This window comes from Flavobacterium sp. (assembly GCF_041392005.1).
GTDB lineage: Bacteria > Bacteroidota > Bacteroidia > Flavobacteriales > Flavobacteriaceae > Flavobacterium.
In genome coordinates this window covers 1-57,671 of sequence record NZ_JAWKMX010000010.1, presented here as the reverse complement: position 1 = coordinate 57,671, position 57,671 = coordinate 1, and the positions used below count along the sequence as shown (strand labels likewise).

Genomic DNA, 57,671 nt, shown 5'->3' with positions numbered 1-57,671 from the left:
ATACGGATTAAAATTAAGCCAAGCCGCCAATTCAGCCTGACTATAATCGTCGTAATTTCTACAAGTTACCAAGGCGACTTTATCTTCGGCTGGACGAACTGCTTTAATAGGAATAATTTTGGCCATTTTTTTGAGTGATTAGTAATGAGTGAATAGTAATTAGTAAAACCAAAAACTATTCACTAATCACTTTTTAGTATTTACTAAATTGTTTTGCTACTTTTTCTGCTTTTTTACTTTCAGAATAATCGTAGAAACCTTCACCCGATTTTACGCCTAATTTACCTGCCATAACCATGTTTACTAATAATGGGCATGGTGCATATTTCGGATTTTTAAAACCGTTGTACATAACGTTTAAGATCGATAAACAAACGTCAAGTCCAATAAAATCGGCTAATTGAAGTGGTCCCATTGGGTGTGCCATTCCTAATTTCATTACCGTATCAATTTCGGAAACACCACCAACGCCATTATATAAAGTTTCGATAGCCTCGTTAATCATTGGCATTAAAATTCTGTTGGCTACAAATCCAGGATAATCGTTAACTTCAGTTGGAGTTTTACCCAATTTTACTGATAAATCCATGATGATGTTAGTTACTTCATTAGAAGTATTGTAACCACGAATAATTTCTACCAATTTCATAATGGGCACTGGATTCATAAAGTGCATGCCAATAACACGTTCGGGATGTACTACTTGAGCAGCAATTTGAGTAATAGAAATTGAAGAAGTATTCGTTGCTAAAATTGTATTATGGTCACAAATTTCGCTTAGTTGTTTAAAGATTTTTAATTTTAAATCAATATTTTCAGTTGCTGCTTCAACCACTAAATCGCATCCTACAACTCCATCTTTTACATCGGTATAGGTAATGATATTGTGAATTGTATTCATTTTATCATTATTGGTAATGCTACCTTTAGCTACCATTCGGTCAAGATTAGTAGCAATGGTATTCATTCCTTTTTCAATGGCGGCTTCCGATATATCTATTAATTTTACTTTAAATCCTGATTGTGCAAAAGTGTGAGCAATTCCGTTGCCCATTGTTCCTGCACCAATTACTGCAATTGTGTTCATTATAATTTTGTGAATTTTATTTGATTTAATTATTTTTAAATTGGCTTATTGACTAATTGTCTAATTTGCACATTATTTTCTTTCCATTGATTCAATAATCATATAAGCAACACGAAGTGCTTCTGTACCATCTTCTAAAGTTACAATTGGTGTAGTATTATTATTGATAGCATCTGCAAACGTTTCTAATTCATCTAAAATAGCATTGTTTGCTTCAACCGATGGATTATCGAAATAAATTTGTTTTTTTACACCTTCAGCATTTTGCAAAATCATATCGAAATCACCTGGAACTTCAGGAGCATCTTTCATTTTTACTACTTCGCAAACTTTATCTAAATAATCAACAGAAATATAAGCATCTTTTTGGAAAAAGCGCGATTTACGCATATTTTTCATCGAAATACGACTCGATGTTACATTAGCAACACAACCATTTTCAAACTCAATTCGAGCATTACTGATATCTGGCGAATCAGAAATTACCGCAACACCACTAGCGTTTACCGATTTTACTTTCGATTTTACAACACTTAAAATGGCATCTATATCGTGAATCATTAAGTCTAAAACCACAGGAACATCGGTACCACGCGGATTGAACTCTGCCAAGCGATGGGTTTCGATAAACATTGGATTTTCGATTTTATTTTTTACTGCAGTAAAAGCAGGATTAAATCGTTCCACATGACCCACTTGTCCTTTCACATTAAATTTTTTAGCTAAAGCAATAATTTCTTCCGCTTCTTCAACTGTATTTGAAATAGGTTTTTCAATAAAAATATGTTTACCGGCTTTGATTGCTTCCACCGCACAATCATGATGCGAAAGGGTAGGGGTAACAATATCAACTACATCAACAACGGCAATTAATTCATCAATTGTATCAAATTTTTTGTAACCAAATTCTTGTGCTACTTTAATGGCATTTTCTTCAAACGGATCGTAAAATCCCACTAATTCATATTTTGATGATTGATTTAATAATCGTAAATGTATTTTACCTAAATGCCCTGCACCTAGAACTCCAACTTTAAGCATATTAAAATGTTTTCAACAAAAATAGAAATAAATTGATTAAATTCCATTGATATTTGCCTTTTAGTTTTATAAATTAGCAAAACCTAAACTACGAAAAATTGAAAGATACGGCGAAACATCAAGGGCTTCGAAATAAACTGGTTACACTTTTAGAAGGTAAAGGAATTACAGATAAAAATGTATTGGAAGCTATTCGAAAAATTCCCCGACATAGTTTTATGGAGTCTAGTTTTGAAGATTTTGCGTATCAAGATAAAGCCTTTCCTATTGCGGCAGGACAAACTATTTCGCAACCCTATACTGTAGCTTTTCAAAGTCAACTTTTGGAAGTTAAAAAAGGCGATAAAATATTAGAAATTGGTACAGGTAGTGGCTATCAATGTGCGGTTTTGTGTGTTATGGGCGCTCAAGTGTATTCTATTGAAAGGCAAAATGAATTATTTAAAAAAACGTCATTATTATTACCCAAATTGGGTATTCGTGCAAAAAAACTAATTTTTGGCGACGGTTACAAAGGCTATGAAGAAATGGCACCTTTTGATAGTATTATTGTAACAGCTGGCGCACCATTTATTCCGCCAGCATTGATGGCGCAATTAAAAATAGGCGGCAAGTTGGTGATTCCATTAGGAGAAAAAGAACAAATTATGACGTTACTAATACGTAAAAATGAAACCCAATTTGAAAAACATGAATTTGGAGAATTTCGATTTGTACCTTTGTTGGAAGATAAGAATTAGAAAAATTGATTTAATAATTATTTTAAACTAGTTAGTTTTTGTTTTAAAATTTCAATTTCATCTAATATTGAAGTAATTTCTTTTTGTTTGTTGTTGCTAACTTCAATTCCTTTTTCTTGTAGTATTTCGGTTATGGCTTGAATAGCAAAAGGATTAAAATCGAAATTTTTTTCTAATTTCACTTTGTACCAAGCCACGAGTAATTTTTTTATATCAATTTCTAATAATTGAGAAAGTAATTGAATTTGTTTTTTTGTAGGAATGCGATTTCCATTTTCAAATTTACTTATTAAAGCTTGATCAATTTTACTTATTTCGGCGAGTTTTCGCACTGTAAAACCTTTCTCTTCACGTGCTTTTTTAAGTAAGATCATCAGTTGTAAATTTTCTTAATTCTATCTAAATCACGTTTGTTATCGCGGTCTTTCATTGTTTCACGCTTGTCGTAATTCTTTTTACCTCTACAAAGTGCAATATCTAGTTTAGCCAATCCTTTTTCGTTTGTAAATAACCGCAACGGAATAATGGTTAATCCTTTGTTTTGACTGTCTTTTTCTAGTTTACGTAATTCTTTTTTATTGAGTAATAATTTTCTTTCACTTTTTGCACGATGGTTATAGTGATTGCCATATAAATATTCTTCAATTGTTGAATTAATAATGAATAATTCGCCATTATTAAATTCGCAAAAACTTTCGGCTATTGAAGCTTTACCTAATCGAATTGATTTAATTTCAGTACCAGTTAGTACAATTCCAGCCGAATAACGATCTATAATTTCGTAATCGAATTTGGCTCTTTTATTTAAAATATTAATTTCTTTTTGCATAACAAAGCAAAGGTAATTAATTGTAAGTGTTTGCTAAAATTTTGTATAAAAAAAATCGGTAACCATTTGGCTACCGAATAAAATGAATTTTTAGGGTTAGGATAAGTATTTTTTACAAACTTGTAACTTCGTTAAAAACATCCAATTCTATTTGATTTTTGATAATATCATCAAAAGTTTCACCTTTTCTAATCAAATGCGCTTGTCCGTTTAACCAAAGAACTTCGGCAGGGCGTACTCTAGAATTATAGTTTGATGCCATTGAAAAACAATAGGCACCTGCATTATAAAAACATAAAATATCGCCTTCGGTTATTTCTGTAATACGCCTGTTTGAGGCAAAGGTGTCGGTTTCACAGATATAACCAACTACCGAATAAAAGCGTTCTTTACCTTTTGGGTTGCTAATGTTTTCTATTCGATGTTGTGCGCCATATAACATAGGGCGAATTAAATGATTAAACCCACTGTCAACTCCAGCAAAAACAGTTGATGTAGTTTGTTTTACTACATTTACTTTAGTTAAAAAATAACCCGCTTCGCTAACTAAAAATTTTCCTGGTTCAAAAGCTAAAGTTAATGTACGACCGTATTCTTTTTCAAAAGCTAAAAAGCGTTTGGTTAATTTTTTTCCAAATTCTTCAACATTGGTTTCAATATCATCTTTTTTATACGGCACTTTAAAGCCACTTCCAAAATCAATAAAATCAAGATTTTTAAAATGTTTTGCTGTTTCAAAAAGAATTTCTGCTGCATATAAAAAAACTTCAACATCTAAAATATCGGAACCCGTGTGCATGTGAATACCGTTAATGCGCATATTGGTGTTTTCAACTATGCGTAATAAATGAGGAAGTTGATGAATAGAAATGCCAAATTTGCTATCTATATGGCCAACAGAAATATTCGCATTTCCACCAGCCATTACATGCGGATTAATGCGTACACAAACAGGAACATGCGGATGTTTTGTGCCAAATTGTTCTAATATTGATAAATTATCAATATTAATTTGGACGCCTAAAGCCGCAACTCCCTCTATTTCTTCAAGCGAAACACCATTTGGCGTGTACATAATTTCTTGTGGAGAAAAACCAGCATGTAAACCAAGTTTTACTTCTTCAATGGAAACAGTATCTAACCCCGAACCTAAGTTTTTTAACACTTTTAATATGTTCATGTTTGATAAGGCTTTTACAGCATAGTGTATTTTAAACTGTTCAACCTTTGCAAAAGCAGTTGTTAATCGTTGGTATTGACGTTCAATTTTTTCAGCATCATATACATAAATTGGGCTGCCAAATTCTTCTGCAATTTTTAAAAGTTCTTGTGTTTTCATCTGTATTTATCTTTTTAAATTACAAATAAATAAAGTATTTCTTTAATTTTAAATTAAATAACAATTTAAAACAAAATAAAACATAATGTTATATTAAAACATATTATTAGTTAATTTTGTTTTAAAATTAACTTTTGATTTAGGTTATAAAATTTTAAAAATGTTAGTTAGATAAAAATATGTTTGTTATTTTTGTAGCACTTTTTAAAAAATTAAGAAAAGAGCACAATTATGAATTTACACGAATATCAAGGTAAAGAAATATTAGCAAGTTACGGTGTGCGTGTGCAACGCGGATATGTAGCCAATAATGCCGAAGAAGCAGTAGATAAAGCAAAACAATTAACGGCTGAAACCGGTACAGGTTGGCATGTTATCAAAGCTCAAATTCACGCAGGTGGTCGTGGTAAAGGCGGAGGAGTTAAACTAGCTAAAAATTTAGAACAAGTTAAAGAAATTGCGGGTCAAATTATTGGTATGGATTTAATTACGCCGCAAACACCTCCACAAGGGAAACGTGTTCATAAAGTGTTAGTTGCGGAAGATGTATATTATCCAGGTGAAAGTGAAACAAAAGAGTTTTACATGTCTGTATTATTAAATAGAGGTAAAGGTCGTAACATGATTATGTATTCTACCGAAGGTGGTATGGATATTGAAGAAGTTGCCGAAAAAACACCCCATTTAATTTTTACTGAAGAAGTTGATCCAGCTGTTGGATTACAAGGCTTTCAAGCTCGTCAGATAGCATTTAATTTAGGTTGCGAAGGCCTTGCGTTTAAAGAAATGGTAAAATTTGTTGATTCATTATACAAAGCATATGTAGGAGCTGATGCTTCGTTATTCGAAATCAATCCAGTATTGAAAACTTCAGACAATAAAATTATGGCTGTTGATGCTAAAGTTGTTTTAGACGATAATGCTTTATTCCGACATAAAGATTTAGCTGAAATGCGTGATGTTCGTGAAGAAAACCCAATTGAAGTAGAAGCAAAAGAAGTAGGATTAAACTATGTAGATTTAGATGGAACTGTAGGTTGTATGGTAAACGGTGCTGGTTTGGCAATGGCAACTATGGATTTAATTAAGTATGCAGGTTTTGAACCAGCAAACTTTTTAGATGTAGGTGGTACTGCCGATGCAAAACGTGTTGAAACAGCTTTCCGTATTATTTTAAGAGATCCAAATGTAAAAGCAATTTTAATTAATATTTTTGGTGGAATTGTTCGTTGCGATCGTGTTGCACAAGGTGTTGTAGATGCTTATAAAAATATGGGCGATGCTATTAAAGTGCCAATTATTGTGCGTTTACAAGGTACAAATGCAGAAATTGCTAAAGAATTAATTGATAATTCTGGAATGCCAATTTTATCTGCTGTACAGTTTCAAGAAGCTGCCGATCAAGTTAAAGCGGCTTTGTCGTAAATAAAATTTAAAGTTATAAATAATTAAATCGCAATTTAAAAATTGCGATTTTTTTTAAAGTTTAAGAAACAAAAAAAGACTTTCATTTTTGAAAGTCTTTTTTTGTCGGGGTGGCAGGATTCGAACCTGCGACCTCTTGGTCCCAAACCAAGCGCGATGACCGGGCTACGCTACACCCCGAAAACAAGATTGCAAATATACTACTATAATTTTGTTTTCAAAATAAAAAACAAAATAAATCAAATTTATTTTATCATTAAGATTTCTAATTAAAATTTAATTTTTATTTACTTTTAAAAGTTTAAATTTGTTCCAAATAAATGTAATAAAAATGTCAAACTCTATTGAAAGCGTAAAATGCTTAATTATAGGTTCAGGGCCAGCGGGTTATACTGCAGCAATATATGCAGCGCGTGCCAATATGAATCCAGTTTTATACCAAGGGCAACAACCAGGTGGGCAGTTAACCACAACCAACGAAGTAGAAAATTTTCCAGGCTATCCACAAGGAATCACTGGACCCGAAATGATGCTACAATTGCAAGAACAAGCGCAACGTTTTGGAACCGATATTCGTGATGGTTGGGCAACTAAAGTCGATTTTTCAGGTGATATTCACAAAGTTTGGATTAACGAAACAACCGAAATTCATGCACAAACAGTAATTATTTCAACAGGTGCTTCTGCCAAATATTTAGGATTAGAATCGGAACAAAAATATTTAAAATTAGGTGGCGGCGTTTCAGCATGTGCAGTATGCGACGGATTTTTCTATCGCAATCAAGAAGTAGTAATCGTTGGAGCAGGAGATAGCGCTTGCGAAGAAGCGCATTACCTATCGCATATTTGTAAGAAAGTAACTATGTTAGTGCGTAGCGATCAGTTTCGTGCATCTAGAATCATGGAAGAACGTGTGCGCAAAACTGCAAATATTGACATTTTACTCAATACCGAAACCGATGAGGTTCTTGGCGATGGTCAAGTGGTAACTGGCGTTCGAGTTAAAAACAGAGGCACTGGCGAAACTACCGAAATACCAGCTACTGGATTTTTCGTAGCCATTGGTCACAAACCAAATACCGATATTTTTAAAGATTTTTTAGATTTAGACGAAACAGGTTATATCAAAAACATTCCAGGTACAGCCCAAACCAATATACCAGGTGTATTTGTAGGTGGCGATGCAGCCGATCACGTATACCGTCAAGCTATAACTGCAGCAGGTACAGGTTGTATGGCGGCTCTTGATGCCGAACGTTATTTAGCCGCTAAAGCGTAAGCTAAAACAGTTATAAACTAAAAAAGGTGTTTAAACAATTTTAAACACCTTTTTTATTTATTTTAAATCATGAATTCGAAATTCATAATTAGAATTGCTCTCTACCTGCAAAGTGAAATGCACCTTCAATAGCTGCATTCTCATCAGAATCTGAACCGTGAACAGCATTTTCACCAATTGAAGTCGCATATTTTTTACGGATAGTTCCCTCAGCAGCTTCAGCAGGATTAGTAGCACCAATTAATTTACGGAAATCTTCAACCGCATTATCTTTTTCTAAAATTGCCGCTACAATCGGACCGCGAGTCATGAATTCTACCAATTCGCCAAAAAACGGACGTTCTTTGTGAACCGCGTAAAATTGTTGCGCATCAGCAACTGTTAATTGCGTTAATTTCATTGCTACAATTCTGAAACCACCTTCAGTAATCATATTTAAAATTCCACCAATATGCCCATTTTCAACAGCATCTGGTTTAATCATAGTAAAAGTTCTATTACTTGCCATTTTTTTAAATTTTTTGCAAAGGTACTATTTTGAAGTCAAATAGCATAACGAATAATATTATTTTTAAAAACGAATCGAAACGAGTTCTTGTTTTCCATATACCTGCTATTCGTTGCAATCGCTGCGCGTATTTCCACTACTATCAGGGTTAAAAATAGAATGGTCGTAAATTTTGGTAAACTATTTCAATATTTCAATAGTAAAATGTTGTGCCAAAGGGTCAAAATCATGATAAAGTTGCGCTATAAAATCAGATATATTGGTTTCTAATGCCACTTCCGAAAAATTCAATTTACGTTCTTGTAAGCTACCATTTGGAAACAATTCATTTTGAAGTGAAGCAATGCGTGCTAGTTGTTCGGCATATTTTTTCTTTTCAGCCTTAAGTAACTTCTTCTCCAAATTTTCTAAACCTTTTAATTGTTTTTTTTCTTGGGCAGCAACAGCACCAAAGTAAGAAGCATCGGTTTGCGAGGCAATTTTGTATAACTCTTTAAACTGTTGTTGTAAAAAGTTTTTTTGACTAGAAAAGTTAAGTGATAATTCTGAAAATTCAGCTGTTTTTCTAGAAATTAATTCCGATTGTTTTGCAAATAAATCCAACCAAGTTAACGCTAGTTTTTCACGTTTTTTATTTTGCTTTTCAGTTGCTACAATTACCGAATTTCGAAGCAACAACATTGGGAAAGGAATCGAATTTTCCTCAAAATTTGATTTTAATTGCAACCAATAGGCCAATTCGCCACCACCACCAATGTAACACAAATTGGGTAAAATAACTTCTTGATACAACGGTCGTAATACAACATTTGGACTAAATTTTTCAGGATAATTTTCTATTTCTTGTAAAATTTCAGCTTCCGTAAATTGTAATTGCCTATGCAAAACTTTATATAAATTATCTTCAAAAACGATGCGTTCACGCAAATCACTTTCAATATAAAATAAATTGATTTCTCTTGGCGTAACTTGTATCGAATAATCTTTCAATAATTCAGAAGTCGCATTAATTTTTTCAAATGATTGTTGCTGAATGATTTCATTCTTAACATAAGGAATAAATAATTCTTTCAGTTTTTTATCATCGCCATCAACAATCACTAAACCATAATTTTTGAACAATTCGTTTACTAAAAAACGAGTGGCCTCAGCTAAGTTATCGTGCTGTAAATACGCTTCAGTAAACAATTTTTGTAAATTATCAGCCGCTAAACTTGAAGGTAATACTTTCGAAAATTCTTCAAAAACTTCATCTAAACCATCTGTAGACAACCTTCCAACTGGACCTGTACTGTTTTTTTTCCAATTAATTTTTTTTCCTTTAAAAATAAAATGATTGATTTCTTCAAAATCATGATCTTCTGTTGCCATCCAATACACCGGAACAAAATTATAATCAGGATAGGCTTCTTTTAACTGCTTACAAAGTTTGATTGTTGAAACTATTTTATAAATAAAATAAATTGGTCCAGTAAATAAATTGAGCTGATGCCCAGTAGTTACCGTAAATGTATTTTCTTTTTCTAAATAATTGATATTGAGTTGTGTAATATCTGAAATAGAAAAATTTTGGTATTGCTGTTGCAGTTGTTCTTTTAAAGCAATTCTATTTTTTAATTGAAATTGACGTTGTTTTTCTTCAATTTGAAGATTAAAATTTTCAATAGTAGGAAAACGATTGTACAAATCATGTAAGGTGTCCTTTTCATTGAGATAATCGTTGATTAATTTAGAAAAATATCCCGAATTTTGATACGTTATACAATCAGAAACCATAAAATTTATTTTTTTGCTAAAGTACAAAAAATGCGAATTAGAAAATTTTTACCTTTACCGAAATTTACCAATTGAAAGACATTTTACTCATAACCCCACCTTTTACCCAACTGAATACACCGTATCCAGCAACAGCCTATTTAAAAGGTTTTTTGAATACTAAAGGTATTTCTTCCTTTCAAATGGATTTGGGTATCGAAGTTATTACTAAAATTTTTTCAAAAAATGGACTTCAAAAACTATTTGAAATTAGTAAAAATTCAATTTTAAATAGTTCAGAAAACGCATCAAGAATTTATAATTTACGTCAAGAATACATCAAGACAATTGATGCTGTAATGCGCTTTTTACAAAGTAAAAACCCTAGTTTGGCAAGGCAAATTTGTAGTGGTAATTTTCTTCCAGAAGCTTCTCGTTTTGCTCATCTTGATGATATGGATTGGGCTTTTGGCAGTATGGGAATGCAAGATAAAGCAAAACATTTTGCCACTTTATATTTAGAAGATTTATCGGATTTTATTATTGAATGTATTGACGAAAATTTTGGTTTTAGTCGTTATGCAGAACGATTAGGACAAAGTGCTAATTCTTTTGATGAATTATATTATGAATTACAAAAAAAACCTACTTATGTAGATGCTATATCTATTCAAATTTTAAAGAAAAAAATTGATGCTATTCAACCAAAATTAGTCTGTTTTTCAGTGCCTTTCCCCGGTAATTTGTACAGTGCTTTTCGATGTGCTCAATTTATAAAAAACACTTTCCCTGATATTAAAATTGCGATGGGTGGAGGTTTTCCAAATACAGAATTGCGAAATCTTAAAGATATTCGCGTTTTTGATTTTTTCGATTTTATTACATTAGATGATGGCGAATTACCTATTGAATTACTTTATAAAAACATTTGTAAGGCTGAGCTTGTAGAAGCCCAATATAAAAGAACATTTCTTCTAGAAAATAAACAAATCATTTTTCAAAATAATACACCTCAAATAGATTATAAGCAAACAGAAGTGGGCACACCCGATTATTCTGATTTGCTTTTAGATAAATATATTTCGGTAATTGAAGTTGCAAATCCTATGCACAGTTTGTGGAGTGATGGGCGATGGAATAAATTGACAATGGCACATGGTTGTTATTGGGGGAAATGCACTTTTTGTGATATTTCTTTAGATTATATTAAAATTTATGAACCCATAGCTGCAAAATTGATTGTTGACCGAATGGAAACAATGATTGCGCAAACTAATGAAAATGGTTTTCATTTTGTTGACGAAGCTGCACCGCCTGCTTTGATGCGCGAAGTGGCAATTGAAATCATAAAGCGTAATTTAGTTGTTACTTGGTGGACAAATATTCGATTCGAAAAAAGTTTCACCCGTGAGCTATGCTTGTTGCTAAAAGAATCGGGTTGTATTGCCGTATCAGGTGGATTAGAAGTAGCGTCTGATAGATTGCTTAATTTGATTAAAAAAGGCGTTACCGTAGAACAGGTAGCACAGGTAACTCGCAATTTTACTGAAACAGGAATTATGGTACACGCCTATTTAATGTATGGTTTTCCAACACAAACTATTCAAGAAACGGTAGATAGTTTAGAAATGGTGCGTCAACTCTTTGAAATTGGCGTGTTACAAAGTGGATTTTGGCACCAATTTGCCATGACGGCTCACAGTCCTATAGGTCTAAATCCTGAAGAATTTGGGGTTGTACCACAATATAAAGACATTCAATTTGCTAACAATGATGTGCAATTTATTGATAAAACAAGGATAAATCATGAAAAATTCAGTTTTGGGTTACGAAAATCATTGTACAATTATATGCACGGTATTTGTTTTGATTATGAGTTACAAGATTGGTTTGATTTTAAAATTCCAAGAACTAAAATTTCACCGAATTATATTGAAGATTGTTTGCAAAAAAATATTGATTTTAAAATAAAACCCAATGCTCGAATTGTATTTATAGGAAATTTACCTGTAATTAAGACCATTCAAAAAACAAAAAAAGGAACAACTTGGCAGCAAATGCAGCTAAATTTTCAAGGGAAAACGTTCGATTATTCAGTTACTTTAGATTGGGATAAAGGTAATTGGTTGATAAAACAATTTGAAAAATGTTCTGTTTTTTCTGATAATAAAATTACACTTACACAACTAAAAGCTGATTATGAAAAGCATTTTGATGACTTTGAGTTATTTTGGTTTTCAAAACCTTTGCAACAATTAAAAGAATATAATTTATTACTATTGTAATTATTCTTATTAGTAATAAGTTATTTGTTTTCTTCCTTAAAAGAAATCGTTTTCGTAAATTTACAGTCTTAAAAAATTTATAGTTATGAATGACACGTTTACGGTAAAAGTTAACGAAAACTTTAATTTTAATATTGCCACTGCCACTGCTCAAAATTTAAATGCAGTTAGTTTAAGCGATAACGAATTCCATATTTTACATAACGGTCAATCGGTTCAAGCTGAAATTATTTCTACTGATTTTAATGCTAAAAAATACACAGTAAAAGTTAATAATAACATTTACGTTGTGTCGATTGCAGATGCTTTAGATCAATTAATTAAAAAAATGGGATTTGATGTAAGCTCAAATAAAGTTGCCAATAATGTAAAAGCACCAATGCCGGGTTTATTATTAGATATTATGGTAGAAAGCGGGCAAGAAGTTACTGAAAATCAGCCGTTACTAATTCTTGAAGCAATGAAAATGGAAAACAGTATTGTCTCGCCTCGTGGGGGAATAATAAAGTCAATTTTAGCTAAAAAAGGTGCTGCTGTTGAAAAAGGAGAATTATTGATTGAATTTGAATAAATTTTCAGTTTTAAGTAATCAATTATTTAAAATATCATACTTAGCGTAGTCGAAGAGTCTATATATAACTTTAAAATTTAATGCTAAAAGCTAAAAGCTAAAAAGCTAAAAATATGAAAAAAATACTAGTAGCTAATCGTGGAGAAATTGCACTTCGTGTGATGAAAACAGCTAAAAAAATGGGAATTAAAACAGTCGCAGTTTTTTCGGTTGCCGATAGAAATGCACCGCACGTAAAATTTGCTGATGAAGCAGTTTGTATTGGAGAAGCGTCGTCCAATCAATCCTATTTAAGAGGCGATAAAATAATTGAAGTTTGTAAAACTCTACATGTTGATGCCATTCATCCTGGTTACGGATTTTTAAGTGAAAATGCAGATTTCGCTGAATTAGCAGAACAAAACAACATTATTTTTATTGGGCCAAAGTCTAAAGCTATGAAAATTATGGGAAGCAAATTAGCAGCTAAAGAGGCTGTTAAAGCTTTTGATATTCCTATGGTGCCAGGTCTAGATGAAGCAATTACTGATGTCGCTAAAGCAAAAGAAGTAGCTAAAAATATTGGCTTTCCCATTTTGATAAAAGCCTCGGCAGGTGGTGGTGGAAAAGGAATGCGTGTTGTAGAAAACGAAGCCGAATTTGAGGCGCAAATGAATCGTGCTATTTCGGAAGCAACTTCAGCTTTTGGCGATGGCTCTGTTTTTATTGAAAAATATGTTACTTCACCTCGGCATATTGAAATTCAAATAATGGCAGATATGCACGGAAATATTTTGTATTTATTTGAAAGAGAGTGCTCTATACAACGTCGTCATCAAAAAGTAGTGGAAGAAGCACCATCTTCTGTTTTAACTCCCGAAATTCGTAAAGCAATGGGAGAAGCCGCTGTAAAAGTAGCAAAATCATGTGATTATATTGGGGCAGGAACGGTTGAGTTTTTATTAGATGAAAACAAAAATTTCTATTTTTTAGAAATGAATACGCGCCTTCAAGTTGAGCATCCAGTCACCGAAATGATTACAGGTTTAGACTTAGTCGAAATGCAAATTCGAGTGGCTCGAGGAGAAGCAATTCAGTTAAAACAAGATGATTTACAGATAATTGGTCACGCAATGGAACTTCGTGTGTATGCTGAAGATCCTATGAATGATTTTCTTCCAAGTGTAGGAAAATTAGATGTTTATCAATTGCCAGTAGGAAATGGAGTTCGTGTTGATAATGGTTTTGAACAAGGCATGGAAGTGCCAATTTATTATGATCCAATGTTGGCTAAATTAGTAACCTACGGAAAGAATAGGGAAGAAGCTATTCAAAAAATGATAGAAGCTATAGCCGATTATCATGTAAAAGGGGTAAGTACAACATTGCCTTTTGGAACATTTGTAATGCAACATGAAGCCTTTACTTCGGGTAATTTTGATACTAATTTTGTGAAAAAATATTACGATAAACAAATTCTTGAAAAACAAGCAGAAGTTGAAGCTGAAATTACTGCTATTATTGCATTAAAACAATATTTAGAGGATCAAAAAATAGTTCGTTTACCAAATTAATTGACGCGCATTGTCAGATTGGCAAATTGACACATTAAGATATGGAAGATAAAATAAAAGCATTACAAGATAAAATAGCTTTAGCCAAATTAGGTGGAGGCGAAAAGCGAATTGCTAAACATCATGAAAAGAATAAATTAACCGCACGTGAACGTATCCATTATTTGTTAGATGAAGGTTCATTTGAAGAGATTGGAATGTTGGTTACCCACCGTACGACTGATTTTGGAATGGAGAAAGAAGTGTATTATGGTGATGGGGTAGTTACTGGATATGGAACTATCAATAATCGACCAGTATATATTTTTGCTCAAGATTTTACCGTTTTTGGTGGCTCATTGTCTGAAACACACGCCGAAAAAATTTGTAAAGTAATGGATATGGCTCTTAAAACAGGTACACCAATGATTGGTTTAAACGACTCAGGTGGTGCACGTATTCAAGAAGGTGTTCGTTCATTAGGCGGTTATGCCGATATTTTTTATAAAAATGTACAAGCTTCAGGCGTTATTCCTCAAATTTCTGCCATTATGGGGCCATGTGCTGGTGGCGCAGTGTATTCGCCAGCTATGACAGATTTTACACTTATGGTTGAAAATAATAGTTACATGTTTGTTACGGGTCCAAATGTAGTAAAAACAGTTACTAATGAGGAAGTTACATCGGAAGAATTGGGCGGAGCAAGTACGCATTCAACCAAATCGGGTGTGGCACATATTACCTCGCCAAACGGTGTGGAATGCTTAGAAGATATTAAAAAATTATTGAGCTATTTGCCTCAAAATAATCGTGAAACAACGCCTAAAATTCCTTTTGAATTAAAAGAAGAAATGCGGGTTGAATTAAACGCTATTGTTCCTGATAATCCAAATAAGCCATACGACATGCATCAGGTTATTAATGGGATAATAGACGCAGGTAGTTTTTTTGAAGTACATAAAAATTATGCAGAAAATATCATTGTTGGTTTTGCTCGTTTGGGTGGTCGTAGTATTGGTATTGTAGCTAATCAGCCTATGGTTTTAGCAGGTTGTTTAGATGTTAACAGTTCCAAAAAGGGCGCTCGTTTTGTGCGTTTTTGTGATTGTTTTAATATTCCTTTATTAGTTTTGGAAGATGTACCTGGTTTTTTACCAGGAACCGACCAAGAATGGAATGGAATTATTACGCACGGTGCAAAATTATTATACGCGTTTAGCGAAGCTACTGTACCAAGAATTACTGTTATTACACGAAAAGCCTATGGTGGCGCTTACGATGTAATGAATTCTAAACACATAGGAGCCGATTTTAACTTTGCGTGGCCAACTGCTGAAATTGCGGTTATGGGAGCAAAAGGAGCATCTGAAATCATTTTTAAGAAAGAAATTAGCGAAGCTGATAATCCTAAAGAAAAATTGGCTGAAAAAGAAGCCGAATACGCCGAAAAATTTGCAAATCCTTATAGCGCAGCATATCGTGGGTTTATTGATGAAGTTATTTTACCAGAACAAACGCGTAGAAAATTATTAAAAGCATTTTCCATATTAGAAAATAAAGTGGTTGATACACCAAAACGGAAACACGGAAATATTCCGTTATAAATTTGCAATAAAAAAATCCCAAAAAGTAATTTTTGGGATTTTTTTAAAAATATTTTTTTAAAATATTACTATATTGCCACACTTTTAGCAAATTAACACGTGTTCATGAAGCCAATAGCTTTCTTTATGTTTTTTCTTTTTTCCGTAGTTGTTTTTTCTCAGGAAACAATTTCACATAAAGTAAAGCCACGAGAAACAATTTATGGTATTGCAAAATTATATAAGGTTAAAGAACAAGATATAGTAAATGCAAACCCCAAAATAAAAGGAAAATCACTTCAAATAGGTGCTGTTTTAAAAATACCAAATTATAGATATTTACAGAGTAATAAAGCCAAAATATATACGGTAAAAAAAGGCGATTCGTATTATGCAATTGCAAAAAAACATGATATAAAAGTAAGAGATTTAATTGAAGCAAATCCTAAAGTTGACCCTAATAGAATAAAACCTGGACTAACTTTAAATTTGGTTAAAAATAGTGAATCTAAAACAAGAAATAAGATAGAAGAAATAGTACAAGAAGAGGAAATAGACAATTTAGAAGAAGCTATTTATCAAGATTTAATTCACGTAGTAAAAAAAGGTGAAACACTATACAGTATTGCTAAAGAATATGAAATTACAGTAGATTCGCTTAGAAGTCTTAATCCAAATTTAAGCGCTGTTTTGCCTGCAAATTATCAGTTATTAGTACGAAAAGGAGTAGAAGATGATGCTGCAGTTGAACCTTTAGTTATTGAAGAAGAAACAGCAGAAATTATTAATATAGAAACCGATGCAATAGATGAAGAAGCTACCAATATGGCAGATGGCGACGATACATTTATTCTTTACGAAACCTTAGAAAAAATAGAAGTTATTTTAAATTCGGCTACTAATTTTTTAGGAACGCGTTATCGCTATGGTGGACGTTCTACTAGTGGTATTGATTGTTCTGGTTTAGTTTGCGAAGCTTATAATTCGGCAGGTGTTTCGTTGCCTAGAACATCATCTGCACAATCGAGTACTTATAAAAAAGTAAAAAAGAAAAATGCACGACGCGGCGATTTAATATTTTTTATAACAAGAGGAAAACGTATTAGCCACGTAGGAATTATTACCGAAGTTTTAGATAACGATATTAAATTTATTCACGCATCATCTTCATCGGGCGTAATTATTTCGTCGTTAAATGAGTCGTATTATTCGCGTAGGTTTGCTCAAATAAATAGAGTTTTAAATTAAATAAAAAATCCTTGTTATTCAACAAGGATTTTTCAAAAATCAAAACTACTAACCACGTTGCACGAAGCAACAATCAAATTCAATTTTCTTTTAAGAAAGTATAAATTTCATCTTTTAAATGAACTCTATCCATTCGTAATTTGTTTAATACTTCATCGGAAGCAGGCTCGGCATCAGACTCAATACGATATACTTCATGATCAAGTTCATCATATTGTTCAAACAACTTTTTAAAATGAGCATTGTTTACTTTTAAATCGTTAATTTTCTCTTCAAATTCTGGAAAAGCTTCTGTTAGCGAATGTTTTCTAATCATATTTACTTTTGTTTACTCAAAGTTAGTTTATTATTTATTATTAAAAACTGATAAAAATCATTTGAAAATAAAAAATCTTTGTAAGAAACACAAAGATTTTTAAGTGGTATTCTGTTTTTTTGTTAAACAGGTTCTGCGTATAAATCAAATTCGGTAGCGTTGGTTACTTTTAAAGTAACAAATTCGCCCGTTTTTAAATAAAATTTAGCCGCATCAATTAAAACTTCATTATCTACATCGGGGCTATCAAACTCGGTTCTTCCTATAAAATATGCTCCTTCTTTTCTATCGATAACACATTTAAAGGTTTTACCAATTTTTTCTTGATTCAATTCCCACGAAATCTGCGCTTGAATATCCATAATTTCATTGGCGCGTTCGCGCTTTACTTCTTCAGGAACATCGTCTTCAAGCTCGTAAGCCGTAGTATTTTCTTCGTGCGAATACGTAAAACAGCCCAAACGTTCAAAACGCATGTCTTGTACCCAATTTTTTAAAATCTCGAAATCTTCTTCTGTTTCACCAGGATAGCCTACAATTAAAGTAGTTCGTATTGCCATTTCAGGAACAATTTTTCTAAATTCTTTTATAAGATTCGTTGTTTTTTCGTAAGAAGTGCCACGCTTCATCGATTTTAAAATTTTATCTGAAATATGTTGTAATGGAATATCTAAATAGTTACAAATTTTAGGTTCACGTTTCATTAAATCTAAAACATCCATAGGAAAACCTGTAGGAAAAGCATAGTGTAAACGAATCCATTCAATACCATCAACTTTTATTAAAGCTTCTAAAAGTTCGGCTAAATTTCTTTTTTTGTATAAATCTAATCCGTAATACGTTAAATCTTGTGCAATTAATATAAGTTCTTTAACCCCGTTTTTGGCTAATTTTTCGGCTTCAATAACGAGTTTTTCTATAGGAGTAGAAACGTGTTTTCCACGCATAAGCGGAATAGCGCAAAAACTACACGGTCTATCGCAGCCTTCTGCAATTTTTAAGTAGGCATAATTTTTTGGCGTAGTAGTTAAACGTTCGCCTATTAATTCGTGCTTATAATCGGCGCCAAGTGCTTTTAATAAAAGCGGAAGCTCTGTGGTACCAAAAAATTGGTCTATATTAGGAATTTCCTTTTCTAAATCGGGTTTATAGCGTTCGCTTAAACAGCCTGTAACAAAAACTTTATCAACTAAACCGTCTTCTTTTTTTTGAGCATATTCTAAAATAGTGTTTACGGATTCTTCTTTAGCATTATCAATAAAGCCACACGTATTAATTACAATAATATTGCCTTCGTCTTCTTTTGCTTCGTGTGTAACTTCTTTGCCATTTGCTTTTAATTGTCCCATCAAAACTTCGCTATCGTACACATTTTTAGAACAGCCTAGGGTAACTACGTTTATTTTATTTTTCTTTAACGATTTGGTTCTCATTTGCTTAAAATTGGAGTGCAAAATTACATAAAAAAGTTTTAGTAGCGGCTACACATTGCTTTTTTGTTACGTTGTTTCCCGCTGTTCGCTATACACGGTATCGCTTCCATCGGGGCTAGGAGAGTCTGTTTTAATATTTGCAAACAAAAAAGTCTCAATTACATTGTAATTAAGACTTTTAATTATTAATTGGTAATACTTTTAAAAATTAACCGAATACGTTAAGGTAAAATTATTTTGCGTATTTTTAATTCTAGCGGTATCGTTCATTCCCGATGAAATAAGATACTGGTTGTATTCTCTTTGTAAATTACTATAAGCTAAATCTAATCGGCTAATGCCAAAATTATAGCCTAAACCACAGTTATAGTTGGTTAAATCGCCTATTGTTTTTCCGTTTTTATACGGACTTTCTTCGAAACGATATCCAGCTCGTAAACTCCATTTTTTAATTTTATATTCGCCACCAACACGTACTTCTAAAGCATTTGTTAAATAATTACTTATACCCGAATTTAAATCGTGATATACAGCTTCATTTTTTGGTCTAAATTCTATTCCACTATAATTTTTTGTAGCTACATCAACACTTAGTAAACCATTATTTCCAAAAATATATGCAGCACTGGCTGTCCATTTACTAGGTGTTTGTAGTTTGTATGTAGGAAATATAAATAATGGCCCTTCATAATACCTGTTTTCCATGCCAGCAGATACATTTTCATTATTAAAGGTGTATAAATCTTGCGTTAACTCATCGTTTAACCTATACCAAGTTGGCGATAAGTAAGAAGCACCAATTCTAAAATCTTCGGTTACTTTATAAATAGCACCTAAATTAAAAGAAAAACCAGATCCGTAGGTGCTTAAATTGTTGTTAAATTGCATATCGCGAACCGATGGTTGCGAGGTTGGGTTACTTGCATTTGAATTGGTTTCTATTAATTTAGTAGTTTTTGTATAATCGGTAAAATGCGCATTAAGGTTTATTCCTAAAAACAATTTATTTTTATATGAAGTTGCTAAGTTAGCGGTTAATTTTCCGTTATAGCCTGCTTCAGAAATTGCATTGTATTGTGTATAGCTACCTAATGGCACATTAGAAATAAACATTCCGTTACTAGCTTGATTAATTACAAAAGTTTCGTAACCCATTTCGTATTGGTAGTCATTAAAATCGGTATTGGCAATATAATTAGCGTGGTTTACAAAATATTGCGATATAGAATTAGATGGGTTTGCTCCAGCAATAAATACCTCATTATCAAAATCGCGAGTATTTTCATAATTAATGCTTACGGCTATTTTATTCCAATCGTTTTCTTGATTAGCTGCGTTAAAAACAAAAACGCCACCTACTTGATTTAAATCTAATGTGCTACTGTTTTCATTCGTTTTTGAACCAAAATAATTGGCTTTATTTTTCGAATTATAATTAGCAACAGAAATGCTTACATAATTGTTAATGAATAAAGCACTTCCAGCAGGATTAACATTTGTAGCAGATAAATCGGCACCAACAGCACCAAATGCTCCGCCCATAGCTCTAAAACGAGCTGTTCCGTTTAAATCAGTTTGTGCATAACGCAATGCGTCATTTTCGGTCAACTCTTGCGTGTAAGATGCTAAACTTGAGAAAAGTACAACAGATAAAAATATTTTTTTCATTATAAACATAAGTTTTATTAACGTCCTCTACCACCGCTGCGTCCGCCACCAAAACTTCCGCCGCCACTACTACGACTTCCTCCAAAACTTCCTCCAGAACTTCTAGGTGAAGAATATGAGTTATTTCTAGAAGGCGAATAAGTTCTAGGTGTACTGTTATTAGTATTTGTTCTAATTCTCGGATTTGCATTTCCTCTAGTAGTAGTATTAATGCGAGTTCGAGAATTTGAATTATTTCGTACAGTTGAATTGTTGCGTGTAATAGTACCCCTAGTAGAATTACCTCTACTCACTACATTAGCATTTGAACGAGAGCTAGATGCTCTTCCAGCATAATTAGGATGAGGACGACCACCTCTACCACCATTAGCATATACTACGTTTCTACCATAATAGTTGTGGTTCCCGTAATACGGATAGCCCCAGCCACCATAGTAGTTTCCATACCAATATGGACTGTAATAACCACCCCAACCCCAATAAGACGACCAACCAGCGCCATACCAAGAATTCCAGCCAAAACCCCAGTTCCAATTAGGACCATACCAAGAATTGTACCAATACGGACTATAATAGCCCCCGTACCAGTATGGATTATAGTAACCGCCCCAACCATTGTTATAATAGTTAATAGTTACATCGTGGTCATTGCTTCCCCAACCCGCATATTGATTATTACCAGCATACGAATTTTTATAAACCGTAACAACTGAATCATTTTGCATTTCAGACGAATAATTATCCACATCAGTAAAATAATTATATTCGTCTTGATATTCCGATTGCATTACTTTAAATCGAGTAGCATATTTTGCTCCATTATTTGATTGCATTTCAACGCTACTAGGCTCAGAACTACTATAAACACCATCGTTATCGTAATACGAAGAATTATTATACGAGCCACAAGAAACTACAAATAAAGATAATATTCCCAGCATAAAAAATGAAGGGATTTTGCTTAAATTAGGTAAATTAGTTTTCATATCGCTTTTTTTTATTGTCGGACAATACAAATTTAATTAGTTTTGTCGAATATTTACTGAATATAAAGTTAAACAAAATTTATGCCAAAAACAAGACAATGGGTAAGAACTTAACAACAAGAGCAGAAGATTATTCGAAATGGTATAACGAATTGGTTGTAAAAGCCGATTTGGCCGAAAATTCAGGTGTAAGAGGTTGTATGGTAATTAAACCATACGGATATGCTATTTGGGAAAAAATGCAAGCCGAACTCGATAGAATGTTTAAAGAAACAGGTCATCAAAATGCTTATTTTCCTTTATTTATTCCGAAGTCTTACTTTAGTAAAGAAGCAAGTCATGTAGATGGTTTTGCTAAAGAATGCGCAGTTGTAACTCATTATCGTTTAAAAACGGGCGAAGATGGAAAATCGATTGAAGTTGACGAAGAAGCTAAATTAGAAGAAGAATTAATCGTTAGGCCAACTTCTGAAACTATAATTTGGGATACGTATAGAAAATGGATAGAATCGTATAGAGATTTACCTATTTTAGTAAACCAATGGGCAAATGTGGTACGATGGGAAATGCGTACACGTTTGTTTTTACGTACTGCTGAGTTCTTATGGCAAGAAGGTCATACGGCTCATGCTACTAAAAATGAAGCTATTGCCGAAGCAGAACAAATGATGAATGTGTATGCTGATTTTGCTGAAAATTTTATGGCAATACCTGTGGTTAAAGGCTATAAAACAGAAAGCGAACGTTTTGCAGGAGCTATAGAAACCTATTGTATTGAAGCCTTAATGCAAGATGGTAAAGCACTGCAAGCAGGAACATCGCACTTTTTAGGTCAAAATTTTGCTAAAGCTTTCGATGTTAAGTTTGCCAATAAAGAAGGAAAACAAGAATATGTTTGGGCTACCTCATGGGGTGTTTCAACACGATTAATGGGTGCGTTAGTTATGACGCATTCCGATGATAATGGTTTAGTGTTGCCTCCAAATTTAGCGCCAATACAAGTGGTTATTGTGCCTATTCATCGTACCGATGAGCAATTAGAACAAATAAACAATCAAGTAAATGAATTGGTTGTAAGTTTACGAAAACTAGGAATTTCTGTTAAATATGATAATAGAGATTCGCAACGACCAGGATTCAAATTTGCAGAATACGAATTAAAAGGTGTTCCAGTTCGCTTAGCAATTGGCCCTAAAGATTTGGAAAACGGAACCTATGAGGTTGCACGTCGCGATTTATTATCAAAAGAAATTGTAGCCAAAGAAACAATAGTTGATTATATTCAGAATTTATTAAAAGAAATACAAACTAATTTATTTGATAAAGCTAAAAATTATAGAAATTCGCACATAACAGAAGTAAATTCGTTTGAAGAATTTAAAAACGTATTAGAAAACAAAGGTGGCTTTATTTCGGCACATTGGGATGGAACATCAGTAACAGAAGAAAAAATTAAAGATTTAACAAAAGCTACTATTCGTTGTATTCCGTTAGATCAAAAACAAGAAGAGGGTAAATGTGTTTTAACAGGTTCATTATCAAAAGGAAGGGTTCTGTTTGCTAAAGCTTACTAAAAAAATATTTAAAAATTTTTAATAAGCGCTTGCAAGAATAAAAATTAGATGTATCTTTGCAACCGCAAAACAAAAATTTTGGTCCGTTCGTCTAGGGGTTAGGACGCCAGGTTTTCATCCTGGTAACAGGGGTTCGATTCCCCTACGGACTACAGTTTTGGCCCGTTCGTCTATCGGTTAGGACGCCAGGTTTTCATCCTGGTAAGAGGGGTTCGATTCCCCTACGGGCTACTAATTAGTTGTAAATAAGTTTTATAAAATAATAATTAAGTGTCTCTAATTATTGTTTTATTAGTTAAAACCAAAGTGATTGAAGCAATTCAGTTGTGGGAGGTTTTTCTTTTTTAACTAATAGTTTATAAATTATTATTACAATTAAAAAAATTAAAAATGGCAAATCACAAGTCAGCTTTAAAAAGAATTAGAAGCAACGAAAAGAAAAGAGTATTAAACAGATATCAGCACAAAACTACGCGTAATGCTATTAAAGCAATTCGTATAGCAACTGATAAGGCTGAAGCTACAGCAAAATTACCCGCTGTATTTTCAATGATTGATAAATTAGCTAAAAAGAATATTATTCATAGTAATAAAGCAGCTAACTTAAAATCGAGTTTAACAAAACATGTAGCTTCTTTATAAGAGTTATAAAATAGAAACAAATTATAATCCCGCAAATTGCGGGATTTTTTTGTAAAATAAACTTTATCTTTTTAAGCTATAGTAAATTATCCAAAAAATAAACTTACTTTTGCACCTTTCAAAAAATAAAAAATGAATTCAATTAGAAACATTGCAATTATAGCCCACGTTGACCACGGAAAAACTACTTTGGTCGATAAAATTATGTACCATTGCCAACTTTTTAGAGATAATGAAAGTACAGGCGATTTAATATTAGATAATAACGATTTAGAAAGAGAACGTGGTATTACAATTGTTTCTAAAAACGTTTCGGTTACCTATAAAGATACTAAAATTAATATTATTGATACACCAGGCCACGCCGATTTTGGTGGCGAGGTAGAACGTGTATTAAATATGGCAGATGGCGTTTTACTTTTAGTTGATGCTTTTGAAGGGCCAATGCCACAAACTCGTTTTGTACTACAAAAAGCTATCGATTTAGGTTTAAAACCTTGCGTGGTAATCAATAAAGTAGATAAAGAAAACTGTACACCCGATGAGGTTCACGAAAAAGTTTTCGATCTAATGTTCGAATTGGGTGCCGAAGAATGGCAGTTAGATTTCCCTACCGTTTACGGTTCGGCTAAAAATAACTGGATGAGTGATGATTGGCAAAACCAAACTGAAAATATTGAGCCATTACTAGACATGGTTTTAGAACATATTCCTGCACCAAAAGTTTCAGAAGGAACACCGCAAATGCTTATTACATCATTAGACTTTTCTTCGTTTACTGGTCGTATTGCAATTGGTCGTTTGCAACGTGGTGAATTAAAAGAAGGACAAAATGTTTCTCTCGTAAAACGCGATGGAAAAATAATTAAATCAAAACTTAAAGAAGTTCACGTTTTTGAAGGTTTAGGCCGTAAAAAAGTAGAAAGTGTAAAAGCGGGCGATATTTGTGCACTTGTAGGTTTAGAAGGTTTCGATATTGGCGATACGGTTGCCGATTTTGAAAATCCAGAAGCTTTAGATACTATTGCTATAGACGAACCAACAATGAGTATGCTTTTTACCATTAACGATTCTCCATTTTTTGGTAAAGAAGGCAAGTTTGTTACTTCGCGCCACGTAAAAGATCGTTTGTTTAAAGAATTAGAAAAAAATTTAGCACTACGTGTAAATGAAACCGATTCGGCCGATAAATTTATGGTTTTTGGTCGTGGTGTACTACATTTATCTGTTCTTATAGAAACGATGCGTAGAGAAGGATATGAGCTACAAATTGGACAACCACAAGTAATTATTAAAGAAATTGATGGTGTAAAATGCGAGCCAATAGAAGAATTAACTATTGATTTGCCAGAAACAGTTTCGGGTAAAGCAGTAGAATTTGTTACTGTTCGTAAAGGCGAAATGTTAAGTATGGAACCAAAAGGCGAGCGTATGATTATTAAATTTAATATTCCATCGCGAGGTATTATTGGTTTGCGTAATCAATTACTAACAGCTACTGCTGGCGAAGCAATTATGACACATCGTTTTATAGAATATCAACCGTTAAAAGGCGATATTCCTGGTAGAATTAGCGGTTCGTTAATTTCTATGGAAAACGGTAAAGCCATTCCGTATTCTATTAATAAGCTGCAAGAAAGAGGAAAATTCTTCGTAGATCCAAATGAAGACGTGTATGAAGGACAAGTTATTGGCGAAAATTCGCGTGGCGATGATATGGTGGTAAATATTACAAAAACCAAACAGTTAACCAATTTCCGTTCTGCTGGAGCCGATGATAAAACGAAGATTATTCCAGCAATTAAATTTAGTTTAGAAGAAGCTTTAGAATATATTCAAAAAGATGAATATGTAGAAGTAACTCCAAAATCGATTCGTTTACGAAAAATTTTATTAAAAGAAACCGATAGAAAAAGAAGTAAGGCAGTTTAACTGCCTTTTTTTATATAGAATAGGTTGTTTTGCAGGTTGTATTTCAAGTTCGCAATAAACTTAAAAGACACAGTTAGCATGTAAAATAACCTATTTTTCTTTGTAAAGACGAGCTTTTTGCGCTACAAAAACAGGATAATTTTGTACTTCCGGAATTTCTTCTGTTCCTTTACCAGTTGTTGTTTTTTGCGATACTTTTGTCATCATAATTTCAAAATCCATATACGTATCGTAAAAATGCTCGGTTGTAGTAATTAAATTTCCTTGTACTTCAAAAATAGAATAAATAGCATTATCAAATACGGAAGCTTCTAGTTTAATTCCGTTGTTTTCGTCGATACTATATTTTCCTTTTAAAACATCTTTTTCAATTAAAAAATAATTTCGATATTGCTTGTTGTAAACCAAAGTATATTTATAAGTGCCAAGAGTATCGGTTTTTACAAAATGAAATTCCATATCAATTTCTTGCTTTCCCTTTTCGCTATAAATGCTAAGTTTTCCTTTGTAAATGCCCAAATAATTTTCTATTGAATTGATTTCGCTTTGCGAAAAACAAATACTTGCAAACAGTAACAAAGTAAAAGTTACGATACTTTTCATAACTTATTCTTTTTTGCGTAAGCTTGCCGAATTGGTAAATTGCGGTAATTCTATTTTTGGCGCGCCGTACAAATCTATTTCCGATTTTCCAGAAGCCGAAATAGTAATGTTATCATCGGCAAAAACAGAAATTTTTGAATAACCTTCTGCCGAAAGTGTAATTTCTTTTGCTGTAAATTTTTTAGCGGTTAAATTGGCATTATTGTCTAATCGCAGTTTTAAAGTATTGGTTTTACCTTCAATTTCGGCTTTGCCTTTTTGGTAAATATCAATTTTAGTAGTTTCACTATTGTTAATTATAGCTTCTAAGTTAGCGTACTGGCTTATTTCTATGTTTGTATTTTCAGCGTTAATGCTAAGTTCGGCGTTTGCTTTTTCATCTAATATTAAATTTAGATTTTTTACATCGGCTTTACATACAATTTCTGATTTTCCATATGCTTTTACCGTTAAATTGTTTAACTCTACCGTGTTTAAACTAGAAATTTTAGTTTCATTTTTGGCTAGAATAAAGTTTAAACTATCGGTATAATTAATTCTAACAGAAAACTTTTTTGCACGGCTTACATCTTTTAACGATGCTATTTTTAAATTACCATTTACAATTGCAGTGTTAATAACATCGTGCAAATTATCGTCTGCAGCAATTTCTAACGATGGTTTATCGGCTTTTGAGAGAATTATTTCAAAGTTATCTTCTAGTTCAATTGAAGTAAAGTTTTCAATTTCAATTACACTTTGTGTAACTATTCTAGAACCTTTTATTTTTTCTTTTGTTTGGCCAAAAGTTATTGAAACTAAAAGTAAAGTGGTAAATAAAAATAGGTTTTTCATATTAACTATATGTTTGTTTTATTGTTGCAATAATTGTTCCAAAACAAGTTTTGGAAACACCTACAAATCTATGAAAAACCTATTAATTTAAGTTGCTAAGGTGTGCTTTTATTTATTAAAAACAGCTTGAACTGTAATTTTGTTGTTATTTTACACTAATGCTTCCGCCAGAACTTTCATTTTTAGAAATTTCTGCGGGTTTAGAAATGCAATCGATAGAACTTCCGCTTGAGGCTTCTGCTGTTAGTTTTTCGGTTGCGTTTACTTGTATAGAGCTTCCGCTAGATGAATCGGCAAAAACGGTTTCGGCTTTAAGTTCGTCTAAATCTAAATCGCTACCACTAGATGCGCTGGCTACAACTTTTTTAGCAACTCCTTTTACTTGTAAATTGCTACCGCTACTACTTTCGCAGGTTAGCGCATCAGTTGTTATAGCAATGTTTAAATCGCTACCGCTGCTTGTAGAAAGCTCAAGATTTGGTTCTTTAATTTGGTTTGTTGAGGTTACATTAGCACCACTTGAAACCGAAATTGATGTAAAATGTGGTGCTTTTACAAAAACAGTTTTTGAGGTGGCATCGTAAATACTTTTATCGGCATAAATTTTTAAAGTTCCGTTTTCTACTTCGGTTTTTATAATTTGATGCAAGTTTTCATCGGCATCTACTTTTACTACAGTACTGTTGCCTTGTTCTAGAATTACATTTAAACCCGTTTTGGCTTCAATTTTAGTAAAGTTTGCTACGTTTCGGTTTTCAGAAATTACATTTCCGGTGCCTTTTACGCCGTCAAATTTTACGCAAGACACTGCTAAAAGTGCCAAAATAATGGTTAGTAAAATTCGTGTGAGTTGAATGATTAGTTTTATCATAAGTATTGTTTTTAGTGTGTTGTTTAATTTGTTTGAATATTTACTTCGTTTTCATCAACGTTTAAGTGAAATTCTTTATCGTTAATTTTTATATTAAAGTTTTTTGGCAATGTATCGTTTTCTTCTTGTGGACAACTCATACATTCTAAATCGCCATTTATTAGTTTGTAAAATCGACCTTCTTCGCCATAATAAATATCAATATTTGAATAGTGCGATTTTAAAAATCCTTTAATACTTTCGTCGGGAAAAATAATAGTTCCTTCAGGAATGTAAATAAAAATATTAACTTCTTGTTCTTTAAATTTATTGTTGTAATCGGTAATAAAATAATTGTCTAAGTTAATTTTATTTTCTATAATTTCAAAGTTATAGTTTATTTTTTCGGCTATTTGGTTTGCATTTTCGAACGAGCTTCCTACAGCTAATTTTTCAATTTCTATGTACGGATTTTGCTTGTCGGTTTTTAAATAATATACGTTTACATTATTAGAATACAAAATTTGGTTATTGTTTTCGTCGTGCGTAATTTTTCGGAATACTTTTTTATGAACCGATTTGGTGTAAAAATTATTGTAATTCATTTTTAAAAACAAAGTGTCTTTTGGTTGTAGTACTACTTCTTGTTTTTGTACAATTTTACCATCGTAACCTTTATCGGTTACTTGTTTAATGCCAAAATAAATTAAAAATCCTACGGCTACAATCCAAAAGGCAAAAAGTGTAATTTTGATATAGTTGCTTATTGAACGAATATTGGTTACTAATAGTTTTAATCCTAAAATAAGTAAGAAAAAAAGTGGAATACCTATGGCTAAAATAAATAATATACCTTGTATCCATAAAGGAACACTAAAATCTAAAGGCGAGTGTATGTGATTAAAAACATAAGAATCGGGTAGCGATGATGAAAATATCATAAACACGCCAGTTATTAGCAAGGTTAATAAGCCTAAAGATGCCATTATAATAATGAAAACGCCAATAATTTTAGCTAGCACCTTTAAAATTGCTAAAAAAACATCGCCTATTGTTGTGGCTACTTGGTTAGCGCCTCTTTTAGCAGTATTTGCTACTTTTTTGCCATCTATACTATTAATTTTATCTGAAATATCGTTAATGCCTTCTTTTACCTTTTTTTCGATGTTTGAAAGGTTAATGGGTTCACCACGCATTTCAAGTTTTTGACTTGTAGTAAGTGCTTCTGGAATTAAAATCCATAACAATATATAAATAGGAATAGTTATACCTGCAGTTGGAAAAGTTATAATTACCAGTAGTATTCTAAACCAAAAAGGATCAATATTAAAATAATGACCAAAGCCAGCGGCTACACCACCTAGCACAGCATTGTCTCTATCGCGGTACAAGCGTTTAGCAGATGTAAGTGGATAGTAAGAAGAAGAATCGGAATACGAATTTTCGTTTGTATTGGTATCGGTTCCTAATTTATAATCTTCGGGTTGCCCCATTATTTTTATAATGTTTTCTACATCGGGTAAACCTACCACTTGTTTTTCATTTTTTAAACGTTCTTGAAATAATTCGGCTATTCTACTTTCAATATCACTAATTATTTCATCTCTTCCTTGCGGTTCAAGCGATTGCTTAACGGCATCAAAATATTGTTTTAGTTTTAGATAGGCATCTTCGTCAATATGAAAGAAAAATCCTCCTAAATTTATACTTAGCGTTTTGTTCATAATGTTTGGTTTAATTGGTTTGTGTAATTGTTGTAACAGCATCAGATAATTCTGACCACGTAGTGCCTAATTCTTTTAAAAATTCTTGTCCTTCATCGGTTAAACCATAATATTTTCTTGGTGGACCCGATGTAGATTCTTCCCAACGATAGTTAAGTAATCCATCGTTTTTTAACCGTGTTAAAAGCGGATAAACTGTTCCTTCAACTACTAGTAGTTTTGCGTTTTTTAAGGTTTCTAAAATTTCTGATGTATAGGCTTCTTTATCTTTTAAAACCGATAGAATACAGAACTCTAAAACACCTTTTCGCATTTGCGCTTTTGTGTTTTCAATGTTCATAATGTTGTTTTTTTGTTTTCATTTTTATGAAAAATTAGCTGTTCGTTTTTGATGATGATGATGAATGTTATTTAATAAAATGTATAGTTAACGGATATTTGTAGTACTCGCCGTTTGCACTTTTTACGGCAGCATAAATTATTAAGAAAAATTCGGTGGCTTTTAAAAGTAAAAATAGTAAGACTGCTACTAAACCAATTATTATAAAACCTGTTATATTTTGGTTAGTAAAAGTTGTTTCAATTTCTATACTTTGAAAATCAATATTCGTATTGTTTATAAAATCAACTAACCAAAAAATAAAAATGGGAATTGCAATACACAATAATATTAAAGAATAGAGTAGTATGCTCAGTTGAAAATTTAACGATTGTTTGCCATGAAAATTATTAAATGACGATTTATTTTTACTAAACGACCATATTAATAACGGAAAAATATAATTTCCAAAAGGAAAAAAATATTGCGATAATGCACTTAAATGATTGAGTGAAGCTATACTTCGTACGTTAGATGTTTCCATAATAAACTAATTTCTTTTACAAAGATAAGTCTAAAAAAAGGTATTATGTTACGCAAAGTACTAAAAATTAACATAATATTAACATTTTTAAAGATGTTATGAAAACATTCATTTTTTGTATTTTTACAAAAATTAATAGAAATGAAATTTACTCCTGCCAAATTAAATACTTTTATGTTTTTTAAACTACCATCTGCTTACTGGAGTGGTTTACGTGTAAAAAATATAACAGCAGAAAGTTGTCAAGTTCAAGTTAAACATAAATGGTTTAACCAAAATCCTTTTAAGTCTATGTATTTTGCTACTCAAGCTATGGCTGCCGAGTTTACAACGGGTGCATTGGTAATGTATCATATTAAAGAAAGTGGTAAAAGTATTTCAATGTTAGTTGCGCAAAACAAAGCTGTTTTTACTAAAAAAGCTACTGGCAAAATAACATTTACTTGCTCAGAAGGCAAAACAATTGCCGCAACTATACAAAAAGCAATCGAAACTAAAGAAGGACAAACCGTTTGGATAACTTCTCGTGGAATAAACGAAAAAGGCGAACAGGTTTCGGAAATGCAGTTTGAATGGACAGTAAGATTAAGAAAATAAATTCATTGTAATGATAGTTTTAGTAACCGGTGCAACAGGGTTAATAGGAAATGAATTGGTTAACGTGCTTGTAAAAAGAGGGTGTGTAGTACATTACTTAAGTACTTCAAAATCAAAAATTAAAGATACTACTAATGTAAAAGGCTTTTATTGGAATACAACAACACAAGAAATTGATGCGCGCGCATTTTTAGGTGTAACTACAATTTTTCACTTAGCAGGCGCTTCAATAGCAAAACGCTGGACAAAAACATATAAAAATGAAATTATAGCAAGTAGAGTAGCGCCTACAAAATTGTTGTTTCAATTTCTTTCGCAACACAATCACACGGTAACACATTTTATTTCGGCATCAGCAATTGGTATTTATCCTAATAATTTTGAAAAAGTTTACAATGAAGATGAAAATGAAGTAGATGCTTCATTTTTAGGAAATGTTGTTACAAAATGGGAAGCCGAAGCCGATACAATTAAGAAACTTGGAATTTTAGTTTCAAAAATTAGAATAGGATTGGTTTTGGCAAAAAAGGGTGGTGCGTTAGTAGAAATGATAAAACCTTTTAAATTAGGTTTTGGCGCACCGTTAGGAAATGGAAAACAATGGCAGTCGTGGATACATATACACGATTTAGCAGCACTGTTTTATTTTGTTTTTGAACGTAAGCTAGAAGGAATATACAATGCTGTTGCGCCTAATCCTGTTACCAATGAAAAATTAACAAAATCCATTGCCAAACAATTAAACAAACCTTTGTTTTTGCCCAATGTTCCTAAGTTTGTTTTGCAGTTACTATTAGGCGAAATGAGCTATTTATTAGTATCAAGTCAAAAAGTAAGCTCACAAAAAATACAGCAGCAAGGCTTTCAATTTCAATTTACAGAAATTAAGGAAGCCTTAAAAAAATTAATATAATCAAAAAACTCGGCATTTGCCGAGTTTTTTGATGCTATAAAATCTTAAAAAATTATTTAACAGCTTTTACTTTAACCGTTAATTCAATTTCATCGTTAATAAATTTATCTTTTAAATCATCAAAAACAGATTTAGAAGAATAATTTACGCCCCATTTGGTTCTGTCTATTTTAAAAGCTTCAGAAACTAAGCTAACACCGTTTTCGTTTACTTCAATTTTAGCAGGAAAACTTACTTCGTTTGTAACACCTTTCAATGTTAAATCGCCAGTTACTTTGCCATCAACAACCGATTTAATTTTGAATTCTCCTGTAGGAAATTTATTTACATTAAAAAAATGATCAGCTTTTTCTTCTTCGCCAGTTCCTTTTAAATGGCCTTCTAAACCAGCTTTTTCATCGCCTTGCAAATCGGTAACAGTAATAGAGTTCATGTCAATAACAAATTCGCCACCAGTAACAACATTATCGGCAACCATAAATCCGCCACTTTTTAATGCAACAGTTCCCATATGCTCTCCTGTAGGCTTTGTTCCTTTCCAGTCAATAACAGAATTTCCAGTTTCAATAGTATAATCAAAAGCAGTAGCTACAGGTTCTTCAACCATGGTTTCTACAGTTTCATCAACTACAGTTTCTTCACTTGTTTTTTCATTTTTGCAGCTTGTAAAAAATACAAAACTTACAACAGCTAAACTTAAAATTGTTTTTTTCATAAATAGTTTTCTTTTTAAGAATACAAAACTATAAAAAATAAAAATTAGTGCTTCCATTTTGTGTTAGTATTAACATTTTAGAGAATTGCTGACAATTTGACACAAAATAAGAAATGGCAATAGATTTGCTATTAAAAAGTAGATTTTAAAAAATATTGAAATGACAAATAACAACGCTGAAAATATAGAAAAAGATACTGTTCGAGAAGAAAATATTTCAGAAAATCAAGAAACGAAGCAATCAGAATTAACGATTGAAGAAAAATTACAAGAAGATTTAGCAAATGAAAAAGATAAATTTTTACGTTTATTTGCCGAATTTGAGAATTATAAAAAACGAACAGCAAAAGAAAGAATAGATTTGTTTAAAACAGCAAACCAAGAAGTTTTACAAGCAATGTTACCTGTTTTAGATGATTTTGACAGAGCTTGGAGTCAGATATCAAATTCGGAAGACGAAGCCTTGGTAAAAGGTGTAGCGCTTATACACGAAAAGTTAAAATCAACGTTAACATCAAAAGGTTTAGAGCAAGTAGAAATAAAAGTAGGCGATGCTTTTGATGCCGATTTTGCAGAAGCCATTACACAAATTCCAGCTCCGTCTGAAGATTTAAAAGGTAAAATTGTAGATGTAATAGAAAAAGGCTATAAATTAGGCGATAAAATTATACGTTTTCCAAAAGTAGTTATTGGAAACTAAAACGATCAAAAGCTTAAAGATATTCGTTAGTAGCGTAACTTTAAACTTTTAAACATTAAAAAAAGCATGAGTAAAAAAGATTATTACGAAATATTAGGAGTTACTAAAAGCGCATCGGCAGATGAAATAAAAAAAGCCTACCGAAAAAAAGCGATTCAATATCACCCCGATAAAAACCCAGGCGATAAAGAAGCCGAAGAAAACTTTAAATTGGCAGCCGAAGCCTATGAAGTATTAAGTGATGCTGACAAAAAAGCACGTTACGATCAATTTGGTCATGCAGCGTTTGAAGGCGCAGGTGGCTTTGGCGGTGGCGGTCATATGAATATGGACGACATTTTTAGCCAATTTGGAGATATTTTCGGGAGTGCATTTGGCGGTGGTTTTTCTGGTTTTGGCGGCGGCTTTGGCGGCGGCGGACAGCGTCGTGTAAAAGGAAGTAACCTGCGCATAAAAGTAAAATTAACACTCGACGACATTGTTAATGGTGTAGAGAAAAAAGTAAAAGTAAAGCGAAAAGTTCAAGCCAAAGGGGTAACCTATAAAACTTGTTCTACTTGTAACGGAAGTGGGCAAGTAATGAAGGTTGCAAATACCATTTTAGGCAGAATGCAAACAGCAACAACATGTGGCACTTGTAGTGGTTCAGGACAAATTTTAGATCACAAACCAGCAGGAGCCGATACTTATGGTATGATAATGGAAGACGATACCGTATCAATTAAAATTCCTGCAGGAGTAGTTGATGGTATGCAGTTAAAAGTTTCTGGCAAGGGCAATGAGGCGCCAGGCAACAATAGTGTTCCAGGCGATTTAATTGTGGCTATTGAAGAAACAGAACACGAATTTTTAAAGCGCGAAGGCGAAAATCTTCATTACGATTTATACATTAGCATAGCAGAAGCAGCTCTTGGTGTTTCAAAAGAAATTGAAGCCATAGGAGGCAAAGTTAGAATAAAATTAGACGACGGTATTCAATCTGGAAAAATATTGCGTTTGCGTGGCAAAGGTGTGCCTAGCATAAACGGTTACGGAAGCGGCGATTTATTGGTTCATGTAAACGTTTGGACACCAAAAAAGTTATCAAAAGAGCAAAAGGCGTTTTTTGAAAGTATGCTAGAAGATGAAAATTTTAAACCATCGCCAGAAAAAAGCGATAAATCTTTTTTTGAAAAAGTAAAAGATATGTTTTCATAATTAAATTATATTCAATACATTTGAATTCACTTTTTTCGGAAAGTGAGTTTTTCTTTTTCATAGCAATTTTTCCCATCCTATTTTTTTAATGGGGTGGGTTTTTTGTACTATTTTTTTATCTTTACGAATAATAAGCATAAAACCAAACCTCTATAAATGAGCACCATTCTCGAAGTACAAAATGTAGTAAAACAATATGGCAATTTTTGCGCCCTAAACAATGTTTCATTACAAGTTCCTAAAGGAAGTATTTACGGACTTCTCGGGCCAAACGGCGCAGGAAAAACATCGTTAATACGTATTATTAACCAAATTACAATGCCCGATTCTGGACATATTTTGCTCGATGGCGAAAAATTGCAACCTAACCATATTAAGCATATAGGTTATTTACCAGAAGAACGCGGTTTGTATAAAACCATGAAAGTGGGCGAGCAGTGTTTGTACTTAGCACAACTAAAAGGAATGCCTAAGCAAGAAGCTCAAAAACAGCTTAAATATTGGTTCGAAAAATTCGAAATACAAGATTGGTGGAATAAAAAAATTCAAGAACTATCGAAAGGAATGGCGCAAAAAGTACAGTTTATTGTTACGGTTTTGCACAATCCAAAATTGTTAATTTTAGACGAACCATTTTCGGGTTTCGATCCGGTTAATGCAAATTTAATTAAAGACGAAATAATTGAACTAAACAAAAAAGGAACTTCCGTAATTTTTTCAACGCATCGTATGGAAAGCGTAGAAGAAATGTGCGATTACATTGCGTTAATTAACAAATCGAATAAATTAATTGAAGGCAAGCTTACCGATGTAAAAAAACAATTTAGAACCCATACTTTTCAAGTAGGAATTTTAACTAATAATGTAGAAGGGTTAATGTATCAACTTACACAAAAATTTACGGTTGGTCAAACCGATTTCAAATCATTAAACGACGAATTAAAACTCGAAATAGAATTAGGTGAAAATTCTCCAAATGAACTATTAAATGTTTTAACTTCAAACGGACAAGTAACACATTTTACCGAAAAAATACCAAGTGTAAACGATATTTTTATTCAATCAGTAAGCCAATAAAAGATGAAAACATTAAGCTTAATTATAAAGAGAGAATTTATAGCCAAAGTGCGCAACAAATCGTTTATTGTAATGACGTTTTTGAGTCCGTTACTGTTTGTAGGAATGTCGGTTTTAATAGCCTATTTGGCAAATATGAATAAAGATTCGGTTACTCAAATTGCCATTCACGATGAGGCCGGATATTTAAAAAATAACTTTAAAAGTAACGCTTTTATTCATTACACCGATTTATCGGCTATGCCGTATCAAGTAGCAAAAGATTCGGTAAGTAAAAACTACGAAGGTTTATTAGTTGTGCCTAAAGTAGATACTATTCAAGAACTAAAAGAAAAAGTAGAATATATTTCAGACGAAAGCCCAAGCATAGAATTTATTGCTACAATTGAAAAAATTACCGATTCGGTTTTAACAGCCAATAATTTAAAACAACTTAACATAGACGAAAAAGTAATTGAAGCCGCAAAGGTAAACTCGTCGTTAAAACTATCTAAATTTTCGGGCGAAGAAAGTTTAAAAGGTTTAAACGAAATTAAAATTGCTATTGGCGGATTAATGGGCTATTTAATAATGATGTTTATAATTATTTATGGCAATTTTGTAATGCGAAGCGTTATAGAAGAAAAAACCAATCGAATAATCGAAATTATCATTTCTTCAGTAAAACCTTTTCAATTAATGATGGGTAAAATAATAGGCAATTCCTTCGCAGGTTTACTCCAGTTTTTTATTTGGGTTGTAGTTGGCTTAATTCTATTTTTAGTGGCTAAAAGTTATTTTGGTTTGCAAATGGGCGGAGCCAATGCCGAGTTAGCCAACCAAGCAATAGCTTCGGCACAACAATCGGGTAAATTTGAAACACTACAACTTTACATGGCCGAAATATTAAATTTACCCTTAACTTTAATGATTGTATCTTTCGTTATATATTTTATAGGCGGCTATTTTTTATACAGCTCACTTTATGCAGCAATTGGTGCAGCGGTAGATTCAGAAACCGATTCGCAACAATTTTTATTGCCTATTATTATGCCGTTAATGTTAGGCGTATATATAGGTTTTTTTACCGTTATTAACGATCCGCACGGTACAGTAGCAACTGTGTTTTCTATAATTCCGTTTACATCGCCTATTGTTATGCTTATGCGAATTCCGTTTGGTGTTCCTATATGGCAATTAGTGCTTTCTATGCTACTATTATATGCTACATTTGCTCTTGTAGTTTGGTTTGCTTCAAAAATTTACCGTATCGGAATATTAATGTATGGCAAAAAAACCACTTGGAAAGAATTGTACAAATGGCTTAAATATTAATTACCAATGAAACAAGAAATTATCGATTTTTTCTATTACGATTTAATACCTGCTAAAAACATAAGCTTTACGGTATTAAACTTGTTTTTTATGATTATTACACTAGCTTTCACAGGTGTAATATTAAAACTAATACGAAAGGTAATTACCAGAAAATTACCCATAGACGATCAAAATAAATTCATTAGCATATTTCAGTTTATTCGGTATATTATCTATGTTTTTGTGTTTTTATTTTCATTAAATGCTTCAGGAATAGACATTTCGTTGTTTTTAACTGCATCAGCGGCTCTTTTTGTAGGTGTTGGATTTGCAATGCAAACCTTTTTTCAAGATTTAATTTCAGGTATATTAATGATTTTAGACCAATCATTACATATAGGCGATATTATAGAAGTCGATGGAAAAGTAGGTCAAGTAAAAGAAATTAAACTGCGAACCACACGAATGATTACTCGCAACGATAGGGTTATGGTAATTCCTAATCATAAATTTATGACCGACGTATTGTTTAATTGGACACAAAATTCAGTAATCAATCGCGAGCAAGTTTCCATAGGAGTAGCCTATGGTAGTAATGTTGTTTTAGTAAAAAAACTACTCGAAGAATGTGTACACAATGTTAAAGGAGTTGTTATTAGCAAACCCATAACAGTACTTTTCGAAGACTTTGCCGATTCTAGCCTAAACTTTTCAGTTTATTTTTACGTTAATAACGGCATGAAAAGTCCAAGTATTAAAAGCGAAATCCGATTTAAAATAGACGAAGCATTCCGAAAAAACAATGTTTCCATACCGTTTCCACAACGCGATATTCATATTATTACACAAAAGCAAAACGAAGCCTAAAGCCTATTTGCAATCCATTTTCCCGCCATACGCTTTACACGGTATCGCTGCTGTCGGGGTTAAACAAGCAAATGTCAGCTATTTTTGTTACTTTTAACGTTCAAATTAAAATATAAATAAATGCCAAAAATATTACTAATCGAAGACGAAGCAGCCATTCGTAGAGTTTTAAACAAAATTCTATCAGAAGAAAGCGATACTTACCAAGTAGAAGAAGCCGAAGACGGTTTACAAGGCATAGAAAAAATTAAAAACGAAGACTACGATTTAGTACTTTGCGATATTAAAATGCCAAAAATGGACGGTGTAGAAGTACTCGAAGCTGTAAAAAAAATAAAACCCGAAACACCAATGGTTATGATTTCGGGGCACGGCGATTTAGAAACCGCAGTAAACACTATGCGTCTTGGTGCTTTCGATTATATTTCAAAACCACCCGATTTAAACCGATTGCTTAATACAGTTCGCAACGCTTTAGATAAAAAACAGTTAGTTGTAGAAAATAAAATTTTAAAGAAAAAAGTATCAAAAAATTACGAAATGATTGGGAACAGTAAAGCAATCCATCATATTCGTGAAATGATAGAAAAAGTGGCCGCAACCGATGCCCGCGTTTTAATTACCGGACCAAACGGAACAGGAAAAGAATTAGTAGCTCATCAATTGCATCAAAAAAGCAATCGTTCAAATAAACCTATTATAGAGGTAAACTGTGCTGCAATTCCATCAGAATTAATAGAAAGTGAACTTTTCGGACACGTAAAAGGTGCTTTTACATCGGCAGTAAAAGATAGAGCCGGAAAATTTGAAGCCGCAAATGGAGGCACTATTTTTTTAGACGAAATAGGCGATATGAGTCTTCCTGCTCAAGCAAAAGTACTACGAGCATTGCAAGAAAATTTGGTTCAGCGTGTAGGTGCCGATAAAGATATAAAAGTAGATGTACGTGTTATTGCAGCAACTAATAAAGATTTACAAAAAGAAATAGAAGAAGGTCGTTTTCGAGAAGATTTATACCATCGTTTAGCGGTAATTTTAATAAAAGTCCCTGCATTAAACGATAGGCGAGACGATATTCCTGAACTAATAAATCATTTTGCTCATAAAATTGCGAATGAACAAGGTACTGTGGTAAAAAACTTTTCAGAAAAAGCTATAAAATTGCTACAAGAATACGACTGGACAGGTAATATTCGCGAATTACGAAATGTAGTGGAACGCTTAATTATATTGGGCGAAACCGAAATTTCAGAAAGCGATGTAAAGTTGTTTGCGTCTAAGTAATATTCAAAAATTTAATGATTAAAAGATTTAATAATTATTTATATCATTTTAATGGATCTTAAAAAAATAAATACAAACCTTCAAAAAGCACTGCAAGAAAACGGATTTGTAGCAGCAAACGAATTGCAACACGAAACCTTTTCGCCTATTAAAAGTGGCATCGATTTAGTAATTCAAAGTCCTAAAGCTTCAGGTAAAACAGTTGCTTTAGTTATAAATATTATACACAAGCTTAAAGAACCATTTCAAGAATCGCCAAGAGCTTTAATTATGGTTAACGATAAGCAAGAAGTTTTGCAAATGTTAGAAATTTTTAGTACATTTAATAAGTATAACGAATTAAGAATTTTTGGTACACACGACAAAACCGATATTGACGACGATAAAAACCAAATATCGGCAGGGATAGATGTATTAATAGGAACACCAAATAGGCTTAATCAAATGTTTTCGGGTGCGGGTTTTAATGTAAATACACTTTTAGTAGTTGCTTTTGATGATATAGATGTTTTATTAAAAAATCGTTACGAATCAATTATTCTACGATTATTAACCAGTATAGAAAAAGGGCAACGATTGTTTTTTTGTACACAAATTACCGAAAGAGTAGAAGTTGTAGCTACCGCAAACGAGAGAGAACCTTTATTTTTAGAAACCGAATAAACGTATACATTATGAAAGAAATTAAAATTTTTTCAGGAAGCGAAATAGAAGCTATGGCGTTAGAAGCAAAATTAAAAGATAAAGGTGTAGAACCTATAAAACGAAACGGTTTCGAATCGGCACGATTGGCTGGTTTTGGTAATACCGACGCAGCCGTAGAATTATATGTTTTAGAACAAGATTACGAAAAAATTAAAGACATACTTAATTAAAAAAAGCCAAGTATATACTTGGCTTTTTTTAGTTTTTAAATTTACTATAAAGTTATTGAAACAATACAGAACCGTTAATGGCAACTTCACTCCAGGTTTTGCTTACACCATCGGCACCTTTGTGCAAATCGAAACAAACTTTATTTAATGAAGCTACTGCATTTTGAGCTAAAAAATCATCGAGATTAATAGTACCATCAAACATGTAAATATTGTTGTTAAAGCTACCATTTACTATAACTTCTCTAGTTTCTCCGTTTAAGGTAATAGCTAAAACAGGAACACCATCGGTAAAATGAATTTTACCACTAATAAGTTCGGTGTTTTTTAATGCACCAAAGAAAAAATCTTTTAGTTTTCCATCTCTAGTTTCATCATTCGTAAACACACTACTTACGGGTATAGAAAACGTAGCACCTTCCAAAATTTCTTGCGGAGTAGTACCAGATTGCGTATTTTCTAATGTAATTTGTTTAAAACTTCCTTTTACAGGTGTTTTGTCGGTTGTTTTATAAGCTACCCAACCTACTTTTGTAGAGTCGTTTACAATGCTTAATGACGTTGTTGCTGCGGCTGTTTCTTCGGTAACGGTTGTAGGTTTTTCGGTTTCTTTTTCTTTTTTACAGCTTATTGTAAAAATTGATAACGCGAAAGCAAAAAGGACTATTTTTTTCATTTGTTTTTATTTTTTTATTAACGTATTCAAAGGTAAGAAGTAAATTACGGTAAAACAACAATCAAAAGTTAAAGATTGTTTAAGATTTTAATCTTCAAATTATGACATTTTCACATTTTCAAATTACCTATATTTGCACCTTCAAAAATAAAACTTTCAACTTTTAACTTTAAACGAATACAATGATCACAGTAAACGATATTGCCGTAGAATTTGGTGGAACAACTTTATTTAGTGAAGTTACTTTTGCTATCAATGAAAACGACAAAATAGCCCTTATGGGTAAAAATGGCGCTGGAAAATCGACTTTATTAAAAATAGTTGCTGGTGTAAACAAACCCACTCGCGGCGGAATTTCAGCACCAAAAGAAGCTGTAATTGCGTATTTGCCACAGCATTTGTTAACCGAAGATAATGCCACGGTTTTTAAAGAAACGGCAAAAGCGTTTGAAGATATTTTTAAAATGAAGGCTGAAATGGATGAAATAAACGATCAATTAACCACGCGTACCGATTATGAAAGTGATGATTATATGAAGTTGATTGAACGCGTTTCTGAACTTTCGGAAAAGTATTATGCCATAGAAGAAGTTAATTACGAAGCCGAAGTTGAAAAAGTTTTAAAAGGTTTAGGTTTTGAACGTGAAGATTTTACGCGAAAAACCTCTGAATTTTCGGGCGGATGGCGTATGCGCATTGAATTGGCTAAAATTTTATTAAAAAAACCCGATTTAATTTTATTAGATGAGCCTACCAACCACTTGGATATGGATAGTATTCAATGGTTAGAAGATTTTTTAGTAAATCAAGCCAAAGCCGTAATGGTAATTTCTCACGACCGTGCTTTTGTTGATAATATTACCAATAGAACTATTGAAGTTACTATGGGAAGAATTTATGATTACAAAGCAAAATATTCTGATTATTTGGTTTTACGTCAAGATAGAAGAATTCATCAGCAAAAAGCTTATGATGAGCAACAAAAGTTTATTGCAGATAATAAAGCATTTATAGAACGATTTAGAGGAACTTTTTCTAAAACAGAACAAGTACAATCGCGTGTGCGAATGCTTGAAAAATTAGTGTTAGTCGAAGTTGATGAATTAGATACCTCTGCATTAAAATTAAAATTTCCACCATCACCACGAAGTGGACAGTATCCTGTTGTTGTTGAAGAATTAACAAAAAAATATGGCGACCATGTAGTATTTAATAATGCCAATATGGTTATAGAACGTGGGCAAAAAGTAGCTTTTGTGGGTAAAAATGGAGAAGGGAAATCGACTATGATTAAAGCACTTATGGGCGAAATTGATTACAATGGCGGTAAGGTTGAAATAGGTCATAATGCACAAATTGGCTATTTTGCACAAAATCAAGCGGCTTTATTAGATGGCGAATTGTCGGTTTTTGAAACGATTGATAGAATAGCTGTGGGCGATATTCGTACAAAAATAAAAGACATGTTGGGCGCATTTATGTTTAGTGGCGATGATATTCAAAAGAAAGTAAAAGTGCTTTCGGGCGGAGAAAGAACGCGTTTGGCTATGATTAAATTATTGTTAGAACCTGTGAATGTTTTAATTCTCGATGAGCCTACGAACCACTTAGATATGAAAACTAAAGATATTATTAAAGATGCACTTCGTGATTTTGATGGTACATTAATTTTAGTTTCGCACGACCGTGATTTCTTAGATGGTTTGGTAACTAAAGTTTTCGAATTTGGCAACAAACGAGTTCGTGAACATTTTGAAGATATCAAAGGATTCTTGGCTCACAAAAAAATGGAAAACCTAAAAGAAATTGAGAAATAATCGTTAGTGAATAGTGCTTAATTATATTAAATTTCAATATTCCATTGTTCAAGTAAATTTATAAAATCTTTTAGCATTTTTTTATTAATAGATTCATGTTTACATTTTTCAAGTATATGTCTTGGAGCATAATACCTATAGTTTTTAAACTTATCGTTTTGAATTACAGTAATCGTGTAACCATTAGCGTCAGATACCATACAAGGATTTATGGTTGTTGCTTTTAGTTTAAAATCTTCCTGATTGTATTTCAAGAACGATAAAAAATTTGATGAATTTATATTCTTGATGAGTTTTCTTTTCAAATCTGTTGTTACTTCAAATTCTTCCAAGCTGTATTTTTCATAACCTTTTTTTAAATAAGCCTTTGGGATTTTCTCTTTAAAATGTTTTATAACACTATCATTTTGAAAAATATAATGATTGCGTTCATCATAAGCATACCAACCATATCCGATGCCAATAATAACACTAATTTCATTGTTTTTTAATTTGTAAGGAAGTTTAAAAATACTATCATTCCATTTTTCAATTAAAGGTAATAAGAAAACATTTTCTTGTGACTTTTGTATTGAAAAAGTTGTTGAAATATTAGGTTTACGTATAATGTTATTTTTTTTCTTTTCATTACATGAGAACAAAATAAAAAGCGTAAAAAACAGAAAATATCTCATATGTTTTTTTACAAAAAACAACAATTATTATGCCGCTATTTAAAGTGTCAATTATGTTTTATAAAATCAATTCTTTATTTAGATTTTTTTTATACTAATAAGCTGTAATAAAAAATCAAGTCCCGATAATGTTGTGTACATGATTATTCAAAATATTAAAAATGTTTATTAAGAGCCACTCAAAATTTATTAGCTACCCAACAAAAAAACTCCGCAATTGCGGAGTTTATTATTTATTATTCTTCAGTTTCTGCATCGGTTTGTTGAATGCTTAAACTACTTTTAATTTCGGCTTGTTTAGCTCTAAAATATTCAATTAGCATTTTCTTTTGCGCATCAGACAATGCGGCGCTGCTGTGCATAGATGTATAGCTAGATAGTGGCATTTCGTTTTTTTCGATTAACTCAACAGCTTCTTCTAGTTTATGTGCTTGTTTTTTAACAGTGTAAGTTCCAAATTCGGAAAAATTTAAATGACTTCTACCTTCTTTAATATGGTTCGCCAAAAACCAACCAAACGGTTGAATGTTTGAATAAAACGGATATTCGGTATCGTTCGAATGACAATCGTAGCACGACGTTCTAATTTGCTGTGCTATTTCGGGAGAAGGTTTGTAGGAATTGATAAAGTCTAAATTTTTATCAACCACTGGGTTTGTTTTATCAATTTGAAACAATTGAATAACAACTAATAATGCTACTAAGCCGATTAAGAATTTTTTCATACGATTTTTTTAAAAAGTTAGTTGAATTGTGTTTGTGCTATAAATTTAAGTAAAAAAATGAATTTATTACAAAAAATTAAAGCTAAATTTATTAATATTGTTTTTTAATTCAACTTTTTTTAATTCTCATAAGAGCTAAAAGCCCAAAAAACGTACTGTTTTTTGGGCTTATTTTGTTAGTAAAACGGTTATTAATTTACAGCTTCAACTAATCGAATAAATTCGGAACGATAGCCATCTTCGTCTTTTGCTTTTCCTTGTAATGCTAATGCTTTTATAGCGGCACTCGATTTTTTATTGATTAATTTAGAATCGCGAAGTTTTAAGCCAAACCATGCCACTGCTGTACTAAATTTAAAATCATCAGAAGTTTTATCTAGTAAAATGGGTTTATTTTGTATGGTTTCTACCATTTCAGTACTTTTTTCGCCATCTGGTTTTTTGTATCGAAATTTGATGGTTGCCAATTAGTTTGCCAAATATTGATTATTTGTAGTATTCGAATATTTTAATACATCAACTTCTTGTAAATAATCGCTTTTTACGCCAACAGGAATAATTTCGTATAAAGCCGTTACAGTATGTCCGCTTCCTAATTCTCCAGCATCAATGGCATCGTTTTTAAAATCTTCTGGTCGCAATTTTCTGTTTTCGTAACCAATTAATCGATAACTTTGTACATGTTTTGGATTGAATTCAATTTGAATTTTTACATCTTTTGCTATTGCAAACATACTTCCCTTAAATTCTTTTCCTAAAAATCGATTGGCTTCTTGAATATTATCAATGTAAGCGTAATTTCCGTTGCCTTTATTGGCTAAAGTTTCCATTTTGCTGTCTTTGTAATTGCCCATTCCGTAGCCTAAACAGGTTAAAAATACGCCACTTTTGCGTTTTTCTTCAATTAATCGTTCCATATCATTATCCGATGAAGCACCTACATTAAAATCGCCATCGGTTGCTAGAATTACACGATTATTGCCACTTTTTATAAAGTTTTCTTGTGCTGTTTTGTATGCTAATTGAATACCTGCTCCACCTGCAGTACTTCCACCAGATTGCAATTGGTCTAACGCATTTATAATCGTTTCTTTTTTATCGCCCGATGTAGGTGGCAACACCAAACCTGCAGCACCCGCATATACAACAATGGCTACTTTATCCTCTTTTCGAAGTTGATTTACCAACACTTTCATCGATTCTTTTAATAAAGGTAATTTATTAGCCGAACCCATTGAACCTGATACATCGATTAAAAATACGAAGTTGGAATTGGGTAAGTCGCCAGATGGAATTTCTTTGCCTTGCAATCCTATTTTTAATAATTTATGATTTTCGTTCCAAGGGCAATCGCTATATTCGGTAGCAATCGCGAATGGATGTTTATCTTTTGGTTGAGGATTATTGTATTTAAAAAAGTTAATCATTTCTTCCACACGAACGGCATCTTTTGGTACTTTTTGTCCGTTATTAATAAAACGACGAATATTGGTATAGGAAGCATTGTCAACATCAATAGAAAAAGTTGATAAAGGCGATTGCTTTGGGCTTTCGAATTCGTTTTCTACAAAAACTTCATAATCTTCGTTATCATTTGATGTAATTGTATTTTTATCATTGTAATTTATATTATTTGAATTATCTGCATAACCTTTTATAGTTACATTTTGAGCTTGATTTGAATTAATTTGTATCCCTGATACTTTACCAACTAATGCTTGCGGTGCTTCTTGTTTAACATCGTAAGATACAACAGTTTCATCAACTTTTCGTTTTATTCCCATAGCTGGAATTACAATACTGTCGAGCTGTACGCCACTTTTTAATACTACATTAATAACGTTCTTTTTCCCAACCGTTATTTCTTGCGTTTGTGTTCCTACAAAATTAAAGACGAGTATATCGCCAATTTTAGCTTTTATAGAATATTTACCGTCAAAGTCCGTTGTTGTGCCATTATTAGTTCCTTTTACAACTACTGTTGCGCCAACAACTGGCCCTAATTCATCGGAAACAATTCCAGTAATAGTTTTTTCTTCTTTATTGTTTGATTTTAAGCTACTTATTGAGTTAAAACTTAGGAATGCAATAAGCATAGCCATTCCTAATGAAAAGATTTTGAGATTTTTCATGATATTAGATTTTTATGTGAAACGATTTACTTTTGTTCGGTTTTACGAACTTAAAATGATGTTATTTTGGTATTTTCTTCAGATGAATTTCAGTTTCTGATAATTGAATAATTTGATATTTTGTAGTGATTTTCATTTTCTTATGAATACTTTCGCAATCGCCCTGTTGGTCGAAGGTTAAAATGGTAAGTTCAATTATATTTTTATCTGAATTTTTGAAATTTCCAGATGACGATGGAAAACAATCATTGCCACAAGGTGCCGAATAATGGCAAGTAAAGCCAGTGTTGGTAAATTGGATAAAATTTCCATACTGCCATTGTTCAGCCGTATCGTATTTGTATAAATGATATTCTTCAAAAGTATCGCCCGAGTTGCCAATTACTTTATCGATTTTCCAAGAAGAGTTTTCTAATTGTTGTGCATTTGCTTGAAATAGTAACACTGAAAATAGGCTATATAAAATTAAGTTTCTCATTTTTAATAATTTATTAATCACTAATCACTACTAGGCTTACCATCTTTAGTTGTAATAATAACCACACCTTTTTCGCCTTTTTTGCCGTATAATTTGGTAGCGTCTAAACCTTGGTAAACAGTTGTTGAAATAATATTTTGCTTATTTAAAGGCGCGTACGGACTGGTTGGATTTTCGCCAAAAAGTTCTTGCTCGGTATATTCTTCGCCATTAATAATGTATAAAGGTTCTTTTAAATACACCAAAGAGTCGATGGTTTCAGCATCAATATCTTCTGCTTTCATATTTTTTTTGGCTTTGCCATCAATAATAACCAATGGTTGTTCTTTTTTATTTTGAGTAGTTGCAACCGGAGTCATCATTTCGATGCGGTAATTTTCAGATTGCTGTATCATTTTATCTACATTATTTTTTGCTGATAATGTCATGGCTTCATTTGGAATTTTATCGGAAGCAATTTCAATTTCTTCAACATCGGCGACTACTTCAGTGTTGTTTTGAATTTCACTTTGAATTATTTCAGCAGCATTTTTTTTAATTATTGGGTGTTGATTTTCAATTGTTTCTGGAGTTGTTTCAGGTAATTCGTTGCTAACAACTGCTTCTTCAATTTTTGTCGGAATACTATCTAACACAACAACCGTATTTTCAGGAATACTTTCATTATTTATAGGCGATTGCAACCAATTGTAACATAATACGCCAACTACTAGTAATGATGCTGCAACAGCAATTTTTTTCCATTTTGACGACTCATTTTTTGAAATTTTTGCTTCCAATTTATCTTCTACACGATTCCAAACCTTATCCATGCTTGAAAAATTTGGGGTTTCACCCTTTTCAGCAGCCGATTTTATTTTGTTATATAATTTATCTTCAGTGTTCATTTTATTTCGCTTTTTGGTAATAGTAGGTAGTAACTAATTCTTTTAATTTGGATTTTGCAGCGTTGAGCTGCGATTTTGATGTGCCTTCTGATATTTTTAATTGTTCTGCGATTTCTTTATGCGAAAAACCTTCTACAACAAATAGATTAAAAATAGTTTGGCAACCTTCGGATAAATAGTTTACTAATCTTAATAAATCTTCCTCTTCTAAATCAGTAATTTCATCAGCTAAAGGTTGGTTTGCATAAGAAACATCATCTAAATACAAATTGAAATTTATATTTTTCTTAAGCACCAATAAACATTGATTGACAGTGATCTTTTTTGCCCAACTTACAAATGCTTTTGGCTCTTTTAGCTGGTCAATTTTTGTGAAAATTATAAAAAACGCATCGGCCAAAACTTCTTCAATTTCTTCTTCCTTTTTTAAATAGCGTTTGCACAAATAGTACAACTTGGGTGCTAATTGTTCATAGAGTTGCCGTTGTGCTTGTCTATTTTGTTTTTTGCAGGCTTGTATTATTTTTTCATCCATTACATAGGTGCTTTATTGTAAAGAGTATAAAAAAGATAAAAAGGTTGGGACGACTTATAATTTTTTTTAAATTTAGTCAATAATAATCAAAAACAGCTATGAAAAAAATTAATTGCGCTAGTTTAAAAGTTACTGAAACGATACAATTAAAAAATATTCCAACATTTATTAATGTTGAGACTTCAGAAAAAAAGAAAGAAAAAGAACTGCAAAAAATTCGTGAAAAGCTAAGCAAATTGCAAGATAAAATGTATGCGCACAATAAATATGGTGTACTTATTTGTTTGCAAGGAATGGACACAGCAGGAAAAGACAGTTTAATTCGTGAAGTTTTTAAAGAATTTAATGCGCGCGGTGTGGTGGTTCATAGTTTTAAAACACCAAATTCCAGTGAATTGGAACATGATTATTTATGGCGTCATTATTTGGCATTGCCTGAAAAAGGAAAATTTGCCGTATTTAATAGAACCCATTACGAAAATGTTTTAATTACTCGTGTTCATCCCGAATATATTTTGAACGAACGTATTCCAGAAATAAACGCTGTAAGTGATATAACTCCCGAATTTTGGGAAAACCGATTTGAAAGCATTACGAATTTTGAAAAGCATATTGCCACAAATGGAATCATTGTGTTAAAATTTTATTTGCATTTAAGCGAGGAAGAACAACGCCAACGATTGTTGAGAAGATTAGAAGAGGAAAAACACAATTGGAAATTTTCGCCAGCCGATTTAAAAGAACGCGAACGTTGGGATGAATATCAACAATGTTATGAAGAGGCAATTAATAAAACTTCAACAGAAAATGCGCCTTGGTACGTAATTCCTGCCGATAATAAAGAAACGTGTCGTTATTTGGTAGCCAAAACTATTTTGGAAGAACTTCAAAAATACACCGATATTAAAGAACCAGAATTAGACGAAGAAATTAAAGAAAATATTAAGTTTTACCACGATAAATTATCAACTGAAGTGTGATTTTTAGTTAAATGTCGAAAGTTGAAAAGTTGAAAGTCTTAATAAACATTTTCAAATTTTCAAATTAACTCATAGTCTAATTGATTACCTTTGCAGTCGATTTTAAAAGCAGATGAATTTATCACAATACACCAAAGAGTTTTCGTATAATTTACGGTTGGCTTATCCAATTATTTTGGGAATGCTTGGGCATACAATTGTTAGCATTGTGGATAATGTGATGGTTGGTAAATTAGGTCCTACGGAATTGGCAGCAGTTTCTTTAGGCAATAGTTTTGTTTTTATAGCCATGTCATTAGGTATTGGGTTTTCTACAGCTATTACGCCTTTGGTAGCTGAAGCCGATGGAAAACAAAGCGTAGCTGCAGGGCGAAGTGCTTTTCATCATGGGTTATATTTATGTACTATATTGGGAGTAATTTTATTTGGAATTATTTATTTTTCAAAACCATTAATTGCTTATATGGGGCAACCCGAGCATGTGGTTACACTAGCAAAACCTTATCTTGATATAGTTGCTTTTTCATTGATTCCGCTGATTATGTTTCAGGCTTATAAGCAATTTGCAGATGGCATGAGTGAAACAAAATATTCGATGTGGGCAACCATTTTAGGTAATATTACTAATGTTGTTCTCAATTATTTATTGATTTACGGCATTTGGATTTTTCCAGAATTAGGAATTGTTGGTGCAGCCATTGGAACCATAGCTTCTCGATTTGTAATGCTGGGATTTATGCACTACATGATGAATCAACGTGAGAAATTTCATCCGTTTTTTAAAGGGTTTTCATTACAAGAAATCAAACGTGAAGTAAATATAAAAATTATTCGATTGGGTTCGCCATCAGCTATGCAAATGTTTTTTGAAGTAGCATTGTTTACTGGTGCTATATGGCTATCAGGAAGATTAGGAACTACAAGTCAAGCGGCTAACCAAGTAGCATTAAGTTTGGCTTCGTTTACCTTTATGTTTGCCATGGGATTAAGCGTAGCAGCAATGATTCGGGTAGGAAATCAAAAAGGATTGGGCGATTTCAAAAAATTGCGATTGGTAGCCTTTTCTATTTTTTTATTAGCAACACTATTAGAAATTGCGTTTGCTTTAATTTTCTTTCTTTTTCATAAGCAATTACCAACCATTTTTGTCAATTTAAACGATTTGGTTAACTATTCCGAAAATTTAGAAGTAATAACTATTTCGGCACAATTATTATTGGTAGCAGCTATTTTTCAAATTTCCGATGGTTTGCAAGTAGTAGTTTTAGGAGCTTTACGTGGATTGCAAGATGTAAAAGTTCCTATGTATATTACATTTGTTGCCTATTGGGTAATAGGTTTTCCTATTTCAATTTACTTAGGAATTTTTACTAGTTTAGGCGCAACCGGAATTTGGATAGGCTTATTAGCAGGTTTAACTGCTGCAGCCGTATTTTTATTTATCCGATTTAACAACGAAACGAAGAAGTTAATTAATCAAGTCGAAAGTTAAAAGTCAAAAGGGAAAAGTGTAATTTATTACTTTCAAATTAACGACTCAACAAATCAACAAATTAACTATATTTATAACTCATAACTTATAATTCATAATTTAAAAAGATGAACTTACCAAAATTTGTTTTAGCAGATAATTCTGATTTTCCAGATGATATTTTTATTATCCATTTAGATTTTCCTCAATTCATAATCAATTTAAAAGACGATGAAGTGGAAATTTTAGAAGATGTTGAAGGTGAAGACGAAAAAGAATTAGAAAGCGAAATGGAGCATTTAATTACATTAGCGGGAGAATTCTACGATAGAGAAATGGAACGTTACGAGGAATAGTTTTTATTATTCTATTACAAAATTTTTTAAATAGCTTCACGACAATTAAAGACAAATTAAATGTCGTAAATAAGTCATAAAAAAATCGTTATCAGAATTTATCAGAATTTATACTTTTGAAATCAATTAATATTTTTAAAATAAATGAATTGGATTGCCGAAAGAATAAGTAATGCTAGAAAAACTAAAGGGCTTACTCAAGAAGAACTAGCCGAATTTGCTAAAGTGAATGTAAGAACTATTCAGCGTATCGAGAACTCTGAAAATGTACCTAGGGGAAAAACACTTAATTTGATTTGTGAAGTTTTAGACATAGATGTTGAAGAATTAAATTCTGTAGAGAGAGGAACAAGTTCAAAAAATATTGGAACTAAAATTATCAATAGTTTATTTCTTATAGTGTTAAATTTAATTTTGATGGCAATAATTGGTTATTTAACATTAGACTCTAACGCAAATTGGAATAGTAGATTTGGTGGTGTGCTGATAAGTTTTTTTCTTCCTTTTTTTATTGTGTTTTTTACTAAAAAAATGAGTGGAGTAGAAAGAATGTTGAAGTTTGGTACAGGCTACATTATTTATTTCATTATGATTACTTTACATCAGGGATTTCCAAAAGGTTTTATAACTGGTTTATTTCCATGTTTTTTAATTAGCCTTTCTGTATTGTATTATGGTAATGAGTTATTAAGAAATAGAGAGTAGTAGGTTATTTAGTATAATTAGTTAAAGTGTGTGCAAAACATTACTGCTAAACTTTAAAATACTTCTCCAAAAGAATTTGAGCGGCAGTAAAAGGTGATAATTCATTATTTTGCACCGCTTTTTTGTTTTGTTCCAATAACGATATAATTTCAGGATGATTGTAAAAACGACTTTTCAATTGTTCGTTAATCGTTTCTAACATCCAATATTGATTTTGTTCTTTGCGTTTTTGTTCGAAATAGTGGTTTTCTTTAGTTAATTCAAAATATTCCGCAATAATTTCCCAAACTTTGTCAATTCCAGTTTTTTCAAAAGCACTACAAGTCGTCACTTTTGGAATCCAACCGCTATTTTTTGCAGGAAATAAATGCAACGCTCTGTTAAATTCGGTTTTAGCGAGTTTGGCTTTCGCAATAGTATCGCCATCGGCTTTGTTAATGACGATTGTATCAGCCATTTCCATAATGCCACGTTTTATGCCTTGTAATTCATCGCCAGCGCCAGCAATTTTTAGTAATAAAAAGAAATCGACCATACTGTGTACGGCAGTTTCACTTTGTCCAACTCCAACGGTTTCAATAATAATGGTGTCAAAACTGCAAGCTTCACAAAGCATAATAGTTTCACGTGTTTTTCTGGCAACGCCACCTAAACTATCTCCAGAAGCACTCGGACGAATATAGGCGTTTTCATCTTTTACCAATTCTTCCATTCTCGTTTTATCGCCTAAAATACTTCCGTGACTAATAGACGAACTTGGGTCAACCGCTAAAACCGCTACTTTTTTACCAAGTGAAGTCAAATACTTACCAAAAGCTTCAATAAACGTACTTTTTCCAACACCTGGAACACCAGTAATTCCTATGCGAACCGATTTATTGGCATGTGGTAAACAACCTTGAATAACTTCATTAGCTCTTTCTAAATGTTCCGGATTGGTACTTTCGATTAAAGTAATTGCTCTACTTAAAGCAATTTTATCTCCTTTTAAAATAGCTTCGACTAATTCTTGTGCAGAAGGTTGTTTTTTGCGAAATTTTTGCACCGATTTTGCAACCGATTGGTTAACGGTTTCAGGTTGATTTATACCGTCAATTTCAGATAAAGCCGATTTTTTAGGGAGATTTTTCACTCGGAAAACATTTTGGTAAAAATACAAATTTTACTTTTAATGCGTACATTTGTTTAAACTTGATTCCAATGACTATTACAACAGAATTAATTAAAAAATTTGAAGATATTGTAGGACAAACGTTTGTTTTTACCGATGATGAAACACGTAAAAATTACGGACACGACGAAACCGAAGATTATAATTTTCCGCCAAATGTTGTAATAAAACCAAAAAGTACACAAGAAGTTTCAGAAATTATGAAAATTGCTTTTCAAAATGAAATTCCTGTAGTACCTATTGGTGGACGAACAGGTTTAAGTGGTGGCGCTTTAAGTATTCATGGCGGAATCGGACTATCAATGGAAAGGTTTAATAAAATTTTAGAAATTGACGAAAAGAATTACCAAGTTACAACCGAACCAGGTGTAATTACGCAAGTTTTAAAAGATACTTTGGCAGCACAAGGTTTGTTTTACCCTGTCGATCCAAGTAGTATGGGGAGTTGTTTTATTGGCGGAAATATTGCCGAAAATTCAGGTGGTGCTCGTGCCGTAAAATATGGCGTAACTAAAGATTATGTGCTTAATTTGGAAGTAGTTTTACCCAATGGTGAAATTATTTGGACAGGTGCTAATACGCTTAAAAATTCTACAGGATATAATTTAACCCAATTAATGGTTGGAAGTGAAGGAACTCTTGGAATTGTTACTAAAATTGTGTTGAAATTGTTACCCATTAATCAGCATAATGTATTACTATTGGTACCATTTTATAAAGCAGCACAAGCTTGCGAAGCGGTTTCGGCTATATTTAGAGCTGGAATTGTACCCAGTGCATTAGAATTTATGGAACGCGATGCTATCGACTGGACGATGCAATATGTTGAAGGCGTAAGTGTTGCAATAAAAGATGGAATTGAAGCACATTTACTAATTGAAGTGGATGGAAATTATCCTGAAGTTTTAATGCAAGAAGCTGAAAAAATAGTAGGAGTTATTGAAAATTATGAAATTGATGAGGTTTTATTTGCCGATTCTACAGAGCAAAAAAATGCACTTTGGAAATTACGAAGAGCAGTAGGCGAAGCGGTAAAATCAAATTCGGTTTATAAAGAAGAGGATACGGTTGTGCCACGATATGAATTGCCAACGCTTTTGAAAGGAATTAAAGAAATTGGTAAAAAATATGGGTTTCATTCGGTTTGTTATGGTCATGCTGGCGATGGTAATTTGCATGTAAATATTGTAAAACAAGAAATGACAGATGAAGCTTGGCAAAAAGAAGTTCCAAGAGGAATTGTGGAAATTTTTGAATTGACAAAATCGTTAAAAGGAACAATTTCCGGAGAACACGGAATTGGATATGTACAAAAAGAATTTATGCCTATTGTTTTTTCATCGGTAGAACTCGAATTAATGAAAGGAATAAAGCAACTTTTTGACCCAAAAAATATTTTAAATCCAGGAAAAATTTTCCCTTCGTAGTTAAATTATTTATCTTTTTTATATATTGGAATAAAATAACTTATGGAATAATTAAATCCGGCACCAAATTTTCCGTCGTAGGTTCGGTTATAACCTGGAATAAATAAATTGTCAAAATTATCGGGTTTTTTATCCGATAGTAAATAATTTACTTTTACCGAAAAACCAAGAAAAACATTGTTGAAAATTTCTGCTTTAATACCGCCAACAAGCTCTAACCAACTAGCATTTAAGCTGTTAAATTTTTGACCTGTACTAAAAATAGTTTCGCCATAATAATTAGTTGGGTCATAAATTTTATACGAATTTAACTCGTGTGAAAACGAACTAAAACCTACTCGCATTCCGGCATAAATCATATTTTCCATATCGAGCCAGTTTTCAAAAGCATTATAATCGAAACCGACTTTAAAATAACTTCCTTTTGTAGTAAAATTTAAACGGTCGTCGTCAACATTTTTTTCTTCGTTACCTAATTCGCCTGCTATAAAATATTTTTTTGTTAGTCGATAATCGGCTACAATTTCTAAACCTTTATAATTGTTGTCGTAAAACGATTTTGAAAGTCTGTGCAAATCTAAACCTACACGTAAACCGTAGCGCTGCGGAAACGAAACTTTAGTAGAATCTTCTTGTGCATTTCCAAAAATTGTAAAACCAATTAAGAAAAAACTAAAAATATATTTTAATATGAACTTCATTTTCATTTGTAACATTTGGTTGCTCTATAGTTGCATTAGTAATCCAATTGGTAGAATTAACAATAGCATCAGTTAGTGTAAAATTGGTTTTATAGCCACAAGCTCTCGAAATATAAATATCTTGTCGGTTATAATTTAGTGTAAATGTATCGCTAAAATCGTCAGTAGTAACAGTGTCATCATCTCCATATAAGGTAAGTTCAAAAGTAACCGAATCTTCGTTGGTTTTTAATGGTAATAATAATTGCGATACACTACTTTTTCTATAAATGCTATCTTTTGTTATTTCTCTAAATCCAATTGACGAAACGGTTACTATCGAATCGGTTACGGTAGCATCATAAAATTCAACTACTAATTGTGGTGTTGTTACGGTTCCATCGGCGCAAATATCGTCTTTTTCGCAGTTCCAAAGAAAAACAACTAAAAAAATAGAAATGATTATGGTTATGTGTTTTTTCATTATTTCTTAAACTGAATTTTATCTTTTTTCCAAAAGTACAACATTTTCTACATGATGCGTTTGCGGAAACATATCGACAGGTTTTACGCGTGTTACTTTATATTTTTCATCTAGTAAAGCTAAATCTCTAGCTTGTGTTGCACTGTTGCAACTTACATAAACCACACGTTTTGGTGCAATTTTTAAAATTTGAGCCACTACATCTTTGTGCATACCATCGCGCGGTGGGTCGGTAATAATAACATCGGGCTGACCGTTTGCTGCAATAAATTCGTCGTTAAAGACATTTTTCATATCGCCTACAAAAAAATCGCAATTGGTTGTATTGTTGCGTTTTGCATTTTCTTTAGCATCGGCAATAGCTTCGGGTACGGCTTCTACGCCAACTACTTTTTTTGCTTTTTTAGCTACAAATTGGGCAATGGTTCCTGTTCCTGTATATAAATCGTACACCAATTCTTCGCCTGTTAATCCTGCAAAATCGCGTGTAATTTTATACAATTCGTAGGCTTGTTCCGAATTGGTTTGATAAAATGATTTTGCATTAATGCTAAACTGCAAACCTTCCATTTCTTCCAAAATATAATCACGACCTTTATACAATTGAATGTCTTGGTCATAAAGTGTATCGTTTCCTTTATTATTGATTACGTAGAGTAGGGAAGTAATTTCAGGAAAACGATTGGCAATAAAGTTGAGTAACAATTCTCGTTGTGCAATATTTTCTTCAAAAAACTGAACCAAAACCATAATTTCGCCAGTTGAAGCCGTACGAATCATTAACGTGCGCAGGAAACCTTCCATATTACGCGCATCGTAAAATGCTAAATTATTGGCAACGGCAAACGCTTTAATTTCGTTTCGAATAGCGTTAGACGGATCTTGTTGCAAATAACATTTCTCAATATCGAGAATTTTATCCCACATTTTGGGCACGTGAAATCCTAAAGCATTTTTATGTGGAAATGCTACACCACTTTTTATTTCCTCATCTGTAAACCAACGTGCGTTTGAAAAACCAAATTCCATTTTGTTGCGATAAAAAAACTGTTTTTCAGAACCTAAAATGGGTTCAAAATCGGGCAATTCAATTTTACCAATACGCTTTAAATTATTTTCGACTTCTTGGTTTTTATAAAAAAGCTGCTTTTCGTAGTTCATATTTTGCCACTTGCAGCCGCCACAACTTCCAAAATGCTTACAAATAGGTTCAACTCTATCTTTAGAAAGCGAATGAAATTTTGTTGCTTTTCCTTCGTAATAGGCTTTTCGTATTTTAGTAGTTTGAATATCAACTATATCGCCAGGTACTACGTTCGGTATAAAAATAACTTTTCCATCGGGAGCTTTAGCCACCGAAACACCTTTTGCACCAGCATCTACTATTTCTATATGTTCAAAAACAATACGTTCGTTTCTTCTTCTTCTCATACGACAAAAATAAACCTTACCGATTGAATTTTGCTAAAAAAAGATTTAAAATTTTAAAGTAGGACTTAATTTTTTTATCTCGTTTAAATATTTGTATTTTTGTTACCCAAGGATGATTTCTCTCCAGTATTAAGAAGGAATTTTAGAATATTAATAGTAAATTTTGAGAAAATGTCAGTTTTAGAAACAATGAGTTCGGCAGAAGCAATTGCGTTAGAAAATAAATATGGAGCCCATAATTATCATCCGCTTCCAGTAGTTTTAAGTAAAGGCGATGGTGTTTACGTTTGGGATGTAGAAGGTAAAAAATACTTCGATTTTCTTTCGGCGTACTCGGCTGTTAATCAAGGGCATTGTCATCCTAAAATTGTAGGAGCAATGACTTCGCAAGCGCAAACATTAACCTTAACTTCACGAGCTTTTTATAATGATAAATTAGGAGTTTATGAAAAATATGTAACCGAATATTTTGGTTTCGATAAAGTACTTCCTATGAATACTGGTGCAGAAGCCGTAGAAACCGCTTTAAAAATTTGTAGAAAATGGGCATACGAGAAAAAAGGAATTGCCGAAAATGAAGCACAAATAATTGTTTGCGAAAATAATTTTCACGGGCGAACTACTACTATAATTTCGTTTTCAAACGATGAGAATGCTCGTAATAACTTTGGGCCTTATACCGAAGGTTTTATTAAAATAGAATACGATAATTTAGAAGCTTTAGAAGCAGCATTGCAATCGTCAAAAAATATTGCAGGATTCTTGGTAGAACCTATTCAAGGCGAAGCAGGAGTTTATGTGCCAAGCGAGGGTTATCTTGCTAAAGCAAAGACTTTATGTGAAAAATATAATGTGTTGTTTATTGCCGATGAGG

Annotated in this window: 57 protein-coding genes, 3 tRNA genes and 1 pseudogene (1 of these 61 running past the window's edge); 30 read left to right on the top strand and 31 right to left on the bottom strand. The window is 32.3% G+C overall.

What is annotated here, in order from left to right; all coding sequences use genetic code 11:
* The 3 genes from R2808_RS06770 to R2808_RS06760 all read right to left on the bottom strand — a co-directional run.
* Positions 1 to 126, bottom strand: the 5' portion of a protein-coding gene (locus R2808_RS06770) for a DUF1015 domain-containing protein (RefSeq protein ID WP_371270205.1). It extends 1,092 nt beyond the left edge of the window; 126 of the gene's 1,218 nt are visible here — the first part of the coding sequence; the start codon lies at positions 124 to 126; the stop codon falls past the left edge of the window.
* 67 nt (positions 127 to 193) lie between these two features.
* The gene (locus R2808_RS06765; RefSeq protein ID WP_371270204.1) at positions 194 to 1,087 is read right to left on the bottom strand and encodes a 3-hydroxyacyl-CoA dehydrogenase family protein; all 894 of its coding nucleotides are present in this window, start codon (positions 1,085 to 1,087) and stop codon (positions 194 to 196) included.
* Between the two features lie 72 nt (positions 1,088 to 1,159).
* A complete protein-coding gene (locus R2808_RS06760; RefSeq protein WP_371270203.1) occupies positions 1,160 to 2,128 on the bottom strand; it encodes a Gfo/Idh/MocA family protein in 969 nt (322 codons plus the stop codon).
* Between the two features lie 98 nt (positions 2,129 to 2,226).
* Here R2808_RS06760 and R2808_RS06755 point away from each other — a divergent pair, with 98 nt between their 5' ends.
* Entirely contained in the window at positions 2,227 to 2,868 is a 642-nt protein-coding gene (locus tag R2808_RS06755) for a protein-L-isoaspartate(D-aspartate) O-methyltransferase (protein ID WP_371270202.1), read from the top strand.
* A 17-nt stretch (positions 2,869 to 2,885) separates the two neighbouring features.
* On the opposite strand, the gene R2808_RS06750 is transcribed toward R2808_RS06755, so the two are convergent.
* The 3 genes from R2808_RS06750 to lysA form a co-directional block, all read right to left on the bottom strand.
* Positions 2,886 to 3,242 carry a helix-turn-helix domain-containing protein gene (locus R2808_RS06750; RefSeq protein WP_371270201.1) on the bottom strand — a complete coding sequence of 119 codons (357 nt, stop codon included), beginning with the start codon at positions 3,240 to 3,242 and terminating at the stop codon, positions 2,886 to 2,888.
* A complete protein-coding gene (gene smpB, locus R2808_RS06745; protein ID WP_371270200.1) occupies positions 3,242 to 3,697 on the bottom strand; it encodes an SsrA-binding protein SmpB in 456 nt (151 codons plus the stop codon). The genes R2808_RS06750 and smpB overlap by 1 nt, the downstream gene beginning before the upstream one ends.
* A gap of 112 nt (positions 3,698 to 3,809) precedes the next feature.
* Positions 3,810 to 5,036, bottom strand: coding sequence for a diaminopimelate decarboxylase (gene lysA, locus R2808_RS06740; RefSeq protein ID WP_371270199.1), 1,227 nt, complete (start codon positions 5,034 to 5,036; stop codon positions 3,810 to 3,812).
* Positions 5,037 to 5,267: 231 nt separating this feature from the next.
* On the opposite strand from lysA, the gene sucC reads away from it, so the two are divergent.
* Positions 5,268 to 6,461 (top strand): ADP-forming succinate--CoA ligase subunit beta, encoded by a 1,194-nt coding sequence (gene sucC, locus R2808_RS06735; RefSeq protein WP_371270198.1) that lies wholly within the window; start codon positions 5,268 to 5,270, stop codon positions 6,459 to 6,461.
* A 105-nt stretch (positions 6,462 to 6,566) separates the two neighbouring features.
* Here sucC and R2808_RS06730 read toward each other — a convergent pair.
* Positions 6,567 to 6,641: transfer RNA gene (locus tag R2808_RS06730), tRNA-Pro, on the bottom strand.
* A 151-nt stretch (positions 6,642 to 6,792) separates the two neighbouring features.
* On the opposite strand from R2808_RS06730, the gene trxB reads away from it, so the two are divergent.
* Entirely contained in the window at positions 6,793 to 7,740 is a 948-nt protein-coding gene (gene trxB, locus R2808_RS06725; RefSeq protein WP_371270197.1) for a thioredoxin-disulfide reductase, read from the top strand.
* An 88-nt stretch (positions 7,741 to 7,828) separates the two neighbouring features.
* Here the strand turns inward: trxB and R2808_RS06720 are convergent, their stop codons facing one another.
* Together R2808_RS06720 and bshC are read right to left on the bottom strand one after the other, a co-directional pair.
* Positions 7,829 to 8,248, bottom strand: a complete 420-nt coding sequence (locus R2808_RS06720) for a nucleoside-diphosphate kinase (RefSeq protein WP_371270196.1) — start codon at positions 8,246 to 8,248, stop codon at positions 7,829 to 7,831.
* A gap of 180 nt (positions 8,249 to 8,428) precedes the next feature.
* Positions 8,429 to 10,024, bottom strand: coding sequence for a bacillithiol biosynthesis cysteine-adding enzyme BshC (gene bshC, locus R2808_RS06715; RefSeq protein WP_371270195.1), 1,596 nt, complete (start codon positions 10,022 to 10,024; stop codon positions 8,429 to 8,431).
* A 71-nt stretch (positions 10,025 to 10,095) separates the two neighbouring features.
* Between bshC and R2808_RS06710 the strand changes: the two genes are divergently transcribed.
* The 5 genes from R2808_RS06710 to R2808_RS06690 all read left to right on the top strand — a co-directional run bounded on the left by R2808_RS06710 (position 10,096) and on the right by R2808_RS06690 (position 17,222).
* The gene (locus R2808_RS06710) at positions 10,096 to 12,288 is read left to right on the top strand and encodes a radical SAM protein (RefSeq protein ID WP_371270194.1); all 2,193 of its coding nucleotides are present in this window, start codon (positions 10,096 to 10,098) and stop codon (positions 12,286 to 12,288) included.
* 85 nt (positions 12,289 to 12,373) lie between these two features.
* The gene (locus R2808_RS06705) at positions 12,374 to 12,859 is read left to right on the top strand and encodes an acetyl-CoA carboxylase biotin carboxyl carrier protein subunit (protein ID WP_371270193.1); all 486 of its coding nucleotides are present in this window, start codon (positions 12,374 to 12,376) and stop codon (positions 12,857 to 12,859) included.
* Positions 12,860 to 12,972: 113 nt separating this feature from the next.
* Positions 12,973 to 14,412, top strand: coding sequence for an acetyl-CoA carboxylase biotin carboxylase subunit (gene accC, locus R2808_RS06700; protein WP_371270192.1), 1,440 nt, complete (start codon positions 12,973 to 12,975; stop codon positions 14,410 to 14,412).
* Positions 14,413 to 14,453: 41 nt separating this feature from the next.
* Positions 14,454 to 15,995: an acyl-CoA carboxylase subunit beta gene (locus R2808_RS06695; RefSeq protein ID WP_371270191.1), complete on the top strand. Its 1,542-nt coding sequence runs from the start codon at positions 14,454 to 14,456 to the stop codon at positions 15,993 to 15,995.
* 105 nt (positions 15,996 to 16,100) lie between these two features.
* Positions 16,101 to 17,222 (top strand): LysM peptidoglycan-binding domain-containing protein, encoded by a 1,122-nt coding sequence (locus R2808_RS06690; protein WP_371270190.1) that lies wholly within the window; start codon positions 16,101 to 16,103, stop codon positions 17,220 to 17,222.
* A 79-nt stretch (positions 17,223 to 17,301) separates the two neighbouring features.
* Here R2808_RS06690 and R2808_RS06685 read toward each other — a convergent pair whose 3' ends face one another.
* The 4 genes from R2808_RS06685 to R2808_RS06670 form a co-directional block, all read right to left on the bottom strand.
* Complete coding sequence (locus R2808_RS06685) at positions 17,302 to 17,538, bottom strand: YdcH family protein (RefSeq protein ID WP_371270189.1); 237 nt, start codon at positions 17,536 to 17,538, stop codon at positions 17,302 to 17,304.
* A 122-nt stretch (positions 17,539 to 17,660) separates the two neighbouring features.
* The gene (rimO, locus tag R2808_RS06680; RefSeq protein WP_371270188.1) at positions 17,661 to 18,971 is read right to left on the bottom strand and encodes a 30S ribosomal protein S12 methylthiotransferase RimO; all 1,311 of its coding nucleotides are present in this window, start codon (positions 18,969 to 18,971) and stop codon (positions 17,661 to 17,663) included.
* A gap of 201 nt (positions 18,972 to 19,172) precedes the next feature.
* The gene (locus R2808_RS06675) at positions 19,173 to 20,639 is read right to left on the bottom strand and encodes an OmpP1/FadL family transporter (RefSeq protein WP_371270187.1); all 1,467 of its coding nucleotides are present in this window, start codon (positions 20,637 to 20,639) and stop codon (positions 19,173 to 19,175) included.
* Positions 20,640 to 20,656: 17 nt separating this feature from the next.
* Positions 20,657 to 21,625 (bottom strand): hypothetical protein, encoded by a 969-nt coding sequence (locus R2808_RS06670; protein WP_371270186.1) that lies wholly within the window; start codon positions 21,623 to 21,625, stop codon positions 20,657 to 20,659.
* A gap of 98 nt (positions 21,626 to 21,723) precedes the next feature.
* Between R2808_RS06670 and proS the strand changes: the two genes are divergently transcribed.
* The 5 genes from proS to typA all read left to right on the top strand — a co-directional run bounded on the left by proS (position 21,724) and on the right by typA (position 25,773).
* On the top strand, positions 21,724 to 23,199 hold the full coding sequence (gene proS, locus R2808_RS06665) for a proline--tRNA ligase (RefSeq protein WP_371270185.1): 1,476 nt from the start codon (positions 21,724 to 21,726) through the stop codon (positions 23,197 to 23,199).
* Between the two features lie 80 nt (positions 23,200 to 23,279).
* A tRNA-Glu gene (locus R2808_RS06660) sits at positions 23,280 to 23,351 on the top strand.
* Between the two features lie 7 nt (positions 23,352 to 23,358).
* A tRNA-Glu gene (locus R2808_RS06655) sits at positions 23,359 to 23,430 on the top strand.
* 159 nt (positions 23,431 to 23,589) lie between these two features.
* Positions 23,590 to 23,841 (top strand): 30S ribosomal protein S20, encoded by a 252-nt coding sequence (gene rpsT, locus R2808_RS06650; RefSeq protein WP_371270184.1) that lies wholly within the window; start codon positions 23,590 to 23,592, stop codon positions 23,839 to 23,841.
* A gap of 132 nt (positions 23,842 to 23,973) precedes the next feature.
* Entirely contained in the window at positions 23,974 to 25,773 is a 1,800-nt protein-coding gene (gene typA, locus R2808_RS06645; protein ID WP_371270183.1) for a translational GTPase TypA, read from the top strand.
* A gap of 90 nt (positions 25,774 to 25,863) precedes the next feature.
* Here the strand turns inward: typA and R2808_RS06640 are convergent, their stop codons facing one another.
* From R2808_RS06640 to R2808_RS06615, 6 genes are all read right to left on the bottom strand, one after another.
* Positions 25,864 to 26,376 (bottom strand): hypothetical protein, encoded by a 513-nt coding sequence (locus R2808_RS06640; protein ID WP_371270182.1) that lies wholly within the window; start codon positions 26,374 to 26,376, stop codon positions 25,864 to 25,866.
* Positions 26,377 to 26,379: 3 nt separating this feature from the next.
* Positions 26,380 to 27,210, bottom strand: coding sequence for a GIN domain-containing protein (locus tag R2808_RS06635; protein WP_371270181.1), 831 nt, complete (start codon positions 27,208 to 27,210; stop codon positions 26,380 to 26,382).
* 145 nt (positions 27,211 to 27,355) lie between these two features.
* Positions 27,356 to 28,081 (bottom strand): head GIN domain-containing protein, encoded by a 726-nt coding sequence (locus tag R2808_RS06630; protein WP_371270180.1) that lies wholly within the window; start codon positions 28,079 to 28,081, stop codon positions 27,356 to 27,358.
* A gap of 23 nt (positions 28,082 to 28,104) precedes the next feature.
* On the bottom strand, positions 28,105 to 29,784 hold the full coding sequence (locus tag R2808_RS06625; protein ID WP_371270179.1) for a PspC domain-containing protein: 1,680 nt from the start codon (positions 29,782 to 29,784) through the stop codon (positions 28,105 to 28,107).
* Between the two features lie 10 nt (positions 29,785 to 29,794).
* Positions 29,795 to 30,124 carry a PadR family transcriptional regulator gene (locus R2808_RS06620; protein WP_371270178.1) on the bottom strand — a complete coding sequence of 110 codons (330 nt, stop codon included), beginning with the start codon at positions 30,122 to 30,124 and terminating at the stop codon, positions 29,795 to 29,797.
* A 67-nt stretch (positions 30,125 to 30,191) separates the two neighbouring features.
* Positions 30,192 to 30,647 carry a DUF4870 domain-containing protein gene (locus tag R2808_RS06615; protein WP_371270177.1) on the bottom strand — a complete coding sequence of 152 codons (456 nt, stop codon included), beginning with the start codon at positions 30,645 to 30,647 and terminating at the stop codon, positions 30,192 to 30,194.
* Positions 30,648 to 30,788: 141 nt separating this feature from the next.
* Between R2808_RS06615 and R2808_RS06610 the strand changes: the two genes are divergently transcribed.
* A complete protein-coding gene (locus R2808_RS06610; protein WP_371270176.1) occupies positions 30,789 to 31,244 on the top strand; it encodes a DUF4442 domain-containing protein in 456 nt (151 codons plus the stop codon).
* A gap of 10 nt (positions 31,245 to 31,254) precedes the next feature.
* Entirely contained in the window at positions 31,255 to 32,157 is a 903-nt protein-coding gene (locus R2808_RS06605) for a TIGR01777 family oxidoreductase (RefSeq protein ID WP_371270175.1), read from the top strand.
* A gap of 52 nt (positions 32,158 to 32,209) precedes the next feature.
* On the opposite strand, the gene R2808_RS06600 is transcribed toward R2808_RS06605, so the two are convergent.
* Positions 32,210 to 32,872, bottom strand: coding sequence for a YceI family protein (locus tag R2808_RS06600; RefSeq protein ID WP_371270174.1), 663 nt, complete (start codon positions 32,870 to 32,872; stop codon positions 32,210 to 32,212).
* A gap of 160 nt (positions 32,873 to 33,032) precedes the next feature.
* Between R2808_RS06600 and R2808_RS06595 the strand changes: the two genes are divergently transcribed.
* From R2808_RS06595 to R2808_RS06560, 8 genes are all read left to right on the top strand, one after another.
* Positions 33,033 to 33,572 carry a nucleotide exchange factor GrpE gene (locus R2808_RS06595; protein WP_371270173.1) on the top strand — a complete coding sequence of 180 codons (540 nt, stop codon included), beginning with the start codon at positions 33,033 to 33,035 and terminating at the stop codon, positions 33,570 to 33,572.
* 66 nt (positions 33,573 to 33,638) lie between these two features.
* A complete protein-coding gene (gene dnaJ / locus R2808_RS06590) occupies positions 33,639 to 34,769 on the top strand; it encodes a molecular chaperone DnaJ (RefSeq protein ID WP_371270172.1) in 1,131 nt (376 codons plus the stop codon).
* 156 nt (positions 34,770 to 34,925) lie between these two features.
* Positions 34,926 to 35,846 (top strand): ABC transporter ATP-binding protein, encoded by a 921-nt coding sequence (locus tag R2808_RS06585; protein ID WP_371270171.1) that lies wholly within the window; start codon positions 34,926 to 34,928, stop codon positions 35,844 to 35,846.
* A 3-nt stretch (positions 35,847 to 35,849) separates the two neighbouring features.
* Positions 35,850 to 37,160 carry an ABC transporter permease gene (locus tag R2808_RS06580; protein ID WP_371270170.1) on the top strand — a complete coding sequence of 437 codons (1,311 nt, stop codon included), beginning with the start codon at positions 35,850 to 35,852 and terminating at the stop codon, positions 37,158 to 37,160.
* 6 nt (positions 37,161 to 37,166) lie between these two features.
* On the top strand, positions 37,167 to 38,009 hold the full coding sequence (locus tag R2808_RS06575; RefSeq protein ID WP_371270169.1) for a mechanosensitive ion channel family protein: 843 nt from the start codon (positions 37,167 to 37,169) through the stop codon (positions 38,007 to 38,009).
* A 120-nt stretch (positions 38,010 to 38,129) separates the two neighbouring features.
* Positions 38,130 to 39,293: a sigma-54-dependent transcriptional regulator gene (locus R2808_RS06570; RefSeq protein ID WP_371270168.1), complete on the top strand. Its 1,164-nt coding sequence runs from the start codon at positions 38,130 to 38,132 to the stop codon at positions 39,291 to 39,293.
* Positions 39,294 to 39,344: 51 nt separating this feature from the next.
* Positions 39,345 to 39,956, top strand: coding sequence for a DEAD/DEAH box helicase (locus R2808_RS06565; RefSeq protein WP_371270167.1), 612 nt, complete (start codon positions 39,345 to 39,347; stop codon positions 39,954 to 39,956).
* Positions 39,957 to 39,967: 11 nt separating this feature from the next.
* On the top strand, positions 39,968 to 40,168 hold the full coding sequence (locus tag R2808_RS06560) for a putative signal transducing protein (protein ID WP_371270166.1): 201 nt from the start codon (positions 39,968 to 39,970) through the stop codon (positions 40,166 to 40,168).
* 52 nt (positions 40,169 to 40,220) lie between these two features.
* Here the strand turns inward: R2808_RS06560 and R2808_RS06555 are convergent, their stop codons facing one another.
* Positions 40,221 to 40,844: a YceI family protein gene (locus R2808_RS06555; protein WP_371270165.1), complete on the bottom strand. Its 624-nt coding sequence runs from the start codon at positions 40,842 to 40,844 to the stop codon at positions 40,221 to 40,223.
* Between the two features lie 182 nt (positions 40,845 to 41,026).
* Between R2808_RS06555 and R2808_RS06550 the strand changes: the two genes are divergently transcribed.
* Positions 41,027 to 42,661, top strand: coding sequence for an ABC-F family ATP-binding cassette domain-containing protein (locus R2808_RS06550; RefSeq protein ID WP_371270164.1), 1,635 nt, complete (start codon positions 41,027 to 41,029; stop codon positions 42,659 to 42,661).
* 26 nt (positions 42,662 to 42,687) lie between these two features.
* Here R2808_RS06550 and R2808_RS06545 read toward each other — a convergent pair whose 3' ends face one another.
* From R2808_RS06545 to R2808_RS06520, 6 genes and pseudogenes are all read right to left on the bottom strand, one after another.
* Positions 42,688 to 43,335 carry a hypothetical protein gene (locus tag R2808_RS06545; protein WP_371270163.1) on the bottom strand — a complete coding sequence of 216 codons (648 nt, stop codon included), beginning with the start codon at positions 43,333 to 43,335 and terminating at the stop codon, positions 42,688 to 42,690.
* Positions 43,336 to 43,571: 236 nt separating this feature from the next.
* On the bottom strand, positions 43,572 to 44,060 hold the full coding sequence (locus R2808_RS06540; RefSeq protein WP_371270162.1) for a heme-binding domain-containing protein: 489 nt from the start codon (positions 44,058 to 44,060) through the stop codon (positions 43,572 to 43,574).
* A 191-nt stretch (positions 44,061 to 44,251) separates the two neighbouring features.
* A pseudogene (locus R2808_RS06535) lies at positions 44,252 to 46,156 on the bottom strand (von Willebrand factor type A domain-containing protein).
* Between the two features lie 97 nt (positions 46,157 to 46,253).
* Positions 46,254 to 46,670, bottom strand: a complete 417-nt coding sequence (locus R2808_RS06530; protein WP_371270161.1) for a hypothetical protein — start codon at positions 46,668 to 46,670, stop codon at positions 46,254 to 46,256.
* A gap of 20 nt (positions 46,671 to 46,690) precedes the next feature.
* The gene (locus R2808_RS06525) at positions 46,691 to 47,557 is read right to left on the bottom strand and encodes a hypothetical protein (protein ID WP_371270160.1); all 867 of its coding nucleotides are present in this window, start codon (positions 47,555 to 47,557) and stop codon (positions 46,691 to 46,693) included.
* A gap of 1 nt (position 47,558) precedes the next feature.
* A complete protein-coding gene (locus tag R2808_RS06520) occupies positions 47,559 to 48,092 on the bottom strand; it encodes an RNA polymerase sigma factor (protein ID WP_371270159.1) in 534 nt (177 codons plus the stop codon).
* A 98-nt stretch (positions 48,093 to 48,190) separates the two neighbouring features.
* Between R2808_RS06520 and R2808_RS06515 the strand changes: the two genes are divergently transcribed.
* The 4 genes from R2808_RS06515 (at position 48,191) to R2808_RS06500 (ending at position 51,604) form a co-directional block, all read left to right on the top strand.
* Entirely contained in the window at positions 48,191 to 49,072 is an 882-nt protein-coding gene (locus R2808_RS06515) for a PPK2 family polyphosphate kinase (protein ID WP_371270158.1), read from the top strand.
* Positions 49,073 to 49,184: 112 nt separating this feature from the next.
* Positions 49,185 to 50,564 carry an MATE family efflux transporter gene (locus tag R2808_RS06510; RefSeq protein ID WP_371270156.1) on the top strand — a complete coding sequence of 460 codons (1,380 nt, stop codon included), beginning with the start codon at positions 49,185 to 49,187 and terminating at the stop codon, positions 50,562 to 50,564.
* A 107-nt stretch (positions 50,565 to 50,671) separates the two neighbouring features.
* Complete coding sequence (locus R2808_RS06505; RefSeq protein ID WP_371270155.1) at positions 50,672 to 50,899, top strand: hypothetical protein; 228 nt, start codon at positions 50,672 to 50,674, stop codon at positions 50,897 to 50,899.
* Between the two features lie 144 nt (positions 50,900 to 51,043).
* Entirely contained in the window at positions 51,044 to 51,604 is a 561-nt protein-coding gene (locus R2808_RS06500) for a helix-turn-helix domain-containing protein (protein ID WP_371270154.1), read from the top strand.
* 46 nt (positions 51,605 to 51,650) lie between these two features.
* On the opposite strand, the gene meaB is transcribed toward R2808_RS06500, so the two are convergent.
* Positions 51,651 to 52,736 carry a methylmalonyl Co-A mutase-associated GTPase MeaB gene (gene meaB, locus R2808_RS06495; RefSeq protein ID WP_371270153.1) on the bottom strand — a complete coding sequence of 362 codons (1,086 nt, stop codon included), beginning with the start codon at positions 52,734 to 52,736 and terminating at the stop codon, positions 51,651 to 51,653.
* 68 nt (positions 52,737 to 52,804) lie between these two features.
* Here meaB and R2808_RS06490 point away from each other — a divergent pair, with 68 nt between their 5' ends.
* Positions 52,805 to 54,202, top strand: coding sequence for an FAD-binding oxidoreductase (locus tag R2808_RS06490; protein ID WP_371270152.1), 1,398 nt, complete (start codon positions 52,805 to 52,807; stop codon positions 54,200 to 54,202).
* 5 nt (positions 54,203 to 54,207) lie between these two features.
* Here the strand turns inward: R2808_RS06490 and R2808_RS06485 are convergent, their stop codons facing one another.
* The 3 genes from R2808_RS06485 to rlmD are packed head-to-tail and all read right to left on the bottom strand — an operon-like array spanning position 54,208 to position 56,797.
* The gene (locus R2808_RS06485; RefSeq protein WP_371270151.1) at positions 54,208 to 54,903 is read right to left on the bottom strand and encodes a DUF6048 family protein; all 696 of its coding nucleotides are present in this window, start codon (positions 54,901 to 54,903) and stop codon (positions 54,208 to 54,210) included.
* Positions 54,875 to 55,366: a DUF6452 family protein gene (locus R2808_RS06480; protein ID WP_371270150.1), complete on the bottom strand. Its 492-nt coding sequence runs from the start codon at positions 55,364 to 55,366 to the stop codon at positions 54,875 to 54,877. The genes R2808_RS06485 and R2808_RS06480 overlap by 29 nt, the downstream gene beginning before the upstream one ends.
* Positions 55,367 to 55,384: 18 nt before the next feature.
* Positions 55,385 to 56,797 carry a 23S rRNA (uracil(1939)-C(5))-methyltransferase RlmD gene (gene rlmD / locus R2808_RS06475; protein WP_371270149.1) on the bottom strand — a complete coding sequence of 471 codons (1,413 nt, stop codon included), beginning with the start codon at positions 56,795 to 56,797 and terminating at the stop codon, positions 55,385 to 55,387.
* Between the two features lie 171 nt (positions 56,798 to 56,968).
* Between rlmD and rocD the strand changes: the two genes are divergently transcribed.
* Positions 56,969 to 57,671, top strand: a 703-nt coding sequence (gene rocD / locus R2808_RS06470) for an ornithine--oxo-acid transaminase (RefSeq protein ID WP_371270148.1), incomplete at its 3' end; no start/stop codon positions are given.

Bases quoted from the DNA above. Each gene is read 5' to 3' on its own strand.
- R2808_RS06765 (WP_371270204.1), bottom strand. From the start codon at position 1,087: ATGAACACAATTGCAGTAATTGGTGCAGGAACAATGGGCAACGGAATT.
- R2808_RS06760 (WP_371270203.1), bottom strand. From the start codon at position 2,128: ATGCTTAAAGTTGGAGTTCTAGGTGCAGGGCATTTAGGTAAAATACAT.
- R2808_RS06750 (WP_371270201.1), bottom strand. From the start codon at position 3,242: ATGATCTTACTTAAAAAAGCACGTGAAGAGAAAGGTTTTACAGTGCGA.
- smpB (WP_371270200.1), bottom strand. From the start codon at position 3,697: ATGCAAAAAGAAATTAATATTTTAAATAAAAGAGCCAAATTCGATTAC.
- lysA (WP_371270199.1), bottom strand. From the start codon at position 5,036: ATGAAAACACAAGAACTTTTAAAAATTGCAGAAGAATTTGGCAGCCCA.
- sucC (WP_371270198.1), top strand. From the start codon at position 5,268: ATGAATTTACACGAATATCAAGGTAAAGAAATATTAGCAAGTTACGGT.
- trxB (WP_371270197.1), top strand. From the start codon at position 6,793: ATGTCAAACTCTATTGAAAGCGTAAAATGCTTAATTATAGGTTCAGGG.
- R2808_RS06720 (WP_371270196.1), bottom strand. From the start codon at position 8,248: ATGGCAAGTAATAGAACTTTTACTATGATTAAACCAGATGCTGTTGAA.
- bshC (WP_371270195.1), bottom strand. From the start codon at position 10,024: ATGGTTTCTGATTGTATAACGTATCAAAATTCGGGATATTTTTCTAAA.
- R2808_RS06705 (WP_371270193.1), top strand. From the start codon at position 12,374: ATGAATGACACGTTTACGGTAAAAGTTAACGAAAACTTTAATTTTAAT.
- accC (WP_371270192.1), top strand. From the start codon at position 12,973: ATGAAAAAAATACTAGTAGCTAATCGTGGAGAAATTGCACTTCGTGTG.
- R2808_RS06695 (WP_371270191.1), top strand. From the start codon at position 14,454: ATGGAAGATAAAATAAAAGCATTACAAGATAAAATAGCTTTAGCCAAA.
- R2808_RS06690 (WP_371270190.1), top strand. From the start codon at position 16,101: ATGAAGCCAATAGCTTTCTTTATGTTTTTTCTTTTTTCCGTAGTTGTT.
- R2808_RS06685 (WP_371270189.1), bottom strand. From the start codon at position 17,538: ATGATTAGAAAACATTCGCTAACAGAAGCTTTTCCAGAATTTGAAGAG.
- rimO (WP_371270188.1), bottom strand. From the start codon at position 18,971: ATGAGAACCAAATCGTTAAAGAAAAATAAAATAAACGTAGTTACCCTA.
- R2808_RS06675 (WP_371270187.1), bottom strand. From the start codon at position 20,639: ATGAAAAAAATATTTTTATCTGTTGTACTTTTCTCAAGTTTAGCATCT.
- R2808_RS06670 (WP_371270186.1), bottom strand. From the start codon at position 21,625: ATGAAAACTAATTTACCTAATTTAAGCAAAATCCCTTCATTTTTTATG.
- proS (WP_371270185.1), top strand. From the start codon at position 21,724: ATGGGTAAGAACTTAACAACAAGAGCAGAAGATTATTCGAAATGGTAT.
- rpsT (WP_371270184.1), top strand. From the start codon at position 23,590: ATGGCAAATCACAAGTCAGCTTTAAAAAGAATTAGAAGCAACGAAAAG.
- typA (WP_371270183.1), top strand. From the start codon at position 23,974: ATGAATTCAATTAGAAACATTGCAATTATAGCCCACGTTGACCACGGA.
- R2808_RS06640 (WP_371270182.1), bottom strand. From the start codon at position 26,376: ATGAAAAGTATCGTAACTTTTACTTTGTTACTGTTTGCAAGTATTTGT.
- R2808_RS06635 (WP_371270181.1), bottom strand. From the start codon at position 27,210: ATGAAAAACCTATTTTTATTTACCACTTTACTTTTAGTTTCAATAACT.
- R2808_RS06630 (WP_371270180.1), bottom strand. From the start codon at position 28,081: ATGATAAAACTAATCATTCAACTCACACGAATTTTACTAACCATTATT.
- R2808_RS06625 (WP_371270179.1), bottom strand. From the start codon at position 29,784: ATGAACAAAACGCTAAGTATAAATTTAGGAGGATTTTTCTTTCATATT.
- R2808_RS06620 (WP_371270178.1), bottom strand. From the start codon at position 30,124: ATGAACATTGAAAACACAAAAGCGCAAATGCGAAAAGGTGTTTTAGAG.
- R2808_RS06615 (WP_371270177.1), bottom strand. From the start codon at position 30,647: ATGGAAACATCTAACGTACGAAGTATAGCTTCACTCAATCATTTAAGT.
- R2808_RS06610 (WP_371270176.1), top strand. From the start codon at position 30,789: ATGAAATTTACTCCTGCCAAATTAAATACTTTTATGTTTTTTAAACTA.
- R2808_RS06605 (WP_371270175.1), top strand. From the start codon at position 31,255: ATGATAGTTTTAGTAACCGGTGCAACAGGGTTAATAGGAAATGAATTG.
- R2808_RS06600 (WP_371270174.1), bottom strand. From the start codon at position 32,872: ATGAAAAAAACAATTTTAAGTTTAGCTGTTGTAAGTTTTGTATTTTTT.
- R2808_RS06595 (WP_371270173.1), top strand. From the start codon at position 33,033: ATGACAAATAACAACGCTGAAAATATAGAAAAAGATACTGTTCGAGAA.
- dnaJ (WP_371270172.1), top strand. From the start codon at position 33,639: ATGAGTAAAAAAGATTATTACGAAATATTAGGAGTTACTAAAAGCGCA.
- R2808_RS06585 (WP_371270171.1), top strand. From the start codon at position 34,926: ATGAGCACCATTCTCGAAGTACAAAATGTAGTAAAACAATATGGCAAT.
- R2808_RS06580 (WP_371270170.1), top strand. From the start codon at position 35,850: ATGAAAACATTAAGCTTAATTATAAAGAGAGAATTTATAGCCAAAGTG.
- R2808_RS06575 (WP_371270169.1), top strand. From the start codon at position 37,167: ATGAAACAAGAAATTATCGATTTTTTCTATTACGATTTAATACCTGCT.
- R2808_RS06570 (WP_371270168.1), top strand. From the start codon at position 38,130: ATGCCAAAAATATTACTAATCGAAGACGAAGCAGCCATTCGTAGAGTT.
- R2808_RS06565 (WP_371270167.1), top strand. From the start codon at position 39,345: ATGGATCTTAAAAAAATAAATACAAACCTTCAAAAAGCACTGCAAGAA.
- R2808_RS06560 (WP_371270166.1), top strand. From the start codon at position 39,968: ATGAAAGAAATTAAAATTTTTTCAGGAAGCGAAATAGAAGCTATGGCG.
- R2808_RS06555 (WP_371270165.1), bottom strand. From the start codon at position 40,844: ATGAAAAAAATAGTCCTTTTTGCTTTCGCGTTATCAATTTTTACAATA.
- R2808_RS06550 (WP_371270164.1), top strand. From the start codon at position 41,027: ATGATCACAGTAAACGATATTGCCGTAGAATTTGGTGGAACAACTTTA.
- R2808_RS06545 (WP_371270163.1), bottom strand. From the start codon at position 43,335: ATGAGATATTTTCTGTTTTTTACGCTTTTTATTTTGTTCTCATGTAAT.
- R2808_RS06540 (WP_371270162.1), bottom strand. From the start codon at position 44,060: ATGAAAAAATTCTTAATCGGCTTAGTAGCATTATTAGTTGTTATTCAA.
- R2808_RS06530 (WP_371270161.1), bottom strand. From the start codon at position 46,670: ATGAGAAACTTAATTTTATATAGCCTATTTTCAGTGTTACTATTTCAA.
- R2808_RS06525 (WP_371270160.1), bottom strand. From the start codon at position 47,557: ATGAACACTGAAGATAAATTATATAACAAAATAAAATCGGCTGCTGAA.
- R2808_RS06520 (WP_371270159.1), bottom strand. From the start codon at position 48,092: ATGGATGAAAAAATAATACAAGCCTGCAAAAAACAAAATAGACAAGCA.
- R2808_RS06515 (WP_371270158.1), top strand. From the start codon at position 48,191: ATGAAAAAAATTAATTGCGCTAGTTTAAAAGTTACTGAAACGATACAA.
- R2808_RS06510 (WP_371270156.1), top strand. From the start codon at position 49,185: ATGAATTTATCACAATACACCAAAGAGTTTTCGTATAATTTACGGTTG.
- R2808_RS06505 (WP_371270155.1), top strand. From the start codon at position 50,672: ATGAACTTACCAAAATTTGTTTTAGCAGATAATTCTGATTTTCCAGAT.
- R2808_RS06500 (WP_371270154.1), top strand. From the start codon at position 51,044: ATGAATTGGATTGCCGAAAGAATAAGTAATGCTAGAAAAACTAAAGGG.
- R2808_RS06490 (WP_371270152.1), top strand. From the start codon at position 52,805: ATGACTATTACAACAGAATTAATTAAAAAATTTGAAGATATTGTAGGA.
- R2808_RS06485 (WP_371270151.1), bottom strand. From the start codon at position 54,903: ATGAAGTTCATATTAAAATATATTTTTAGTTTTTTCTTAATTGGTTTT.
- R2808_RS06480 (WP_371270150.1), bottom strand. From the start codon at position 55,366: ATGAAAAAACACATAACCATAATCATTTCTATTTTTTTAGTTGTTTTT.
- rlmD (WP_371270149.1), bottom strand. From the start codon at position 56,797: ATGAGAAGAAGAAGAAACGAACGTATTGTTTTTGAACATATAGAAATA.